The following is a 44,935-nucleotide window of genomic DNA, read 5'->3' as shown; positions in this document are numbered from 1 at the left end:
AAAAAGAGAGTACAGGAACGAATTTTCGTTCCTGTACTCTCTCACTTGTGCCTAAGGGACTTTTTCAGTGCCCTCGATTTTCAGTGCCCTTCTTTTGCGTGGTGGGGCCTAATGGTGCGAGGAGTTGACGCGTTTTGCCTGGACGAGGACAACACTTTTTTATGAAGTTATCTACATTGCCAAAATCTATAGTTTCCTTCAAAACAAAAAAACATTTCAAAAGCGACATATATCACTTTTAAAATGCTTTTATCCTTGTTCTTTCATTTCCTTCAGCGTTGCCTCTACTTCTGCTTTCACCTGCAAATTTTCTTCACTGAAAAGAATCTCGTTCAATGCATCATCTCCAGACCCTTCTCCTAAAGGTACACGTGAACGATACGCAGCGCGACATACTAAATGCCCTGAAACAGGTGCCGTAATAAATACAAAAATAATGCCTAAAATTAAGCGAATACTCACATAGCCATCATGTATCCAAAAGTAAACAAACCCGCCGAATAAACAGAGCAAAACCGAGAGTGTCGCACTTTTTGTTGCAGCGTGTGAGCGCGTATATACATCCGGTAAACGAATCATTCCGAATGCGCTAATAACACTCACAATTGCACCCAATAAAATAAACAGTGCCGCCATTAACTCAATCAGCTGATTTACGCTCAACGATGACACCTCTTTCTATATATTTCGAGAATGCAATCGTTCCGATAAACGCCAAAATCCCCAAAATTAAAATAGCCTCTAAAAATGCTTTTGTTTTTAATACGATGGACACGATGGCAATCGCGGAAATTAAATTCACGCCGATCGTATCGAGTGCGATTGCTCGATCAGGCAGCGATGGCCCTTTAATAACGCGGTAAAGGGTAAGGGCAATCGCCACCATAAATAAAACAAGCGCCGCCTTTAAAATCGTATCGATCATTGTGTCACCTCCAAAATGGCATGTTCAAACTTTCCGATTGAACGTAGTACCGTTTCCTTCGATTCCTCTATATCCATTGCATGAATATAAAACGTACTGCCATCTTCCGAAACTTCCATTACAACAGATCCCGGCGTCAATGTTAATAACAGCGCCAATGTTGTAATTTGGTAATCCCCTTTTAGTTTTGTTTCATATGTGAAAATACCCGGTGTAATTTTCAACTGCGGGTCCAATATTTGCTTCAGCACAGAAACACTTGATAAAAGCAGCTCTTGAATAAATAAAAGGATGAGCTTAATAATCTTTAATACACGGCGCAAATAAAACTGTGTCCCGAAAAATCGATGCATTGCATATAAAATCAATGTGCCGACTAAAAAGCCTGACATGAATGTCGTAAAATCGGCATTTGGATCATCCTTTAATAAAAACCATAGCGCCGCGATAAACAAGTTAATAATAAATTGGCCTAACATGTGCCCACCCTCCTTTATCTATTCGTATTTAAAACCGCTTCAATGTACACGGAAGGATTCGATAATGTATACGCTGCATCCTGTACATAGGCAGCCAATCCCTCGGCGCCAACTCCTAAACCTACTATACAAGCCGCCAATAATATAAATGACACCATCGCTCCAAGCGGAATCGGTTTTTTGTCCTCTTCATTAATGGATGTTTCCCCAAAAAACGATGCTAGGAAAATGCGGAGCAATGAATAGAGGACAATTATACTCGAACCAAACGCCAGCGCTAATAGGATGTATGCCTCTGTTTCAATGGCCCCTTGACCTATGAGCACTTTTCCGATGAAGCCGCTTAATGGCGGTATACCGACAAGTGCACACATCGTAATGAAGTACAGCCATCCAAATAGCGGGTAAATCCGAATTAAACCATTCATATTTTTCACGACAACTTCGCCAGTCACGAGCACCATCGTTCCAATAAGTAAAAACAGCAATGCCTTTGCAAGCATATCATGCATTAAATAATAAACTGCGCCCGCCATCGATTGTTCTGTGCCGACTGCAAGTGCTATTAATATAAATCCGACACTTATAATGACGTTATATGTAGCAATCGTCCTGACATCCCGGCCCGATAATGCCCCCATACATCCAGCAATAATCGTTAGCCCTGCCATTACACCGATGACTGTGTGCGTTACTTCCGGCTGCAGTGGGAACATGAGCGTAAATGTACGGAATAATGCATACATGCCGACTTTTGTTAACAATGCAGCAAATAATGCTTGCACAGCTGTCGGTGGCACACTGTAGGAACCCGGCAGCCAGAAAAACAGCAGCAACCCGGCTTTTAAAGCAAAAACAATCAGAAAAATAAGCGCTACAACTGTTAGCAATGGATCTTGTCCCGCCTCTGCCACGCGCTGTGCAATATGCGCGATATTAAGCGTCTTCAATGTTCCGTACAAGTAAGCAAGCGCCACCAGAAATATCCATGATGCCACAACATTAATTAATACATACTTGATGGACTCGCGCAGCTGAACCTTTTCCCCGCCTAAAGCGACAAGCACATATGACGCAAGGAGCATTACTTCAAAACATACAAATAAGTTGAAAATATCGCCAGTTAAAAACGAGCCATTTACCCCGGCAATCAAAAACAATACAAATGGATAAAAATACATTTTTTCATGGCGCTCTCCAATCGTTGAAAACGCATAAATTAAACAAATTGCCGTGACAATACTTGCCGTCAATACAAGCAGCACAGAAAAGGAATCCGCTACAAATAAAATACCGAACGGCGGCAGCCATCCACTGAAGTCGAGGCGCATAATCCCTTCCGTTTGAATGAGCTGCAATAATACAACAGAAACCCCCGCAACAAAAATCATCGTAATTAAACTTACAATCCGCTGTAGTTTAATATTGTTATTTAAAAATACTAATAATGCGGCCGTAATTATCGGCACAATTAATGGTAATACAATAATATTATTCATCTGATGACCCTCCAAGCTCCCCTAGATCATCGGTTCCATTCGTTAAATACATACGATAGGCAAGCACGAGCAAAAATGCAGTGACTGCAAAGCTAATTACAATCGCCGTTAAAATTAACGCCTGTGGCAATGCATCGGTAAACGGAGCTGCCGCTTGACCCAATAATGGCACACTTCCTTTTTTCAAGCCCCCTACCGTCAACAACAACAAGTGAACGGCATGCGATAAAATGGCAGTCCCGACAATAACACGTATAACACTACGAGAGAGGATTAAATATGTAGCGACTGCCACCAGTATGCCGACAAGCACAATCATTAACGATTCCATACTATTCATCCTCACTTATATTCAAAATAATCGTTACAAGTGTGCCAATAACGGTCAGCGCAACACCTGCTTCAAAAATCGTAACGGTCGACAAATGCTTTTCTCCTATAAGCGGGAGATCGTAGTAGCCATCCGTCTGTGTTAAAAAGGGCACATCAAAGAAAATCGAAGCTATGGCCGAGCCTGTTGCAAGCAATACACCCAATGCCGCTACCTTTTTGAAATCAAACGGCATCCCTTTATGCACTTTTTCGATGTCATATGTTAAATATAAAAGAACAATCCCCGAGCCGAGCACTAACCCGCCGATGAATCCGCCACCCGGAGCATTATGTCCTGCAAAAAATAAATACATACCAAGCGTAAAGACAATGAACACAACGCCACGTACGACTGATTTCAAAATAACATCATTTATTTTCAACGTCTGCATCCTCCTTTTTCGCCTTTAGCTTAATGAGTGTGTAGACGCCAAGTCCCGCTATAAATAGCACAACGACTTCCAGCATCGTATCAAATGCACGGAAATCCCCTAAAATCGTATTGACGATGTTTTTTCCGCCCGCCAAATTGTACGCGTCCTCAAAGTATTTAGAAATTGGCTCGAAATGGTCATAATTCATCACCGCTAAACCAATGAAAGTTACTGTGGCACCGACCGCCACGGAAATCGTAACCTTCGCAAATCGCCAACTATTCGATATTTGCTCTGTTTTAAGTTTCGGCAAGTACTTAAATGACAGTAAAAAAAGTGCAGTCGTAACAGATTCCACGACTAACTGCGTGAGCGCTAAATCCGGCGCTCTAAATACGACAAAGAAAAATGCCACTGAGTAACCGAGCACCCCGTTCAACAGCACAACTGTAATACGCTGCTTGGCAAAAATTATCGCCACCGCCGCAGCAATCATTACAAACACTAAAATCAATTCATAAGGCTCGATAACCGAATCGTTTGAAGGATTCCAGCTAAATGCATCTGCATAAATCATATATCCCGATAAAAGAGCTACGAAAAACGCATAAATATAAACGAAGTAATATGTTAAATTGCCGTTCATATAACGGCTTGTTACACGTCCTGATATGCTCTCACTTGAATTAATGACACGCTCGTACATCGCATTCAGCGTATAGCTTGGCGGGAACAGCTGATACATCGGACGCCATTTTTTTAATGTGCGGTATAGGAAAACCCCCACAACAATGACACCAATCGTCATAATGAGCTCCGTATTAACATACCCGTGCCATGCCGCAATATGGGGCGTCATTTCCTCTGCCGACGGAAACATCGGATAGATGCTGGCCATCGCCGGCCTTAAAATATAATCCCCTAAAACATTAGGAAAAATAAAAATCCCAACGACGAACGCAATTAAAATATACGGTGAAACCAACATACCGATTGGCGCTTCATGAGGTGGTTTTTCTAAACGATCGGGCTGAATTTTACCGAAGAATGTACGCATGACGATAATGACGCAGTAAATGAATGTAAAAATGCTCGCCACCCATGCAATAATCGGGAATATTACCCCAACGCTATTAAGAGAGAAAATATCAAGCTGTGTAATTTTCAAAGTTGCCGCAAAAAACATTTCTTTACTCAGGAAACCATTGAATGGCGGTAAACCTGCCATTGAAGCACTCCCGATTACAGCAATCGTAAATGTAAATGGCATAAGCGACATTAATCCGCCTAGACGGCGAATATCCCGTGTCCCTACTTCATGGTCGACAATACCAACCATCATGAAGAGCGCACCTTTGAATGTCGAATGATTGATTAAATGGAATAATGCCGCAAAAGTCGCCTGTGTATAAACGACGGATTCCGCTGAATAGCCTGAATGCAGTGCTGCAGAGCCAAGCCCAAATAAAGACATAATCAAACCGAGTTGGCTAATCGTGGAGTAGGCAAGCAGTGCCTTTAAATCGAACTGGCGCACCGCATTGAACGAGCCCCAGAACAATGTGAGAAGACCTACCCCACTCACTGCCCAAAACCAAACTTCATGTCCTCCGAAAATGGGTGTCGTTCGCGCAACTAAATAAATGCCTGCCTTTACCATCGTGGCTGAATGCAAGTATGCAGAAACAGGCGTCGGGGCTTCCATCGCATCAGGCAGCCAAATATGAAACGGGAATTGCGCAGACTTCGTAAACGCGCCTAAAAGCACTAAACACAACGCTGGCACAAAATAAACACTGGACTGCACGACATCTAAATTTGCGACAATTTCGCGTATACTAAACGTGCCGGATGCAACATATAACATTAAAAAACCAGCAAGCATCGCAACACCGCCAGTTACGGTAATGGTCATTGCTTTTCGCGCACCTGCACGTGATGCTTTACGGTGATGCCAAAATGCGATTAACAGGAATGACGAAACACTCGTCAGCTCCCAAAACACATAAAGCACCATTAAGTTATCTGAAAAGACGACGCCTAGCATAGCGCCCATGAATAGTAATAAATAACAATAGAAATGGTGTAACGATTCTTTCGTTGACAAATAGAAAATTGAATACAGTATTACTAAACTGCCCACGCCGGTAATGAGCAAACTAAAAATCATGCTCAAGCCGTCCAAATAAGTAGTTATATTAATACCGAAAGAGGGGATCCACTCAAATGTCCTGACGAATACTTCGCCATCTGCGACCCGAGGGATATATGTAGCTAAAAGCGAAAATAAAGCAACAGGCACTGCTAAAACAAACCATCCTAGATGAATGTTTTTAAGTCGCCTGTATATAAACGGGATCAATGCTGCCACGATGAACGGAAGCATTATTGAAAACGCGACAATCAAAAGCATAAACCTCCTACAAAAATAAAGTAAAAACGCTATGTATCGTGATGATTAGCAATCACACTTGACTATCCATATAACTCACTTCATAATAGTGTGGCATATAGAGAATATATTTTCCAACAAGTAAAATTCATTAAAATGAAAAGTATATGCACGTAGAAAATATTACGTAAAATTTACTAAATATAAATAAACAACACAGTAATAAGTATACAATAATAATATGCTCAATGCACTGTAATAGCCTTCGTTTTATCTCAATTATGCTTTATTTCTCAAAATATATTCACATACGATACATTATTATAGGATAAGAAAAAGAGGTGCGAACTAAAATGAAACATGTTAAAGGCCGATTGGATGAAAGTATTTTAGTTTGTGTATATTATGGACAAAATGGCGAGCGATTAATTCGACGCGGACACAAGCTAGCAACATTACTCGACTGCCCATTATATGTGTTGACGGTTGATTCAAAGCCCCTTGATGCCTTTGATGCCGAAAAATCCGGGTATATCGAGCAGTGGAAGCAATTAACAGATGAATTAGAAGTCGAGCAGTTTATCATTAAAGATAATGAAAGACGCCCGATTTTTAAAGTGATTACAGAAGTTGCCATGAACTTTAATATAACGCAAATCATCGTAGGTCAAAGTGCTCAAAGCCGTTGGGAGGAAATTACGAAGGGCTCGTTTTTAAACGTGCTTTTAAAGGAAATCCCGTTCGTTGATTTTCATATTGTATCGGTTAAGCGCCCTTCCGAAGATGAATTGATCGATATATACGAAAAGGGTGTGCGCGCTTATTTAATCGAGGAAAACGGCCATTACAAAGTCGCTTTTACTTGTCCGAAAATCGTGGCCCTCGAAGGCATTTTCTTTAAGGAAATCGGCACGGATTTCGACAATGGAATTTTTAAATTCAATTATAATGGCAAAATACTAGAAGCGGATGTAACAGAAGGACTAGTGAACAACCCTGAAGTCATCCCAAAAGATTGCTTCCCTTCGATTAACCCTTAATGCAAAAGCTGTTTCCAACTTACTGGAGCAGCTTTTTTTCGAACAAATTAAATACGGAAAGGATCTTGAAATATGAAATACGGAAATCCAAAACCAAAACCAAAAAAATTATATGAACAAATTGCCTCCATTATTGAACAAAGTATAATTAATGGGGAGATTTCACCTGGCGAGAAACTGGAGTCAGTTGAACAGCTGGCAAAAAATTTCGAAGTTGGGCGCTCTGCTATCCGTGAAGCTTTAACAGCTCTTCAAGCTCGTGGCATCGTCGAAATTCGCCAAGGGGAAGGAACCTATATCCGCCAAGTTACAGCAGAAGATATTACATTGAACATCCCAAACTATGCAACCTTTTCCCGGCAGGATTTACTGCAAATTTTTGAAGTGCGGAAAGTTTTGGAGCTCGGCTTAATCGAAAATGCCGCAAAACGCAGAACGGTTCAGCAGCTTCAGCAATTAAAAGAAGCGCTCAACAAAATGAATGACGCTTTAATCGATGCACAAACAAGCAGTGACGCCGATATGAAGTTTCATACAATTATTGCTGAAGCAGCAGACAATCCTTTACTTGTTTCGATGCTGCAAAGTGTTTCAAAGCCCATCGCCCGGCAAATTCAGCATACACGCACTATTTTATCGAGCACAAATCCAAATGCATTGTACAATTTACATGAAGAACATACAGCCATCTACAATGCTTTAGTGAACGGAGATTATGAGCAGGCAAAACAAGCAATGGCAAAGCATCTTGAAACAGTGGAATCCCTGCTTTTCGCGGATTAAAGGACTCATAGCTCCCTTATTCTTTTACAACATTTATTCCCTTAGTCATCAGATGACCTGTTGACTAAGTTATCAGAAAGTTGTAAATTTAAATCAAATGGGGAAATGGGGGATTAGTATGAATGTTTCATTATTCGCTACATGCTTAGTTGATATGTTTCAAAGCAGTGTCGGTAAAAATACGGTTGAGCTATTAGAACATTTAGGATGCAAGGTGGATTTTCCAAAAGGCCAAACATGCTGTGGCCAACCTGCTTATAATAGCGGCTATGTTAAAGCCTCCAAAGATACGATGAAAAACACAATCCAAGTATTTGAAGATGCTGAAGTTATCGTCTGTCCATCCGGCTCCTGTGCTTATATGCTAAAAGAATATGTGCATATTTTCGAAGATGAGCCGATTTGGCAAGAACGGGCACAAAAAATCGCAAACAAAACATACGAGCTCACACAATTTATTGTCGATGTGCTCGGTGTCGAGGATGTTGGGGCAAAATTAACCGGGACCGCTACATACCATCCTTCATGCCATATGACACGCTTATTGAAAGTACAGCAGGCGCCAATGACATTATTAAAAAATATACGAGGCCTTGAAGTGATTGAAATGCCGTTAAAAGAAAACTGCTGCGGCTTTGGCGGAACGTTCTCCGTGAAAATGGGGAGAATTTCAGAACAAATGGTAGATGAAAAGGTCGCTTCTATTCAACAAACCGGCGTCCATTATTTAATTGGCGCAGATGCGGGCTGCCTGATGAATATCGGCGGACGAATAGAAAGGAAAAATATTGAAGTCAAAACGATGCATATAGCCGAAATATTGAATAGTCGTTAACATTCTATTCACCCTCTACTATTTTAATTGCAAAGGAGTGTTCCAAATGGCAATGAAAATCAGTCAGCAAAAATTTAATGAACGCCTATCAGCAAACTTGAAAAACGATTTTATGCGCGGTGCTGTTTCTGCTGCCCAGCACCGCTTTCAAACAAGGCGCAGCGTTGCAATCGAATCTTTGGATTGGGAAGCTTGGCGCAATCATGGCGAGGAAATCCGACAGCATGTACTGGAAAATCTCGATTACTATTTATATGAATTAAGCACAAATGTAGAAGAACGCGGCGGGCATGTTTTTTTCGCGCAAACCGCCCAAGAAGCGAATGAATACATCTCAAACATTGCACAGCAAAAAAATGCCAAAAAAATAGTGAAGGCAAAATCAATGGTAACGGAAGAAATCAACTTAAATTCGCATTTGGAACAATTGGGCTGCGAAGTGATTGAAACAGATCTGGGAGAATATATTCTGCAGCTTGACGACCATAATCCGCCTTCTCATATCGTCACACCTGCACTGCATAAAAATAAGGAACAGATCCGGGAAGTATTTGCCGAAAAAATCGGCTATACGGCCACATCAAAACCTGAAGAGCTGGCATTGCATGCGCGTCAAGTTTTGCGCGAGCATTATTTAACCGCCGATATTGGCATTACAGGCTGCAATTTTGCTGTTGCAGAAACAGGTTCCGTCTGTTTAGTGACAAACGAAGGAAATGCAGACCTTGTAACAGCCTTGCCGAAAACGCAAATTTCCGTAATGGGCATGGAACGCCTAGTGCCCACATTCGAGGAAATGGAAGTGCTCGTCGGGATGCTCACTCGCAGCGCGGTTGGTCAAAAGCTGACAAGCTATATTACGGTGTTAACGGGTATAAAAGAAGCGCTCGAAGTCGATGGTCCCGAAGAATTTCATTTAGTTATTGTTGATAATGGGCGCTCTTCCATTTTAGGCGGCGAATTCCAATCGATTTTACAATGCATTCGCTGTGCGGCATGTATTAACACATGTCCTGTTTATCGCCATGTCGGCGGACATACGTACGGTTCCATTTATTCAGGTCCTATCGGCGCCGTCTTATCCCCATTATTAGGCGGCTATGATGACTATAAGGAATTGCCTTACGCCTCCACTTTATGTGGCGCGTGCACCGATGTATGCCCGGTGAAAATACCATTGCACCAATTGCTTCATACGCACCGGGAAGTGATCGTTGAGCGGGAAGGCCGTGCACCAATTAGCGAAAGTCTGTTAATGCAAGCATTTGGAATGGGAACCTCTTCCCAATCGATTTACAAATTCGGTTCAAAAATGGCTTCAACCGTTATGAAGCCCTTCACGAAGGATGAAAAGATTACAAACGGTCCTGGTCCGCTTAAAAATTGGACTGCATACCGTGATTTCCCGTCCGTGCAAAAAGAACGATTCCGTGATTGGTTCGAGCAGCATAACAAAGGAGGCGAATCTAAATGATCCAAAACCGCGAACGTTTTTTACAGACAGTCGCCACTCGTCTCGGCAGGTCTGCCCCTTCTTTGGCTAAGCCTGAGCGAAACTGGAAGCATCTCCCGCAACACAAAGTATTAAAGGATGCTTCGATTGATGAGCTTATAGAAGTTTTCACCGAACAATGCTTAAACATCCACACTACAGTGAAACAGTGCACACAAACGCAATTGCCTGTAATAATGAATGAAACAATCGCAAACTATGGCGGCGGGCATGTTATTTACAGCGACGATTCCCGCTTTCAAGCATTGAATGTTTTACCGGTATTCGAAAAGTATGAAAGTCTAAAGTGGCAGCCATTAGAAGGTAAACAAAATATCGACTTTGCCGAACAGGCGAACGTCGGCATCGTTATTAGCGATATTACATTAGCTGAATCCGGAACGATTATGCTTCAAGCGTCACCTGAAGTTGGCCGGGCAATTTCCTTTTTGCCTGAAAATTCGATTGCCATTATACCGAAAAGCAGCATTGTTCCCCGCATGACTCAAGCTGCGCAATATTTGCGAAAACAGTCACATGTCTCTTCATGCATTAACTTCATTACAGGACCTAGCAACTCAGCGGATATCGAAATGAACTTAGTTGTCGGGGTGCATGGACCGGTGAGAATGACTTATATTTTGGTGGAGGATTACTAGAAGGTGAACTTCGGAAAAAAATCCGAAGTTCTTTATATTTTCATATAATGATTGAAACGAAATTGAACAGGCGTCAAACCGCCAAAATTGCGTTTGAATATATTGATAAAATGACTGACATTAGGAATACCAATTTTTCGAGCAACTTCATTGATTGGTAAATCTGTTCGAATTAATAATTTCTGTGCTTCTTGTAAGCGCAATTTTGTTAAATATTGATGTGGCGTCATATTTAAATATTTTTTAAAACACTTATTTATCATATATTTGCTTATATTTAATTTTTGCTCGATATCCTCTAACGTTATAATTTGCGATATGTTTTCTTCATATAACATTAAAACTTCTATTAGAAAATCCGGCGCTTCCATCTGAAAAGAAAGAAATTGTATTTGAGCTAATAAAAATTCACTCAACATACTGTTTAATAGGACATGGTGATGTATTTCTTTTACAAATGCACTCATTTTTTCCTCTTCCGAATTTATTAATTCAATCATTTTCTCTTCAAAAAATGCATCATTTCGTTTAATTACAATACCTTGCTTTCTAAACAGGCTATCAAAAGAAATCATCGGTAAACCATTCAAATGCACCCAGTAAAAAGACCAATCTTCACTATATTCGCTCCAATACTTATGATATTTCCTGCAATCAATTAAAAATGTGTCCCCTTCCTCCAGAATATATCGCTTATTTTCATATAATAGATTTCCTTTACCTTTTACTGTCGTAACGAATAAATAGGCATCTTTAAAATAACGTTCCGTACTGTAGGGAGCATAGGTGTGGAAATAGCCCATTTCCTCTGCAAAAAGCAGTTTCGAACGTGTATATGGATGCGGTTTGCAAACTATGAAATGAGAGTCTTTTGCCCAAGAACGGTTAATTTGGTCTTTTTCCACCTATTTTCTCACTCCTAAAAAAGATGAAGTGCCAATAAACACTTCATCTCTCGCTTATTTACTAATAGACGTCTTTCCACTCACCAATATTGCTTGCATCAAATTTGAATGGATCACCTAACATTACTTGTGTGCCATCACCATCTTCTACAACATCGATTTCACCTAAATCACCTAAGCTAAACTTTTCACCAATTTCCCCTGTCTTTCCGTTTACTAGTTCACTTGCTGCATAAGCTGCTCCATATCCAACATCAATTGGATTCCATAAATACATCCATGGTGATATACCACTTTCGATATAGCTCGCCATTTCGCTCGGTAAACCTAATCCTGTTAATTTCACTTTATCTTTTAGACCTTTGTCTGTTAACACTTTCCCTGCTGCTGCAATTCCTACAGTTGTTGGAGCAATAATTGCTTTTAAATTTGGATATGATTTTAATAACGCCTCTGTTTCTGAAACGCTCTTATCACGCAAGTCATCTCCATAAGCAACTTTCACCAATTTAATGTTGGCATACTTCGAATCTTCTAGCTCTTTCTTCATCCATTCAATCCATAAATTTTGGTTTGATGCTTGAGACGTTGCGCTTAACACCGCTATTTCGCCCTCTCCATCAATCATTTCCGATACCGCTTCGATTTGAATTCGACCAATACGCTCCGGATTGGCTTGATTTACGTGTAACATACGGCTATTTGCATTAACACTTGAATCGACAGAAAGCACTTGAATACCTTTATCCATTGCCTTCTTTAGTACAGGTTGCAATGCATCAAAATCATTGGCAGCGATCGCAATTGCAGCTACATTTTGAGTAATTAATTGCTCAATAATCTGAATTTGCCCTTCAGCGGTTGGTTGGTCTGGCGCTCGTAAAATAGCCTCGCCGCCAAACTCTTCTACAGCCTTCTTAAATCCTTCATTCATTTTCTCCCCATATGGATTTCCTGTATTTTTAAAAATAAAAGCATACTTCGGCTTCTCCCCACTATCGCCTGCAGTATTAGAGTTTGTGCTTGTGGATGAAGAAGCATCATCAACAGTACTGCAAGCAACTAACAAGACGGAAAACAATGCAACGAAAAGAAATAAGCTCCATAACTTTTTCATAAAACTGCCCCCTTATTGAAAATTTATTTTAATTCGGAATCTGTGACGATTCTTCAATAAAACCACATTAAGTTTTTTTGGAAAAAAGTGCTGCTAAAGAGATTTTTGAAATTGAAACAGATAACAACAATAGAACACCAATCACTATGAGCAATGTTTGGGCAGGAATATTAATTAAACCTAATCCATACTGTAAATAACCAATAATGAAAATGGCAATGATTGTTCCCGCGATACGACCTTTACCACCCGCCGTACTTATTCCTCCTAATGCAGCCATTGCAATAACTTCTAATTCATAGCCTGTCGCAACATTCGGACGTGTGCTTCCCATTCTTGACGCTAAAAATATTGCAGTTACTGCTGCCATTAAGCCTGCTAATGTAAAAACGATGACACGGATTTTATCTACACTTACCCCTGCAAATCGGCTTGCTGTTGGATTACTGCCCATTGCGTAAATATTTCTGCCGAATGTCGTTTTATGAAGTAGTAGCATGAAAACAATTGCAACCGTTATAAAAATAATAAGGATAAAGGGGATTCCCCCAATATAACCCCACCCTAAAAAATTGAACCATTCCGGAAAATTGCCAGAAGATTGATCTTCAAGGAGAATATAAGCAATTCCTCTAAATAAAATCATTGTTCCTAATGTCACAATAACAGCCGAGAGCTCTTTAAATTTTACAATCAGCAGCCCATTAATTAGACCGCATGTTGCCCCTACCGCCAAACAGACAACTATTGCAATTTCCATTGGAACGCCATATGAATTGTATAAAGTAGCCATAACTACTGATGAAAGTGCCACTGTTGAGCCAACCGATATATCAATATCTCGTAATATCATAATTAAGGCCATTGGAAATACGATAAATGCCTTATCTAAAAACGTCATCGGTGCATCCAATAAAATATTTTTATTAAAAAAGTATGGTGAAAGACTAGAATTCACGATAAAGACGGCAATCAAAATAATAATAAGCAGCCATTCCCATTGAAGAAAGAAAGATTTTAAGGAAAAGGGTTTGCTATTGCTTAGTTGCCGTTGAATATATTGTGTTTTATTCGTATTTTGTTCCATTAAATTTTCCTCCTCAATAAGTTGTTGCGATCTACTTTACGTTTTACTAATGTGTTTAAAATTACGGCAAATAAAATAATGGCGCCTTGAATACCTGTTTGCCAAAATGGTGAAACATTTAATAGAGGTAAAGCATTTTGTAAAATACCTAATAATAATGCCCCTAAAAATACACCTGAAACTTTACCTGCACCACCTGCAATGCTAACTCCCCCTAAAATACATGCAGCAATGACGGTTAATTCATAGCCTGACGCTGTATCCCCTTGAGCCGAAGCAAATTTTGATACCCATAAAACACCGCTTAAACCCGCTAAGCCGCCCATCGTACCATAAACAAACAATAATACTTTATTTTGATTTATACCGCTGACTGCTGCCGAATCAGGATTACTACCAACAGCATAAACTTGGCGACCAATAATTGTGTGGTTAACAATGTAGTAAAAAACAACGTAAATAATAATGGCTATTACGATAAGATTATTGATGCCTAAAATATTGCCTGTCGCAATCTTCAAAAATCCCTCCGACATTTGGTAGGAGCTGACCCATTCCCCGTTACTTATTTTATAGGTCACACCGCGGAAAATATTCATAAGAGCCAGTGTTGCTATAATAGGCAGAATCCCAATTTTTGAAATTAAAAAACCATTAGTCAAACCACAAATGACCCCAATAACAATACCTAACAAAATAACAAGAATCGGGTTAGAACTATAGCTGCTAACGACCTGAGCGCAAATCATCCCCGAAAGTCCAATAATGGCCCCTATTGATAAATCAATCCCACGTGTTATCAATACAAGCATCATGCCGACTGCCAATATGCTCATGATTGCTGTATTTTTCACCATATCATTAATATTTTCCACTGATAAAAAGCTGCTGTTACGACTTTGGATGACAACACAAAGAATAATGATGAAGGCAACTAATCCGAGTTCCCTAAAGCGAAAAAAAAGTGCAAAAAACTTACTTTCGCTTTGTTCATTCATCGATTCCACTTCTAACGTTTGATTTGTCATTTCCCCCACTCCCTTATCCGCAAAATCAAATGCTCAATTTTTATGCTGTACTCATGGCTGCTTCAAGAATCTTCTCTTGCGTCGCTTCCTCAATTGCAAGCGTTTTCACGATACGCCCCTCTTTCATTACGACAACGCGATCGCTCAACCCTAAAATTTCAGGCATTTCCGAGGAAACTAAGATAATTGCATAGCCTTTTTTCGCTAAATCATTAATAATTTCATAGATTGCTGATTTTGCACCAACATCAACACCCTTTGTTGGTTCATCTAAAATAATAATATCCACATCAGAAGTAAGTAATTTTGCTACTGCTACCTTCTGCTGATTCCCGCCTGATAAAGAACTTACTAAATCAAATATAGAATTTGCCTTTACATTTACTTTTTCTGCAAGTTCTTTACTCACTGCCGCTTCTTTCTTCAGTTTAATCCAACCATTACTGCTGTATTTTTTCATCGCCGGCAGTGTAATATTCCGTCCAATATCCCATGATAAAATAAGCCCTTGTAGCTGACGATCTTCAGCTAAATAACCAATCCCTAAATTCATTGCATCTTTCGGCTTCTTAATTTCTACCTTCTTGCCATTTAAAATAATGGCGCCAGTATCGCTAGGGGCAATACCGAAAATCGCTTGGCATACTTCAGTTCTTCCTGCACCTACTAGCCCCGTTAATCCAAGAATTTCACCTCTGCGCACATCGAAGGAAACATCCGCGAAATATCCTGTCTTCCCTAAACCTTCCACCCGTAGTACCGTATCGCCGATTTCATTATGTTTATTTGGAAACACTTGCGATATTTGTCGTCCTACCATTTGAACAATTAAATCCTCATTTGAAATTTCGTCGATCTTCCAGCTTCCCATATACTTCGAATCTCTTAAAACTGTTACTTGTGTCGCTAGACGGTACATGTCTTCAAAACGATGTGAAATAAAAATAATGGATGCCCCATTATCCCGTAGTGTTTCTGCAATTTTATAAAGTTCCTCACTTTCTCTTGCCGTTAATGCAGCGGTTGGTTCATCCATAATAATAATTTCTGCATTTGTGGAAATGGCTTTAGCAATTTCCACAATTTGCTGTTGTGCCACACTTAATGCTCCCATTTGCATTGTAGGATCAATATTAGAGCCAAGCTGCTTTAAAATTGCCCTTGCCTCATTGTGCATCTCTTTCCAAAGAAGTCTCTTCATTCTAGGACTAACTTTCTCATGCCCCATAAAAATATTCTCCGTTACAGATAAATCCGGATAATTCGTAACATGCTGATAAATTGCTGCAATCCCGTACGCCTGAGCCTCTCTTGGATTTTTAAAGCTTACTTTTTCCCCATTGATATACATCTCGCCAGCGTTTGGTTCATGAACACCTGTAATGATTTTGATAAATGTTGATTTTCCGGCGCCGTTTTCTCCCATTAATGCGTGAATTTCACCTTTTTTTAAGGTGAAATTTACATCTGTAAGCGCTTTTACTCCGGAAAACTCTTTTATTATATTTTTTAGCTCTAATACATACTCGGACATATAAACAGCCCCTTTGTTGTTTTTTCATGCGAATTATTATTTTCAAATAAAAATACACAAAAACAAAGCTTATTCCACATTTAATTTTGTATTTGTTTTACATCTTAAAGTAATTTTATTCTCTTTTCAATCACTTTCTTCTAAAAAATCTGAATTTTATAAAAATATATACAAAGATAAGCAAACATGTTTATAATAAAAATCAAAGATAAACAAAGATTTTGATGGAGGGATAAATTTATGCCAAAAAATAATTGGAATACAAATGATGCTCAAACATTTTCGACAGACGTGGATTTGTTAGCATACCGTTCAAATTTAATTGGATCGGACCGCACTGTGTGTAATTGGGGTGGTGGTAATACTTCTGCAAAAGGTCATATGAAGAATTTTAAAGGTGAGTTAGTAGAAGTTTTATGGGTGAAAGGAAGCGGCTCAGATCTAGCGACGATTCAACCACAGCAATTTACCGCACTTAATTTAGAGGATATTCGCCCACTCTTTTCCCGAGAACAAATGTCCGACGAGGAAATGGTTGCTTATTTAGGGCACTGCATGATTGATTCTTCTCAGCCCCGCGCCTCTATCGAAACGTTATTACATGCATTTTTGCCTTTTAAACATGTAGATCATACACACCCAGATGCCATTATAAGCATTTGCTGTGCACATAACGGCAGAGAGATCGCTCAAGAGATTTTTGGAGACCGTTTTGTTTGGGTGCCTTATATTCGCCCTGGTTTTACCCTCTCCAAAATGATTGCTGAAGCCGTTCTTCAAAACCCGAACGCTGAATTAGTCTTAATGGAAAAGCATGGACTTGTTACATGGGGAGATACGGCAGAGGAAAGCTACGCTAAAACAATTGCAATAATTCAAGAAGCAGAAAGTTTTATTCATTCAAAAATGAATAAAGCTGCATTATTTGGCGGCACAAAACATAGCGACTTGGAAGAGTCCTCACGAAATAAAGTATTAAAGGAAATTTTGCCTGTTATCCGCGGCGCTGTCAGTGAATCACAGAAAGCAATTCTATCAATAGACACTTCCGAAAGCATTTTACAATTTGTGAATAGCAAAGAAGCACACCAGCTTTCATCAATTGGCGCAGCATGCCCAGATCATCTCGTTCATACAAAGATGAAACCGCTTTATATTGAATTTGACCATACATTACAAACAATTGATGAATTAAAAACAAATATTAAGCAGCAAATCGCTAATTATAAAGAGGAATACAAAAGCTACTTTAAACTTTATAAATCCGAAAACGATAAAATGTTCGACCCTTCACCGCGTGTCATTTTAATTTCAGGAATTGGGATGATTAACACAGGGAAATCTTATTCAATGGCACAAGTTAGCGGAGCTTTATATAACCGCGCGATTGAAGTGATGAAAGGTGCGACTACATTAGGGAATTTCGTTTCTTTAAACGAGGAAGAATCTTTCCTTATTGAATATTGGCCCTTGGAACTTTATAAACTATCTTTAGCTCCGCCAGAAAAAGAGTTCTCTCGACATATCGTATTTATTACAGGGGGAGCGGGAGGAATTGGAAGTACTACTGCAGAACATTTTGTAGCACAGGGTGCCCATGTCGTTTTAGCAGACATTAATGAAGAAGGCGCACAAAAAGTGGCAGATAAGTTAAATCAACTCTCTAAATCTTCTGTTGCTTCTGCAATAAAAATGGATGTAACGAGTGAAGAACAAGTAACAAATGCAATCGGACATACTGTATTAACTTATGGTGGCATTGATGTTGTCGTCAATAATGCCGGGTTAGCCACTTCAGCCCCATTTGAGGAAACATCTTTGCAAGAATGGGAATTAAATATGAACGTATTAGGAACTGGTTATTTTTTAGTTGCTCGTGAGGCATTTAAAACGATGCTAACACAAAATATGGGTGGAAATATGGTATTTGTTGGTTCGAAAAATTCAATTTATGCCGGGAAAAATGCTGCTGCCTACAGCGCTGTAAAAGCTTTGGAAATTCACTTAGCAAAATGCATCGCTACAGAAGGTGGCCAGCATAATATTCGCGTTAATTCGGTATTACCGGATGCAGTTTTGCAAGGTTCTGCTATTTGGGGATCAAAATGGAGAGAAGAACGGGCTGCCGCTTACAACATTGAACCAGATCAATTAGAAGAACATTATCGTCAGCGTACAACATTGCTTGTAAATATTTTTCCTTCCGATATTGCTGAAGCGATTTTATTTTTCGCCTCTTCCAAATCAAGTAAAACTACAGGCTGTATGTTAACCGTTGATGGCGGTGTTCCAGCTGCTTTTGCACGATAACTTAAGCAAGGAGTGAATTGTATGCATCACCTAGCAATCGACATAGGCGCTTCAAGCGGCAGAATTGTTCATGGGAAAATTAATGGAAACCAACTCGTTCTCCAAGAAATTCACCGTTTTCCTAATCAGTTTAAACAAAAAAACGGCCATAGCTTTTGGGATATTGATTATCTTTTTAATGAAATTTTAATAGGGTTGCAAATAGCTAAAAAACAAGGAATTTCCTCTTGTACACTTGGGATTGATACATGGGCTGTAGATTATGTTCTCCTCGATGAGTACGAAAAAAGATTGCAGGAAGTATACTCTTATCGCGACGAACGAACAAACTATACGATGGAAAAGGTTTTTAAAAAGATTAATAGAGAAACTATTTATAAAAAGACGGGCATACAATTTTTATCATTCAACACACTCTTTCAATTATTTGAAGAAAATTCTTCCGTACTTCAACAAGCAAAGACAATTTTTCTTGTTCCGGATTATTTGAACTTTTTACTAACAGGCATACAAACATTCGAAATTACAAATGCTTCTACAACCCAATTATTAAATATTCATTCCCGTCAGCTTGATCCAGATTTACTGCAATTACTGGGATTGTCAGCGTGGCAATTTCCTAAATTAATAGAACCAGGAGAAAAGATAGGGAGGATTCAAAAAACGCTTCAGCTTCAATATGATCTTCCAGAGGCAACAGTTATTTCCGTTGCCTCACATGATACAGCTTCAGCAGTGCTTGGTACACCTGCTTCTACTGAAAACTGGGCATATTTAAGTTCCGGAACTTGGTCATTAGTAGGAATTGAAAGAGGAGAACCTATTATAACAGCACAAACTTTAAATGAAAACTACACGAATGAATATGGAGCCTTTTCAACGTATCGTTTTTTAAAAAATATTATGGGCTTATGGGTTATTCAAGAAGTTCAACGCTTACTGCCAGAAAAATATAGCTTTGCTCAATTAGTCGAGCTTGCAAAAGAAGTGCAGGATCCACAAGCTTATATTAATTTAAATGAAAGCCGGTTTTTGAATCCGGAAAATATGATTGAAGAAATTCAACATTATTGTCAAGAAACAAATCAAGTCGCCCCTCAAACACCGGGTGAATTAGCTGCTTGTATTTTCCAAAACCTCGCAGTATTAATTGCATTTCACTTAGAACATATAGAACAAACAAGTAATGCAATAATAGATCATCTCCATATCGTGGGCGGTGGTTCGAATAATGATTATTTAAATGGGCTGATTGCAAAATACAGTCAAAAGACGATTTATGCCGGGCCTTCAGAAGCAACTGCTATCGGAAATATATTAATACAGCTAATCTCCAATCAATCCATTTGCAATATCCGGGAAGGTAGAGCTGTCATTCACAACTCATTTCCTATTAAGCAGTTTTCCCCTGCCGTATTTAATAAAGCACAATTATTTGAGACATTTTTTGAGAAAACCTTATTAAAAAGTGAGGAATCAACATGAAAAAGGCATTTTCCATGCAAGTATACAAACAGCATTATGAAGAATATAAAAAACGACATGATGAGCTTTGGCCACAATTAAAAGAAGCGATTTTTTCACATGGCGCGCTTTCCTATTCTATTTTTTTATTAGAAGAAACTGGTCAGCTTTTCGGTTATCTCGAATTAAGCGAGGAGCATAGTTGGGATGCCCTTTCACAAACTGAAATTTGCCAAAAATGGTGGGCTTATATGGAACCTTTAATGGAAACGAATCCTAATAATAGTCCAGTTTCAATTGATTTAAAATGTGTTTTTAATATCGAAAAAGAGGTGTAAATATATGTTGACTGCTGAACAATTTAATTTTGCAAAAAAAGACTACGAAAGATGGGGAATCGATGTTCATCAAGCATTAGAAACATTAAAATCCATTCAAATTTCCATCCATTGTTGGCAAGGTGACGATATTAGTGGTTTTGAAATAAATAAAAGTGAACTTTCTGGGGGCATTGATGTTACAGGAAATTATCCTGGCAAAGCAAGGAATGGGGAAGAACTCCGAGCTGATTTAGAAAAAGCGCTCTCTTTAATTCCCGGAAAACACCGCATTAACTTACATGCAATTTATGCGGAAACAGACGGAAAAGCAGTAGAACGAAATGAAATAAAGCCTGAGCATTTCGAAAAATGGATCGATTGGGCGAAAAAAAATGCGTTAGGTTTAGATTTTAATCCAACATTATTTTCCCATGAAAAAGCAGCAGATGGCTTAACATTAGCTCACCCGGACGAATCGATCCGCCAATATTGGATCGAGCACTGTATTGCCTCCCGCAAAATCGCCGAGCATATGGGAAAGGAGCTCCAAACTACAGCTCTGACAAATATTTGGATTCCAGACGGATTTAAAGATACACCGAGCGATCGCCTAACACCACGCCAAAGATTAAAACAATCATTAGATCAAATTTTCGCTTATGAAACAAATCCAAAGTTTAATTTAGACGCTGTAGAAAGTAAACTTTTTGGCATTGGCTCGGAATCCTATGTAGTCGGCTCACATGAATTTTATTTAAGCTATGCATTGCAAAATAACAAAATTTGCTTACTCGACACAGGCCACTTCCACCCAACAGAAACAGTTTCAAACAAATTATCGACAATGCTGTTATTTAACGACAAGATTGCGTTGCATGTTTCAAGACCCGTTCGATGGGATAGTGACCATGTTGTGGCTTTTGATGATGAGCTGAAAGAAATTGCACTTGAAATTGTACGTAATCATGCAATTAATCGTACTATAATCGGATTAGACTTTTTTGATGCGAGCATTAACCGCGTTGCAGCTTGGACGATTGGCACACGTAATATGATTAAGGCTCTACTGTATGCTTTACTTACACCGAATGATTATTTGAAAAAGCTACAAGACGATGGCAAGTTTACAGAACGACTTGCGCTAATGGAAGAATTTAAGACATATCCATTCGGGGCAATTTGGGATTACTATTGCGAACAAATGAATGTTCCTGTAAAAGAAGATTGGCTAAAGGACATTCACCATTATGAACAAGAGATTCTATTGCATCGCCATAACTAATCTATAATTTGTTCCTTCTAATATGTTACTATTATTGTTGTTATAGTTAGAGAGGAGCAGTGTCTATGCTAGCAGCGGAGCGACGAAAAAAAATTTGCGAAATTCTTGAAGAACATGACGCGGTTCGTGTAACAGAACTTAGTTCACTCTTCTCTGTCACAGAAGAAACAATTCGGCGCGATTTGGAAAAACTTGAACGTGAGAATAAAGTCATTCGTCAGCATGGCGGTGCGATTAAATATCAAACAACAGATAGCGAGGTTCATTTCACCGAACGTGAAATTATATATGTAAATGAAAAAAGAGTGATCGCCAAGCATGCGGCAACACTAGTTAATGAAGGTGATACTATTATGCTTGATGCAAGTACTACTGCTTGGTATTTGGCAAATAGCTTACCGAATATACCGATAATTGTTATTACAAATTCAGTGCAAGTCATCAATGAATTAATTAGTAAAGATCGAATTGAAGTGATTTCAACAGGTGGTCGTTACTCGGCGAAGTCTCATTCTTTTGTTGGTCCATTATCCGAGCGCTCTATCATGAATTACCATGTTAATAAAACATTTATTTCTTGTACTGGTGCCCATATTATGAATGGCGTAAGTGATTCAAGTGAATTACAGGCAATTTTAAAAAGCTTAATGATCGCTAACTCAGATGAAGTTATTTTAATGATGGATTCAAGTAAATCGAATAAGCCTGCATTTGCACATGTAACTGATATTGAAAAAATTGATTATTTAATCACGGACAGTAAAGTTGATTCTAAATTTAAAATTCAGGTTGAAGAACTTGGGGTGAACATTATCATTGCTGAATAAATTTAAAAGACTTGCCTGAAAAATATCAGGCAAGCCCTTTTTATATATAGCTAACAGGTATATTTAACATATATGCTACTTTCTTGATTACGCTCGCATTATGCCCTATTGCTAAAGCGCAATGATGTGTTGGTGCTTCCTTAAACCATTTTTCCATATATAAATCTGGTGGAAGGTCAAACTTCAAATGGGTTTGCGTATTGCCAATCAACATAATTTCATCATCTGTCGATTGACCTTCACTTACAATGAACTTTAACTTTCCATCGACTGTTTGTGTCACGCCAAGAGTTGTAACTGGCCCTGTTTTTACTTTTGCTTCTACCGAAACACCTGTGCCTTGTTTTCCATGGTAAACTCCCATACCACGCAAAATAGGCTTTCCATCTGCAATTTTCAAATGAAACGGTCCATCATGTCCTAATAAAATAGTTTCCCGATCATAGTCAGTCGCTACAATTTCGCTATAGCTTCCCCCTATTTGCAAAATATCGCATATTTTCATAGCAATTGCCGTTTTTAAATCACCCTCCCCCGCACATGGAATGCCATTCGCAGTTAATAATGAGTGCCCTAAAATAAAACCACTTTGAAGTTGCTCATATTTATTTCCTGATGCACCATGATAGTAATAAGTTAATGCATCTAGTTTTTTTGATTCAACTAATAACTGTAATGCTGCAGCTGTTTTACATGCCCAATTCAGTTGTTCTTCTGTAGGTTTTCTCACTAAAGGATCGAATGAAGAATCCTCGCTAATATTAAAAATATCCAGCATTTCCTTCTGCTTTTCTTCAATCATAGTGGAGTCCACATCTTTTAATAAAGCATCTAAATCACACATTTCCAATACTTCAATGTGTACACCTGTTTGCGCTTGCACCATTGTAAAGTCACTGTACATATCAAGCATCCCGCTATATGTGTTTCCTAAAAAGCCAATTGTTGTCTCCTGTAAATTCCTTTTTACTTTTGCCGCAAGAACCCACTCTAAAATCTCGTACCAGGCTCTCTTGGCTTCTGAACGATGATTGGTCACTTCACCACTTAGTACATTCGGAAGTTGCTGATCGAGACCTAATAAACCACTAATTACTACATATTGAATGTTTGCTCGATGTAACACATTTGTAAACTCCGGAATTGGACAGGCAACACATTGAGCTAGCCATTCACCAATCGTCGTCTCATTATAATTAATCTGCGATGTCGGCTGCAGACTTAAAACAATGACCTTTGCTTGACACCTTTGATGGATAGGTAATACAAGTGAACTAGTTGCATAAGTTCCTGCATGCAGCAAAATAATATCTACATTATTTGCATTAAAGTATTGTCCTGCTTCACGGCTTTTTTCGATTGTATCAACTAACCCGAAATTAAACACTTGTGCATCTACTTCTAAACGCTTCTCAATAAATTTATTATAAGCATATATTCTTGATTTTAAATTTCCAAATTGCCCCCAATATGCTTCTAAACCAACTGAATATAGTCCAACACGTGCTTTCTTATATAAAATTCCCCCCATTATTTTCCCTCCTCTTGCTATTTATTAAAATTATACATAGCGAAAAAAGAAGGTCATCACATAAAAACAAAAAAAATAACAGTTTTTTTGCCTAGTCTCCAACTCGATCCCTCGGCAATAAAAACGCGATTAACAATAATAGTGTCAATATGGATACGGCCATCATCGTAAAACGAATACCCATCTCATCCATGACCATTCCAATGACAACTGAACCAATTGCGCCCATACCAAACGCGACACCGATTGTCAGACCTGCCATCGTCCCGATTTTTGACGGCACAAGCTCCTGAGCATAAACGACCGTAACCGTGAAGCTAATCATAATAAGCATCCCAATAATAATCAAAAAGATTAATACGACTGGCAGAGGAACAAATGGAAGCGCCAAACAAAATGGGATTGGTGTTACAACTGATAGCAATATAATGTTTTTTCGTCCGAAACGATCTGATAAAGGTCCCCCAAAAAATGTCCCGACAACACCAAATGCCATAAAAATAAAGATAAACAACTGACCGCGTTCAACATTCATTCCATATTGCTCGATTAAGTAAAAGACATAGAAGCTCGTCATATTCGTCACGTAAAATGATCTGGCAAATATAAGAAGCAACAAGACAATAAGTGCCATCCCCACTTGTTTTTTCGTTAACGGCGGCAATGAAGAAATGAGCATTTTTTTAATATTTGACCGCTTTTCCGCTTCGAGCTGACGCTTATACCATAGCGAAATTTTCGTTAATAGGAAAATGCCGATTGATGTAAAAATAAGGACAACTGCCACACCATGCATTCCAAAAGGTAAAATCAAAAAGGCGCTTAGCAATGGAGCTAAAGCTTGTCCGCTATTGCCCCCGACTTGGTAAATCGACTGTGCCAACCCACGCTTATTTCCCGCGGCCATAAATGATACACGCGAGCCTTCCGGATGGAAAACGGCCGAACCAATCCCTAAGAAGATAACCGATACTAAAATCATCCAATATTCGCCTGACAATATGAGTAATGACAAGCCGATAAAAGAGCTGACCATACCGAGTGGCAATGCATATGGAAACGGCTTTTTATCCGTCATAAATCCGACTGCCGGCTGAAGCAAACTAGCAAATATATTAAGCACAAACGAAATCATGCCAAGCTGTGTAAACGTTAATCCTAAATCGCGCTCCAATAACGGAAACATCGCCGGGATAACAGCTTGCATCGTATCATTGATTAAGTGACATACCCCTATCGCGAACATAATCGGATATACTGGATTGGATTGTTTTTCTATTGTAGTCGTCATTTCCTCACATTCTTTCTATACAAATCAATGGCATATTTCCATTGTTTATTGTCCATGATACTTCCTATAAGGAGTGATTGTCATGGAACTCAACCTCGTTGAAATGCTTGTTCGTTCAAGCTGTGCATTTTTCGTAATTTTAATACTCGCTCGTATCATCGGTAAAAAGCAAGTCAGTCAGCTCACATTTTTCCACTATGTCACGGGTATCACATTCGGTTCGATTGCCGCTGAAATTTCTGCTCAAGTGGAAACTCCTTTTTTAGATGGCTTAGTTTCTTTAGTATGGTGGGCTGTATTAACAGTTGCTGTCAGTTATATTTCATTCCGATCAAAAAAGGCGCGTGTCCTTTTTGATGATAAACCATCGATTGTCATCCAAAACGGCGTAATTTTAAATAATGAATTAAGAAAAGCCCGGCTTCATACAGATGAGCTCGCAATGATGTTGCGTGAACAGAGCATTTTCTCATTTGACGAAGTACTCTATGCAGTTTTTGAAACAAATGGAGAGCTAAGTGTACTGAAAAAGCCTCTCGCCCGAACTGCGACAAAAGAAGATGTATCCGTTTCTGCTCCTGCTCCTCAATACTTGCCGATGCAAGTTGTTACAGACGGGAAAATTATCAGCCAAAACTTAACTGAACTACAGCTTACGGAAGATTGGCTCATGAAAAAGCTATCCAAGAAAAATATTCATGGAATTGAAGATGTTTATTATGTACAAGTTTTAGAAAACGGTTCACTCTATATTAGTATTAAAAATGCTAGTCCACCTTCATAATATCTATCGGTGTTACAATGCCAATGAGCTTTTGATGGGGACGTCCATGTTCGGTTATCAGCAGTGCTTCAAAGCGGCGTCCCCGCTCAACACCGAGCTTGAAAATCTCTTCCGCCTCGTAAATCGTCATATAGCGACTAATAAATTGATAGTTGCGTTCGTTTTTCTCGTGATGCAAAATGTCTTTTAATGTAGGGATATCATTTGGCAAATGCTTGCTTGCAATCGTTGTAGCGAGCCAATTCGTAATTCCGACGGTCGTCACAAGCCCGCGGAATTTACGGCCTTCATATACGGGAAACTGTGTATACTTCTGCCTGCGGATTGCCTTTAATGTATTCTTTAGCGAATCGTTCGTTTGGAATGTTAGCACACGCTTGCGGAAGAGTTGTCCGACAAGCTTAGGTTTTGCCAATACTTCATCGATATGCTCGATTCTTTCAACGACTTCGATATGCGGCTCGGCGATGACAAATTCCATCGATGTACGATTATGGACAATCGCATTACGCAAATCTGCATATGAGCGTAAATCATCCTCATATTTTCGTACGAGCGGACTTTTCTTTTTTGCTTGATCGATCAATCGGTAAAATGCAATGAAGTCTTTTGCCCCTACTATCTCTCGCATCGTATGGTCAATACGGTTAAAAGCCGTCAAAAAGCGATTGGAATTTTGCATATTTATTTCACACCTGCTTCCATAAAAAGTGCACTCAACCTTTATTATATTCCTAATTTTCTCAAAAGTTAATGCAAAAAGCAGGTTTCCATTGAAAACAATGGTCCCTGCTTAAAATTTACACTTTTAAAATACGGACATTTTTCTTGCTCATCGCAATACCGGTAACAATCGCCAAAATGATCAGCAGAAGAACGAAAAACAATGTGAGCCAATAATCTTTCATCAATACACTATCCATAAGAAGCGCCGTGCCGTAATGTGCAAGCTTATACGGTGTTACTTTCCAAAAACCTCCGATAAGTGAGTCGATGAATAAGCCCAGCGGTAAAATAATAACCGTCACTGTCGCTGCTATTGCTGTTTGGAATGCGGCACTCATCGCGACTGTGAGCGCCGTAACAAATAATAGCCAAACACAATATGTCCCAAGCATGGCGAAAAACTTCATCCAATCCACCGTGCCATAAAGAAGCGCGGTATAATACATGCTTCCTGCATAGCCGGCAATTGCGCTAATGACAGCGACGGTGCCTGCGACAATCCACTTACTGAAAAACAATGCTGTGAAAGAGATCGGGCGTACATATACAAGTGTCGCCGTGCCATTTTGGCGTTCCCTGCTAAATGTACCGATATATGCCACAATCAACACGAGTAGTCCAATCGTCTGAAATTGACCAGTCGATGCGATTAATAGGTCTGCCGGCTGAAGTTCAGGCATCATCATCGTAAATCCTTCAGGCATATTGCCAACAGCGTTTAAAATATCTTCCACATAATAATTCATAAGCGGGTCGCTAATACCGAGCAGCATAAAGACGAGGGGAATCCATAAAATTTTAAAGTTGCGTATACTTTCACGCCATTCTTTTAAAACCAATGCTTTAAATTGTTGCATGCTCACCCGCCACCTTCATAAATATTTCTTCCAAACTTGCCGTTTGCCGCTCCACCTTCACGACCTCATATGGAGACACTGCCAATTGTTGCAGCAGCTGTTGCATAGAAGGACTTTCCTTTAAAATGTCGATATATACAATATTTCTCGTTGCATTAGCTCGAAGTGTCGACTGGCTGGCAAATTGCAATGCTTCATCAATGTTTGAAAACGTAATTTTATAGCGTGGCTCATCAAACTTAGCCTTCACTTCTTGCAGCGAACCTTGCTCCACTAATCGCCCGTCTCGGAGAAACAACAGCTGGTCTGTCATTTCCTCCGCATCATTTAAAATATGTGTCGAGTACAAAATCGTTGTTTGTTGTTGCACTTCCTTCAACAAGTTCATTACTTCCCGACGTCCAACCGGATCAAGTGCCGATACCGGCTCATCCAGTAACAGAAGCTTCGGTTTATGAACAAGTGCCTGGGCAATACCTAAACGCTGCTTCATTCCTCCTGAAAACGTCTCGGTCTTTTTATTCATCGCATCCTGCAGGCCAACAAACTCCAGCATTTTTTTGCATTCATTTTTTAGAGAACGCTTTTCAAGACCGCTTAAATTGGCCACCATCTCCATATATTCCAATGCCGTCAGCCAGGAATAATACTGAGGATATTGAGGCAAAAAGCCGATTGCACTGCGTATATCATTCACACCCGGCATGATGATCTTGCCGCTTGTCGGCACCAGTATATTGGCAAGCATCGAAAGTGCCGTCGTTTTACCCGCGCCATTCGGACCGATAAGCGCTGTTGATGTATGCATCGGTAAAGTAAACGATAAATCCTCCACCACTTTTTTCATGCCAAACTGCTTTGTGAGACCTTTCACTTCAATACAGATCATTGGCTTTTCCGTCCGAAAAGAAAGTAGGCGACCGGTCCAAGTGTATTGACAAAAAGCGATACGAGAATCCAAGCCCACTTCGGTCCCCGCGTTTCATGAATACGATTAATATCAATGATGACAACTATGGCTAATACAAACTGCAATACTAGTAAAGGGGCGATTAATCCCCATGGAATTTGCGATAATTCTTCCATATTAAATTTCCTCCTTAATTCTTAAATGATGCTTTAAGTTAACTAATAAACTTTTATAGCGCGTATCATTTTGTACATTCGCCAACAACGGGTTAACGGCAATACCTTCATAAATCGATTTTTTAATCGTTTCTTCATCACGTGGCGGTTGCGTACTGAGCATAACTTCCTTTTCAATCCAATCATCCAGCAAGTAAAAATAGTCCCCACCTGTAAGTTGAAGCGGGAATTTGATTTGTGAACAAATTTTTACGTAGCGCTCAATACAGCGAATTGCTTTTTCTAAATGATTTTGTACTGCGTATCCGCTCGCTGCCCTCATATAAAACAGAAGCGTATTGTGTATATTTATCTTTTCCAGATGAAATGTATCAATCAATATTTCAATCCGATTTACCGACTGTTCAAAATACGCTTCATTTCCCATTTCCAATCCCAGTGCCTCATTCGCATTTGTAATCATATACAACAAATGCTGATACATATTGACCTGATGAATTTCCTTTGCCTTTTCTGTATTTCCCAGCATCATTTGTGCCGTAGCAATGAGCTGCTCAGTCCCAAGATGAATTACCGCATCTTCACCTAATAATTCAAGCACATGCTGAGGTTCCCCTTTTAAAATATACGTATAAGCCTCCAGTAAATTCGCCTCATTCTTCATACGGTAATCTCCGCTAAATTCCTTCACACGTATGCAGAGATCCTGAATTTTACCAGCAACGGCTTCCTTTTCCTGTGCCAGATTAAAATAGTTGACGTAAAGTTGCGCCATTTTAAGTAAAAACGGGAAACAACTATAATATTCCTCAACCAGCTGATCAATCGTTGCCTCAACCTCAGCAAATGGCTCCTTTGAAAAGCGCTGTGCTAATTCCGCGTACATTTTTAAGATTCGTTCATCTGTCAATTGCGGCTCATATCCGAGCAGTGCATCAATTGAAATATTGAAAAATGTCGCAAGCTTCGGCAACAGTGCGATATCCGGATAGCTTTGTCCCTTCTCCCACTTGGAAACAGCCGCCCTTGATACCCCGACATGACGTGCAATTTCCTCTTGTGTCAATTGTAATTGCTTACGATGATTTGTGAAAACGGCCGCAAATTGAAAGTTATTCATGCCCTCACCTCTTTATCCTTATTATAAAAAGAAATTTTGCGGTTTAATAGCGACTAATTCTTACATAATGGAGATTTTGTCAACTTACGGTTGCGGATGGGGAAACGATGTATGAATTTTTACCTTCAGTTGGGGGTTGGAGGCAGATATTCTAATATACTTTGAATTGTTCTAATATATTTTTATTTGTTCTAATAAAATTGCGAGTTTCTAATATATCCGTTCATTGTTCTAAAATCCGGATCCATTGGGCTAATATCGCCAAGGTATTTTCTAATATCACTCCGACTTGCTCTAATATTCCTTACCATTGTTCTAATTAAAATCAAAACGCCATTCTTTCACCTCTATTCATGATAAAATAAAGGCCCTGTCCCGCTCTTTCTCCCCTCATTTTCTAATAACAAAGCCTCTTGTTCTAATAAACGGCTTCATTCTTCTAATAACCGTAACCATAACAGTCAGTATGCAAAGCCTCCCTCCAAAACTGCGTTCAATAAAAAAGCTGCCTCCAATAGGTAAAATACTTTGGGGACAGCCTGCTGTATATAAATTTTTATTTAATTAAATGCTTAATTTCCTCGTAGTTCGGCAATGCGGTTAATGCGCCTGCTTTAGTCGCAGCCATTGCCCCGAGCTTATTGCCAAACGCGACACAGCTTATTAAGTCTTCTTTTACCGTAGGGAGACCATTGAAATGGACATAGCGCAGTACACCCGCCATAAATGCATCACCCGCGCCTGTCGTGTCTACCGGGACAACGCGTTCAACGGGAACATGTGTAATTTCCCCATTCAACACCGCATATGCGCCGTCAGCACCTACTGTAATTAACACGATCGGCACTAATAGCTCGTCCAATTTCTGCAAGCCCTCTTCAATCGTTGACGACTCTGTCATGAAAAACAGCTCTTCATCTGTCAGCTTTAAAATATCTGCATCTTCAAAGAATGAAGTAATCGTCTCACGGCAGATTTCCTCAGATTCCCAACGAAGCGGACGGATATTCGCATCGATTGCGATAATCGCTCCTTTATCCTTCGCCATATCCACTGCGGCACGTGTTGTTTTTAATGCAGTTTCTTCAAACATCGTCCCTGAACAAACATTTAAAATCGAAGCACGTTTGAATGCTTCTTCCTGTAACTGCTCAGGCGTTACTTGTAAATTCGGTGTCTCATCGACATAATCTTTAAATACACGCTCACAGTTTTCCGTTAAATGCACATATACACCACTTACCCGTTTCTTCGCGTCAAATACAGCAAAATCCATATTCACGCCTTCTTTTGCGATTTCCTGACGGCAAAATTCCGATGTTTCGTCATCACCTGTAATTGTAATAAGCGCTGACGGTGCCCCAATACGACTAATCCCTGCTGCAACATTAATTGTTGCGCCACCTAAATACTTCGTAAATGAAGTATTGGTCTGATCATTTGCAATATAATCAATGAATGCATCTCCATAAACCAAGATGAATTCTTTGTCTAATTGACCCATTAAATGTTTAACCTCCGACGTTGTAAGTTCTTATTAATTTACCATAGAAAAGATATATTTATAAAACTTTGTACTATTCTGAAACTAATCCTTTTTTCGCGAACTGCATTTTTTTCTGTTATACTGTGTTTCGGTAAGGAGATGATATGGATGACGATTACCATTCGACAAGCGGATATAAAAGATGCGAATGCTGTTGCACCTTTAATTTATGACGCGATTGGTGACATTGCAAATAATTTGACTGGAGAGCATGAACTCCCTAAAATTCTGTTGTCCTTGGAACAGTTTGTGAAAGACACAAACAATCGCCACAGCTATTTAAACACATTCGTCGCGGAACAAAATGGCGAAATATTAGGCATTGTCGTTCTTTATGACGGACGTGCCGGGTATATTCTCGACCGTCAGCTTGAAGCACAGTTGGCGGAAAGAGGGCTGCAAATTACGTTAGATGTAGAAGCGCATATGGATGAATATTATATCGATACGATTTGTGTCTCTGAAAAGGCGCGCGGCCTTGGCATTGGCACGATGCTGCTGCAATTTGCCGAACAGCAAGGCAGGCAATTAGGATACGACAAAATTTCCTTGAATGTAGAGCTGGAAAAAGTCGATGCAAGGCGCCTATATGAACGGATGGGCTACCATACTAAAGAAAGCTGGACAATTATTAACGAGCCATTTCATCATATGGTGAAATCGCTATTAGAATAGGAAGAAACAACATGAAGCAAAACTGGATTTACTCATTGCTTGTCGTCATTGCGGCAAGCAGCTACGGAATTTTATCAACAATTGTAAAAGTCGCGATGCAGCATGGCTATACATCAGCGGAAGCGGTTACGAGCCAATATGTTTTCGGATTTTTACTTGCGCTTATTTTATTTGTTTTGACGCAGCGCACATTGCCGAAGCTGACAAAAAAGGGCGTAGTTACATTAATATTAGCCGGTATATGCACAGCCGTTACAGGTATTGTTTACGGACAATCCTTAAATTATTTACCGGCATCACTAGCGGTTGTCATGCTGTTCCAATTTACATGGATCGGGCTTTTCATGGACTGCTTCATAAAAAGACGTCTGCCAAGCCGCCTTGAAATGATTTCTTTGGCATTTTTAATCGCAGGGACGATTTTGGCTGCTGGCATTCTCGATGTGGACTTATCACAAATCGCTTGGCAAGGCTGGGCACTTGGATTATCTGCTGCCTTTACCTTTGCTGCTTTTCTGCAATTTAATGCCCGTCCTGTTGAAGGTGTGACGACGATCGGCCGTACATTCATTTTATCTATTGTGGCATTGATCATCGTTTCCATCTTTTTATCGCCTGAAATTGTATGGAACGGACAATTGGCAGGCGGCCTTTGGAAATTTGGCTTGGCACTCGGTTTATTCGGTATTATTTTTCCGATCTTATTATTCTCGATTGCCGCACCGAAAGTCGGCGGCGCACTCGTATCCATTTTAAGTGCAATGGAATTGCCTGTAGCGATCACGGTGTCTGTCATTGTATTAAAGGAAAGTCTGACGCTAATTCAAGTCGGTGGAATCATTCTTGTTTTATTCGGCATGGTTTTGCCGTCGTACTTCACTTCGAAAAAATTGAATATATAATTGGAAACGGGGATGTCGCTTTTTTGGTGCATCCCCGTTGTCATTTGCCGTATCGCCGTCTTTTTTCAGCCTCTTTCCTTGCCCTGTATGAATTGATATAATTTTCTAACAATTGTAGAATAGGAGTATTAGTAGTAGTTTCTATCATTTGATTGGAGGCCTATTCATCATGTTCTTTCAAGATTTTCGTGATCAAATAAACGAAAAAGAAGGTATATTATTCCCTTCCAACAGTTATCGCCAAATGGTTTTACAGCCCGCTTATGACGAGGCACGCAAGCATTTCCTGGATTCGATGCTTCAAATTCACATTGCCCACTTGAAAATGTTAGAGGAGCAAGAGTTGGTAACTTCTGACCAAGCATGCCGAATCGGACAAGCCATTCAAAAATTAGATTTGGAGTATTACAAAACACGCGATTATAACCCACAGTTTGAGGATTTATTTTTCCGCATCGAAAATAAACTAATTGAGCTTGGAGGAGATATTTCCGGGAATTTACATATCGGCCGAAGCCGGAACGATATGGGAATTGCCATTTATCGCATGACATTGCGAAAAAAAATGCTGACGCTTATGCAGGAGCTTTTAAATTTGCGCCACTCCCTAATCGCCTTCGCACAGGAGCATGTCGAGACAATTATGATTGGCTATACACATACACAGCAAGCACAGCCGACGACCTTTGCCCATTATTTAAAAGCTGTTATCGACCAGTTGACGCGCGACTATAAACGGATGCAAGCCGCATATAATACGATTAACCGCAGCAGTATGGGAGCTGCCGCATTGACGACGACGGGCTTCCCTATTAGCCGTGAGCGTATGCAGGAGCTTCTTGCCTTTGATGATTTAATCGAAAACGCATGGGATGCCGTAGCAGGAGCGGATTATATCGCAGAAGCGGCCAGCATCGTACAACTTGCCGCATTGAATTTGGGGCGTACATCACAGGACTTTTTATTATGGGCAACACAGGAATTTAATGCATTTAAGCTTGCAGGCCCATATGTGCAAGTAAGCTCCATCATGCCTCAAAAGCGCAACCCTGTTTCAATCGAGCATACCCGTTCTTTACTGTCTGCGGTCGTTGGGGATGCGGCAACGGTTCTGCAAATGGTGCATAATACGCCATTTGGAGATATCGTCGATACAGAGGATGATATGCAGCCATATTTATGGCGTGCGATTGACCGTTTAGTCGGCATTTATAAATTATTCGGCAGTTTGATTGTGACGATGGACGTGAATAAGGACAATTTACTAAAGCGAGCCCAAAATAGCTTTGCCAACGTAACAGAGCTAGCCGATTCCCTTGTGCGATCTGAAAGTATTTCATTCCGCCAGGCCCATAAAATAGTGAGCCTTTGTGTACGTGAACTCGTTGCAAATAACGAAGAATCGCTTGCAAGCTTAACATGGGACTTGGCAAACGAAAAATGCTTGGAAATTACCGGGAAACCTCTTCAAATTAATGAAATTGCCTTTTATCAGGCGATTCAGCCGGAGTACTTCGTCAATATCCGTACATTAAAAGGCGGACCGGCTCCTGCAACGATGCGAAAATCGCTCGTACAAGCCCAAGATGACTCTACCCAGCTCGAAAACTGGCTGCGTGAAAAAACGGAGGCGATTCTACAAGCCGAAGATCAATTAGAACAAATTTTAAAGGGGTGGGTCGAGCCATGAGTAATCGATTTATATTGGCAGTTGACGGTGGTGCAACAAAAACGGTAATGACAATTCGATCAACAGATGGCCGCGAGCTATTTTCCGCTACTTCCACAAGCTCGAATTACCAAGCTGTCGGCATTGAGCATGTACGGCATGTATTTACAGGCTTACTGCGCAGTGCTGCAGCCCATTTGCCAAGTTTAGTAATCGATGTCGCTGTATTTGCCATTTCAGGCGTTGACACTGCGCAGGACAAAAAAATAGTCGAAGAAATTATAGAGGAAAGTGTTGCTCGCTGTCCTTTTACTTTTGGCCAAATTATTATCGAAAATGATGTGGAGGCTACTTTAAAAGGACTAGGGGACAATAATGTAAGTTTGCTTATTTCAGGTACGGGAGCAATTTGCTACAGCTTTATGAATAATATTATTACCCGTGCTGGAGGGTGGGGTCATCGTATCGGTGATGAAGGAAGCGGCTACTGGATCGGCAAGCATATTGCAAAGGCGATTTTCCGCGCTGCAGATGGACGCAATAAGCCGACTGTACTGACAGAGCTTATTTTAAAAGGTCACCAAGTAAACAATACAGATGAACTGTTTAACTTAATCTATTCTTCGGATTATACGAATGCGCGTTTAGCTAGCTTTGGCTCGTATTTGCAAAAGGCGGCGGAAATGGAAGATGCAGTCGCCCAAAGAATTATGCGAAAAGCGGCGGATGAGCTTGTATTGCTGGCAACGACGACATTAAAAAATGCAGGATATGCAAATGAGGCGCACACATTATTTTTAAATGGCGGAGTATTGAAACATAACCGCCGTATAATGGATTTAATTATAGCGGAGCTCGAGAAAACGCATCCAAATATCTCGGTGAAGCTATGTGATGAAAAGCCTTTGGAAGCCATTTTCAATCGGGGATTGCGAGAAATCAACGGCGCGCTTCCTGTAAAATAAACACATGTAGGTCAAGTGCGGACATTCATTGTCGCCTTGACCTTCATTTTTTTCAACACTAAGGGGATTGCTTAAAATTATTATTTCAATAAAAGGAGATTACCGATTAAATTTCGAATCAATTAATTGCTTTGCTTCCAGCTTCATGTCTTCTGTAATAGATAAATACACTTTGCCAAGTGCAGTCAAAATAATAAACGCATCATCAGACAAACCGATTAAAGGCAAGAAATCGGCAATCAAGTCAATCGGCAAAATGAAATAGCCAAGCGCTCCAAGAACGATAAGTTTATTCGCTTTTGACATATTCGGGCTACGCAATGCCACAAAAAGCGTCACGGCAGCCTGAATCGCCTTATAGCCTAATCCCCCGCCGAAGTTTTTTATTTTATTTAAAAACTTTTTATCGGAGTAATGCTGCTCCTGACCTTCAATCATTTTATCAAAATTATATTGCTCACTCATAATGATTCTCCTTTCAGCTACGATTACCTCTATACTACCCCAATTTATTATAGTTTAACTGGCACTAAGTCCATCCGTTCCAATAAGCTTGATAACAATGCCCGTTACATCCCACTAACATTAAACAGAAAGTAAAGAACAATGAGTCCTCATTTTATTTACGTTTACGTTTCGAAAAAGATTCGTTTTGCACTTTGCCTTCACGGAGGAAGTTTACCCAAAGCTGCTGCAAAATTTTTGCCGGATTGATCACTTCATCATAGTAAATAATCGAGTTTTTCCGAAGCTTTGCATGACCAACAGGCACCTCATATAATGGGACTTTTCGTTTAATCGCTTCTATAAGCATGTTCGTATCATAGTGAAAGGACTCTCCTTTTACTCTGCATAGCCATGGTAAATGCTCTCTCGGAATATAGCGTAACCCCGTTTGAGTATCGAGCAGACGTTTATGAATAAACAATTCGAACAGCATCGAGTTTGCACGATTTTGAAGTTTGCTCATTAATGGATAGTCAGAATCTTTAAAATCGCGAATTCCCAATATGATGCCATCCGAGAAAACTTTCGTACTCGAAAGCACTTGCTCTACATCTAACACCGAATGCTGACCATGAGCACCTACTGTAATAATGCCCTTTGCTCGAATTCCGGACTTCACTATATATTCAAAACCCGTTTTAATTGCACGTCCTTTCCCCCAATTATTGTCATGTGATAAAATAATGCAATTTTCATGTTGCAGCTGCTCAAATATTTGTTTATATCTTTCATCACTGCCATCATTGATGACAATAATCTTTCCGATCGGCAATGTTTTCAGTTTCCCGATAAAGTCCACAATGGATGGCAATGGGTTCAACGCTGGTATAACAACAATGAATCGCTCCATTTTGCATGCTCCTTAGAAAGAAATATTCTCTAACTTTTTTCGACAACTGGCCAAAAATACAATGCTATTCATCGGCATCGCATATTTCCACTGGAATATGCTTAAATTGCGTCACATCAAACAAGCCTGTATCTGTCAGTTTAATGTCCGGAATGACGGGCAATGCTAAAAATGATAATGTCAAAAACAAATGATAATCAAGTGTTGGATGGATAATATGCAGCGCTTCATGCAATTTCCGAAGTTCTGCATTCGCTTCTTCCGCTGTACAATCTGTCATAATGCCTCCAATCGGCAAACCCAGGGACGCCATCACTTGCCCTTCATTGACAACGACTAATCCGCCCTGCATTTCCTGAAGAGCATTTAGTGCGACGAGCATATCGTCATCGTTCGTCCCTACTACGATAGCATTATGGGAGTCATGCGCAATTGTCGTTGCCACTGCACCGCTTTGGATGCCGATTCCATGCACGATTGCTGCCGCTTTCGTTCCTATATGATGGTGACGCTCGACAACCGCAAGCTTTAGCAAATCTTTTTTTGTGCATGGCATGAATTGCCCGTCTACGACATCCACTTCGCTCTTCATCCGTTTTGTTATTAATTGATCGGGAATAACCTGCATCACATTCGCTTTGTTTCCTTTCATTGGCAGTCCCAAATCTTTAGCCGAGAGTTTCGGTAAATGCATCGACTGTAAAATAGACGGTTCAACAATCGACTTTTCCGGCATTGGTGTTAGCATAGCCCCATTTTCTGCAACCTTTCTTCCGTTTTTCCATACTGCTAATGCTTTCATCGTCTGTAAACTGTCAACTAATAAAAAGTCTGCATCATAGCCCGCCGCAACCGCTCCTTTATTTTGCAGACGATAACATTCCGCCGCATTTAATGACGCGAGCTGAATCGCCAGTAAAGGGTCCATTCCTTCCGCAATCGCCAGTGTGACCGCATAGTTGATACTCCCTTGTTCAATGAGCTCATCCAAATGTTTATCATCTGTGCAAAATGCAAAACGGCGTGCATTCGTCAATGTAACAGCCGGCAAAATGGCCTTCAGATTTTTTGCGGCCGACCCTTCGCGAATGAGCACATACATCCCTTGCTCCACCCGGTCCAACGCTTCTTCCGCTGATACACATTCATGGTCCGTCAAAATTCCTGCTGCACGATAGCCGCGGATTTGCGCACTTGTTAATCCTGCACAATGCCCGTCAATAATCATGCCTGCATCTTGGGCAAGCTTTAACTTTGCAAGCATACCCTCTTCCCCATTCAACACAGCCGGGAAGTCCATTACCTCGGCCAAGCCAAGTACCGCATCACGATTTATAAATTCGGCCAAATCTTCCACCGTCAACACCGCCCCTGCATTTTCGAAAGATGTGCCGGGCACACTGGAAGGCAACATATAATAAATATCCATTTCTATATCTTCAATATCTTTAAGCATGAATTCAAGTCCTGCTTTTCCCGCTACATTCGCAATTTCATGCGGATCTGTCACAACCGCCGTCACACCATGCGGCAGCATAATTCGATTAAACTGCTTCGGCGCCAGCATTGATGATTCAATATGTATATGGGCATCAATAAAGCCTGGGACGATGTATTTTCCGCCCGCATCGATAATTTCTTCTGCATCAAATTCATTCGGCTTGGAAATGGCAATAATTTTTCCATCTGCCACTACGACATCCCCTTGTCGCCACCGTAGATTGAATACATCCGCAATTTGTCCATTTTGAATAATAATATCCGCTTTTCCCCTTTTTTGTGATCGATCAATTATTCGCTTCATCTTTCCACCTGCTCTCATCATTTCCCATTATCATACAATATTTTCGGACAGCCACGTGCTTAATTCGCCCCCTATTCATTTTTATTTCTCTTTTCCGATAAAAAGAGTAATTACTATTAAGTGGAATATAACGTTATTTGGAAGGAGTGAGTACATTTATGGTAAATCGTGACTTGCTTACAATGCTTATTAATTCAATCCCGGAAACACATCGCCCTTTAGCGGAAATACTGCTGGGTGCGGCACGCTATACCATTTCCAATCCCAAGCTTTCTTTAAAAAAATCAAATATAGCACTTAGCATTATCGTTCGTGATTTATATGCAAAGGAAATGAAGAAGGACGGATCGAAAAGTGAACTGCGAACACTCCTAAACAATAAAAGTTTTACTGAAAAAATAAAACCGCGTCGTATGTATTTACTCATGAACTTAATTCAAAAAATGACATCCATGCATGCAAACGAATTGATTGATACAAAAGTGGCGAAAATGGTCATTGATTATTTAGTCGATTTGACAAATTGGTATGTGCAGCGTCTAACAAAAGGGGAAAAATTAAATAGAGCCGCATTGTCGGATATAGAAGATTTTATACCCGCGTCCTCCTTTGAAAATTTCAATTTTGCCCCACATGATTACGAAGATGCCGTGAAATGGTTTACAATCGCTGCGAAAGAAGGCAATCGAAGTGCACAGTATAACCTCGGTGTTTTATACAATCATGGGAAAGGGGTACAGCGTAATTTTAAAGAAGCGGCGAAATGGTATGCTTTGGCTGCTGAACAAAACGACAGCAATGCACAATATGCACTTGGCGTATTATACCAGCTCGGTAAAGGCATCGGGCAAGATGAAAAGAAAGCAGCCGAGCTGTATGAACTCGCCGCAATTACCGGAAATCCGGATGCGCAATACAACCTCGGCTCTCTTTACAACCATGGAACCGGCGTCGAGCAAAATTATAAGGAAGCAGCGAAATGGTATAAAAAAGCGATCGAGCAAGGAAATACAAGCGCCATGAACAACCTCGGATTTTTATACTATAATGGACAAGGCGTCGAACAAAGTCATGAAAAATCCGCACAGCTTTTTTTGCAGGCAGCGAAAGCCGGTGATGCAAGCGCACAGTATAATCTCGGTTATTTACATGCAAAAGGGCTTGGTGTCAATCAATCATACAAAGATGCGGCTTGCTGGTATTTATCCGCCGCACTACAAAACCATACAAATGCACAGTTCCAGCTCGCCTTGCTTTATAAATCGGGGCAAGGCATCGAGCAAAACGAGGAAGAGGCGATTAAATGGCTGACACTTGCTGCAAATAGCGGACATACAAATGCCCAATATTCCCTCGGTCTTATTTACAAACAGCAAACTACGAAGCAAGCACAGGCAAATGCGCTGGAATGGTTGCTAAAAGCGGCTTCAAGTGAACATATTAGCGCCAATTATGATTTGGGAATGCTTTATCTCGAAGCAGGTCGCCATGATACCGCGATTAAATGGCTGAAGCGCGCGGCGATACAAAATCATGCAAAAGCGCAGCTACAGCTAGGATTGCTTGCACTCGGGGATGAACGTCACTTTCCAAATTATGAAGAAGCATTTAAATGGTTCCGCACAGCTGCAAATACAAACGATGCGGAAGCAGAATACCAGCTCGGCTTATTGTATGAAAGAGGGCTCGGGACTCCAGTCAGTTATGACGAAGCACGCCATTGCTATCGGTTGGCAGCGGAGCAGGATCATCTGGACGCACAATATCAGCTCGGCAATCTTTTCGATAAAGGGCTCGGAACAAAGCAAGATTACTCGGAAGCGCTAAAATGGATTCAGCAGGCCGCGCAAAGTGGGCATTTGAAGGCACAATTTCAGCTGGCCCAAATGTATGCTAATGGTGAAGGAACGGTCAGAGACTATAAAGAGGCTGCTAAATGGTATCGCCTCGCCGCTCAGCGCGGCCACATGAAAGCCCAATTTCAGCTTGGCATGCTTTACAAAAAAGGATTCGGTGTCGCCCAGAACTATACAGAAGCTACACGCTGGCTAAAACAGTCGATTGAACAAAATTTATGAAACAAACGTGGAAAACTGCCTGAAAAACTATAATGCTTTTCTAGGCAGTTTTATATTTTGCTTTTAACTTTGAACTGTTGCATCCTCAATCTGCTGTGAGAATACGTTGAGTGCCTCTTCAATATTCACTTTCACATTTTGTTCTTGCAATGCCTCGCCAATCGCTGTGATTGCCTGCTTAAGCATTGTTGCCGTCGTATTGCCCATATGTCCGATGCGGAAAGCTTTCCCTGCCAAATGCGCTAAGGCTCCTGCTACAACAACACCCCGGCTTGCCAGGCTTGCCCGGAACTTCCCATCATCGACTCCTTCCGGATATAAAATACAGCTTAATGTCGGCGCGGCTACTTCTTCATTTGCAAGTGGTATCATGCCATATGAACGCAATGCTGCACGAATCGCTTTTCCGAATGCAATATGGCGAGCTTCACGATTTTCCATACCTTCTTCCAGCACAATTTGCAAAGCAACATCATACGCATAAATTAAATTGACTGGTGGTGTCGCAAAATACATCGCTGGATTTGCCATAATATTGCGCCAGTTATGTATATCTGCATAATAAGCGGGGACTGTCCCGATTTGCTCACGCGCCGCCAATGCCTGCTGACTAAAAGCGATAATTGCAAGTCCGGGAGGTATGCCAATCGCTTTTTGCGACCCTGTCAAAACGATATCGATTGTGTATCCTTCTTCACCATAAGCTTTCCCCATATCTTCTCTTAAAGCAGCAGTGGCCACGACTCCATCAACGATTACAAGCGCGCCTGATGCTTTAATAACCGGTATAAGGGTATCCAAATCCGAAGCAACACCTGTAGACGTATCCGCATGTGTAATTGTGACCGCTTTATATTTGTTTGCTTTCAACGCTTCTTCAACAAGCTTTGTGTCCACACGCTCTCCCCATGTGGATTGCAGCACATCCACCCCAATGCCAAACGCCTTTGCAAGCGGTGTAAAGCGATCACCAAAATAACCGTGGCTAATAACTAAAATGCGCTCACCTTTTTTTACCGTATTAACAACTGCCATTTCCATTGCTAGCGTACCCGAGCCAGCTACAATATACACTTCGCCATCTGTGTTAAAAAGCTTTCTCGTATTCGCAATCGCATTTTTAAATGTTTCAACAAATCTAGGATCTGTATGCCCACGCGTCTCGCTTGCCAGTGCATCATAAATTTCATCCAGTACGGGTGTAGGTCCAGGCACAAGCAATAATTCCTTATTTTCCATCTTTAAAACCCCTTTAATGTTTAGTAGCAGAATACTCTTTTCATGCTAAAAATAGCATGAAAGAAATCTTCTCTTATTATAGTATTCCTTAAAAGCTTTCAATCTCCTGTTATCTGTAAAATGGAAAATGCCTTTCTAGCTCCATCCTAGCTAGAAAGACATGTTACCATTTATAAAATACCCCTAAGTTTTCCTTTATTTTGGGAGGCAATCCCGATCCAAACCGCGTTCCAATTCGATTTAGATATTACGTAGTTGAGACGTTCAAGTTCAAAAATCTTATTCCTTTTCTCCATTATTCGTATCCATTTCAATGCATCGCCTATCCCATAGCGAAGATTTACTAAGCGCTATTCCCCCAACAGCACTTTGAATAGGAACAATATGTGAGAAGAAATAAATTATTGCTTATAGGGCAGCTCCCCGTTTATGAATCCGCTTCATAATACTGCCCTTAAAAAATAGTCCTTCAACGTATAATTGAGCTATTTTATACGAATTGCTCTGTTTCAGTAGAGCCCGCCATCGCTGTTGTAGAAGATGTACCACCTGAAATTGTTTGTGATACTTCATCAAAGTAACCAGTACCGACTTCACGTTGGTGACGAGTTGCAGTGTAGCCTTTACTTTCAGCAGCAAATTCGGCTTGCTGCAGTTTCGAGTATGCAGCCATACCATTGTCTTTGTAGTCATGCGCAAGCTCGAACATTGAGTAGTTTAAGCTGTGGAAACCAGCAAGTGTGATAAATTGGAACTTGTATCCAAGCTTCCCTAGCTCACGTTGGTACTCTGCAATCTCCTCATCTGATAGCTTAGCTTTCCAGTTGAATGAAGGCGAGCAGTTATACGCTAACATTTTTCCTGGGAATTGTGCATGGATTGCAGCAGCAAATTCACGAGCTTCCTCTAATGACGGGTGAGAAGTCTCACACCAGATCAAGTCTGCATATGGTGCATAAGCTAATCCACGGGCAATTGCTTGCTTAATGCCTGGATTTGTTCGGTAGAATCCTTCTGGAGTGCGTTCACCCGTTAAGAACTCTGCATCACGCGAATCAATATCTGATGTTACCATGTCAGCAGCATCTGCATCTGTACGTGCGATTAAAATTGTATCAACACCCGCCACATCAGCAGCTAAACGTGCAGCAATTAAGTTGCGCACAGCGTTTTGCGTTGGTAGCAATACTTTCCCGCCTAAGTGACCGCATTTTTTCTCAGAAGCTAATTGATCTTCTAAATGCACACCTGCTGCACCTGCTTCAATCATACCTTTAACAAGTTCAAATACATTTAACGGACCCCCAAAGCCTGCTTCCGCATCAGCTACAATCGGCGCAAACCAGTCAAAACCATCGTCGCGGCCTTCCGCATGATCGATTTGGTCAGCACGTTGCAGCGCCTGGTTAATACGCTTTACTACTGCCGGTACAGAGTTTGCCGGATATAAAGACTGGTCCGGATACATTTGGCCGGAAAGGTTTGCATCAGCAGCTACTTGCCACCCCGATAAGTAGATTGCCTGTAAACCTGCTTTCACTTGCTGCACTGCCTGATTCCCCGTTAAAGCGCCTAAAGCATTGATAAATGGCTCTTCATGCAATGAATTCCATAAGCGGGCAGCCCCACGCTTCGCTAATGTTTGCTCCTGTACGAATGAACCTTGAAGCTTTATAACTTCATCTGCTGTATAGCCACGCTCAATCCCTTTCCATCGCGGATTTTCTGCCCAATCCTTTTGTAAAGCTTCGATTCTTTCTTGACGAGTTGACATGTTTCATTTCCACCTTCCCATTGTGTATGAAAATTCTGTCAGGAAAATTGCTAATCCCCTGTTCCATAACAGATAATCTTGCTGTAAAATAATATATAACAGAATTTTTAATTTTTCATTATTTTCTGACAAATTAGGTTTGTTTTGGGATGAAAGGGCTTATTTGAAGGATGAGTTACCCATAGTTGTATAATACAGAAGGGAATGATTTGCATTGGAATTACAAAATATTGAAACGGAGAAGAGTTTTTTAAATCAATATAAAATTATTTTAGAAGATTGGCTACCAAATGGCGCCTCAATTGCCATCGCTGTAAATAATGTATTTGTCTACTTCCACTCAGGTGATCAACACCTTACTTTAAACGTGGGCTCAGCTGTTCCAGAAAATAGTATCGCCAATAAAGTTCTTCAAACGAAGCAAAAAATCGATGCCGTAATGGAGAATACAATGTTCGAGACACCTTATTACGCGCTTGGCTATCCGATTACAGTGAATGGCCAGCATGGTGCGTTAGTTATTGTGCTTCCACCATTGTTCAAAGTGCACAATATAGACAACTATCAATTTTTAACTGGAAAGCAACATGAGGATTGGATGCCTATACCTATTGACCAAATTTCACATATTGAAAGTTTGCAAAAGCGGACATGGTTCTATTCCGAAGGGGAGCAATATAAAACAGCAATAACATTAAAAGAACTTCAACTAAGATTGCCTAATACATTCATCCGCATCCATCGTTCCTATATTATTAATATTTATTATATAAAAAAAATTTCACGCGATTTTGCATCTAATTTTAT

General features: G+C 40.3%; 42 protein-coding genes. 17 read left to right on the top strand and 25 right to left on the bottom strand.

All coding sequences use genetic code 11. The annotated features are described in order from the left end of the window. Nucleotides 1-249: 249 nt before the first annotated feature. The 7 genes from ACTHOQ_RS15095 to ACTHOQ_RS15065 are packed head-to-tail and all read right to left on the bottom strand — an operon-like array spanning nucleotide 250 to nucleotide 6,062. Nucleotides 250-663, bottom strand: coding sequence for a Na+/H+ antiporter subunit G (locus tag ACTHOQ_RS15095; RefSeq protein ID WP_440496978.1), 414 nt, complete (start codon nucleotides 661-663; stop codon nucleotides 250-252). Continuing rightward, a complete protein-coding gene (locus ACTHOQ_RS15090) occupies nucleotides 641-925 on the bottom strand; it encodes a Na(+)/H(+) antiporter subunit F1 (protein WP_440496977.1) in 285 nt (94 codons plus the stop codon). The genes ACTHOQ_RS15095 and ACTHOQ_RS15090 overlap by 23 nt, the downstream gene beginning before the upstream one ends. Then, nucleotides 922-1,404: a Na+/H+ antiporter subunit E gene (locus ACTHOQ_RS15085; protein WP_440496976.1), complete on the bottom strand. Its 483-nt coding sequence runs from the start codon at nucleotides 1,402-1,404 to the stop codon at nucleotides 922-924. Before ACTHOQ_RS15085 ends, ACTHOQ_RS15090 begins: the two co-directional genes overlap by 4 nt. A gap of 14 nt (nucleotides 1,405-1,418) precedes the next feature. After that, nucleotides 1,419-2,903 carry a Na+/H+ antiporter subunit D gene (locus ACTHOQ_RS15080; protein ID WP_440496975.1) on the bottom strand — a complete coding sequence of 495 codons (1,485 nt, stop codon included), beginning with the start codon at nucleotides 2,901-2,903 and terminating at the stop codon, nucleotides 1,419-1,421. After that, nucleotides 2,896-3,234, bottom strand: a complete 339-nt coding sequence (locus ACTHOQ_RS15075; RefSeq protein ID WP_440496974.1) for a Na(+)/H(+) antiporter subunit C — start codon at nucleotides 3,232-3,234, stop codon at nucleotides 2,896-2,898. Before ACTHOQ_RS15075 ends, ACTHOQ_RS15080 begins: the two co-directional genes overlap by 8 nt. 1 nt (nucleotide 3,235) lies before the next feature. After that, nucleotides 3,236-3,658, bottom strand: a complete 423-nt coding sequence (locus ACTHOQ_RS15070) for a Na(+)/H(+) antiporter subunit B (protein WP_440496973.1) — start codon at nucleotides 3,656-3,658, stop codon at nucleotides 3,236-3,238. Beyond that, nucleotides 3,645-6,062, bottom strand: coding sequence for a Na+/H+ antiporter subunit A (locus ACTHOQ_RS15065; protein WP_440496972.1), 2,418 nt, complete (start codon nucleotides 6,060-6,062; stop codon nucleotides 3,645-3,647). The genes ACTHOQ_RS15070 and ACTHOQ_RS15065 overlap by 14 nt, the downstream gene beginning before the upstream one ends. A gap of 332 nt (nucleotides 6,063-6,394) precedes the next feature. Here ACTHOQ_RS15065 and ACTHOQ_RS15060 point away from each other — a divergent pair, with 332 nt between their 5' ends. The 5 genes from ACTHOQ_RS15060 to ACTHOQ_RS15040 all read left to right on the top strand — a co-directional run bounded on the left by ACTHOQ_RS15060 (nucleotide 6,395) and on the right by ACTHOQ_RS15040 (nucleotide 10,850). Beyond that, complete coding sequence (locus ACTHOQ_RS15060; protein WP_440496971.1) at nucleotides 6,395-7,081, top strand: histidine kinase; 687 nt, start codon at nucleotides 6,395-6,397, stop codon at nucleotides 7,079-7,081. Between the two features lie 72 nt (nucleotides 7,082-7,153). Continuing rightward, on the top strand, nucleotides 7,154-7,864 hold the full coding sequence (locus tag ACTHOQ_RS15055; RefSeq protein WP_440496970.1) for a FadR/GntR family transcriptional regulator: 711 nt from the start codon (nucleotides 7,154-7,156) through the stop codon (nucleotides 7,862-7,864). 118 nt (nucleotides 7,865-7,982) lie between these two features. After that, nucleotides 7,983-8,699, top strand: coding sequence for a (Fe-S)-binding protein (locus ACTHOQ_RS15050; protein ID WP_440496969.1), 717 nt, complete (start codon nucleotides 7,983-7,985; stop codon nucleotides 8,697-8,699). A 46-nt stretch (nucleotides 8,700-8,745) separates the two neighbouring features. Further along, complete coding sequence (locus ACTHOQ_RS15045; protein ID WP_440496968.1) at nucleotides 8,746-10,173, top strand: LutB/LldF family L-lactate oxidation iron-sulfur protein; 1,428 nt, start codon at nucleotides 8,746-8,748, stop codon at nucleotides 10,171-10,173. Continuing rightward, complete coding sequence (locus tag ACTHOQ_RS15040; RefSeq protein ID WP_440496967.1) at nucleotides 10,170-10,850, top strand: LutC/YkgG family protein; 681 nt, start codon at nucleotides 10,170-10,172, stop codon at nucleotides 10,848-10,850. The genes ACTHOQ_RS15045 and ACTHOQ_RS15040 overlap by 4 nt, the downstream gene beginning before the upstream one ends. A 32-nt stretch (nucleotides 10,851-10,882) precedes the next feature. On the opposite strand, the gene ACTHOQ_RS15035 is transcribed toward ACTHOQ_RS15040, so the two are convergent. The 5 genes from ACTHOQ_RS15035 to ACTHOQ_RS15015 all read right to left on the bottom strand — a co-directional run bounded on the left by ACTHOQ_RS15035 (nucleotide 10,883) and on the right by ACTHOQ_RS15015 (nucleotide 16,521). After that, on the bottom strand, nucleotides 10,883-11,755 hold the full coding sequence (locus tag ACTHOQ_RS15035) for an AraC family transcriptional regulator (protein ID WP_440496966.1): 873 nt from the start codon (nucleotides 11,753-11,755) through the stop codon (nucleotides 10,883-10,885). Between the two features lie 61 nt (nucleotides 11,756-11,816). Then, on the bottom strand, nucleotides 11,817-12,872 hold the full coding sequence (gene rhaS, locus ACTHOQ_RS15030; protein ID WP_440496965.1) for a rhamnose ABC transporter substrate-binding protein: 1,056 nt from the start codon (nucleotides 12,870-12,872) through the stop codon (nucleotides 11,817-11,819). Nucleotides 12,873-12,939: 67 nt separating this feature from the next. Beyond that, nucleotides 12,940-13,959, bottom strand: a complete 1,020-nt coding sequence (locus ACTHOQ_RS15025; RefSeq protein WP_440496964.1) for an ABC transporter permease — start codon at nucleotides 13,957-13,959, stop codon at nucleotides 12,940-12,942. Next, entirely contained in the window at nucleotides 13,959-14,987 is a 1,029-nt protein-coding gene (locus ACTHOQ_RS15020; RefSeq protein ID WP_440496963.1) for an ABC transporter permease, read from the bottom strand. Before ACTHOQ_RS15020 ends, ACTHOQ_RS15025 begins: the two co-directional genes overlap by 1 nt. Nucleotides 14,988-15,027: 40 nt before the next feature. Next, complete coding sequence (locus tag ACTHOQ_RS15015; protein ID WP_440496962.1) at nucleotides 15,028-16,521, bottom strand: sugar ABC transporter ATP-binding protein; 1,494 nt, start codon at nucleotides 16,519-16,521, stop codon at nucleotides 15,028-15,030. A 240-nt stretch (nucleotides 16,522-16,761) separates the two neighbouring features. Between ACTHOQ_RS15015 and ACTHOQ_RS15010 the strand changes: the two genes are divergently transcribed. The 5 genes from ACTHOQ_RS15010 to ACTHOQ_RS14990 all read left to right on the top strand — a co-directional run bounded on the left by ACTHOQ_RS15010 (nucleotide 16,762) and on the right by ACTHOQ_RS14990 (nucleotide 22,724). Then, nucleotides 16,762-18,831 (top strand): bifunctional aldolase/short-chain dehydrogenase, encoded by a 2,070-nt coding sequence (locus ACTHOQ_RS15010; protein ID WP_440496961.1) that lies wholly within the window; start codon nucleotides 16,762-16,764, stop codon nucleotides 18,829-18,831. A gap of 21 nt (nucleotides 18,832-18,852) precedes the next feature. Then, nucleotides 18,853-20,316: a rhamnulokinase gene (rhaB, locus tag ACTHOQ_RS15005; RefSeq protein ID WP_440496960.1), complete on the top strand. Its 1,464-nt coding sequence runs from the start codon at nucleotides 18,853-18,855 to the stop codon at nucleotides 20,314-20,316. Then, the gene (gene rhaM, locus ACTHOQ_RS15000; RefSeq protein ID WP_440496959.1) at nucleotides 20,313-20,633 is read left to right on the top strand and encodes an L-rhamnose mutarotase; all 321 of its coding nucleotides are present in this window, start codon (nucleotides 20,313-20,315) and stop codon (nucleotides 20,631-20,633) included. Before rhaB ends, rhaM begins: the two co-directional genes overlap by 4 nt. A 4-nt stretch (nucleotides 20,634-20,637) precedes the next feature. Then, a complete protein-coding gene (rhaA, locus tag ACTHOQ_RS14995; RefSeq protein ID WP_440496958.1) occupies nucleotides 20,638-21,897 on the top strand; it encodes an L-rhamnose isomerase in 1,260 nt (419 codons plus the stop codon). Between the two features lie 65 nt (nucleotides 21,898-21,962). Then, nucleotides 21,963-22,724 (top strand): DeoR/GlpR family DNA-binding transcription regulator, encoded by a 762-nt coding sequence (locus ACTHOQ_RS14990; protein ID WP_440496957.1) that lies wholly within the window; start codon nucleotides 21,963-21,965, stop codon nucleotides 22,722-22,724. A gap of 40 nt (nucleotides 22,725-22,764) precedes the next feature. Here the strand turns inward: ACTHOQ_RS14990 and ACTHOQ_RS14985 are convergent, their stop codons facing one another. Both ACTHOQ_RS14985 and ACTHOQ_RS14980 read right to left on the bottom strand, forming a co-directional pair. Then, the gene (locus ACTHOQ_RS14985) at nucleotides 22,765-24,255 is read right to left on the bottom strand and encodes an L-arabinose isomerase family protein (protein WP_440496956.1); all 1,491 of its coding nucleotides are present in this window, start codon (nucleotides 24,253-24,255) and stop codon (nucleotides 22,765-22,767) included. A 91-nt stretch (nucleotides 24,256-24,346) separates the two neighbouring features. Further along, nucleotides 24,347-25,546 carry an MFS transporter gene (locus tag ACTHOQ_RS14980; RefSeq protein WP_440496955.1) on the bottom strand — a complete coding sequence of 400 codons (1,200 nt, stop codon included), beginning with the start codon at nucleotides 25,544-25,546 and terminating at the stop codon, nucleotides 24,347-24,349. A gap of 82 nt (nucleotides 25,547-25,628) precedes the next feature. Here ACTHOQ_RS14980 and ACTHOQ_RS14975 point away from each other — a divergent pair, with 82 nt between their 5' ends. Next, complete coding sequence (locus ACTHOQ_RS14975; protein WP_440496954.1) at nucleotides 25,629-26,330, top strand: YetF domain-containing protein; 702 nt, start codon at nucleotides 25,629-25,631, stop codon at nucleotides 26,328-26,330. Here the strand turns inward: ACTHOQ_RS14975 and ACTHOQ_RS14970 are convergent. The 6 genes from ACTHOQ_RS14970 to ACTHOQ_RS14945 all read right to left on the bottom strand — a co-directional run bounded on the left by ACTHOQ_RS14970 (nucleotide 26,314) and on the right by ACTHOQ_RS14945 (nucleotide 31,623). Next, nucleotides 26,314-27,012 carry a CBS domain-containing protein gene (locus ACTHOQ_RS14970; RefSeq protein ID WP_440496953.1) on the bottom strand — a complete coding sequence of 233 codons (699 nt, stop codon included), beginning with the start codon at nucleotides 27,010-27,012 and terminating at the stop codon, nucleotides 26,314-26,316. The genes ACTHOQ_RS14975 and ACTHOQ_RS14970 overlap by 17 nt on opposite strands. Nucleotides 27,013-27,130: 118 nt before the next feature. After that, nucleotides 27,131-27,913, bottom strand: a complete 783-nt coding sequence (locus ACTHOQ_RS14965; protein ID WP_440496952.1) for an ABC transporter permease — start codon at nucleotides 27,911-27,913, stop codon at nucleotides 27,131-27,133. After that, complete coding sequence (locus ACTHOQ_RS14960; RefSeq protein ID WP_440496951.1) at nucleotides 27,900-28,802, bottom strand: ABC transporter ATP-binding protein; 903 nt, start codon at nucleotides 28,800-28,802, stop codon at nucleotides 27,900-27,902. The genes ACTHOQ_RS14965 and ACTHOQ_RS14960 overlap by 14 nt, the downstream gene beginning before the upstream one ends. Further along, nucleotides 28,799-28,999: a PLD nuclease N-terminal domain-containing protein gene (locus ACTHOQ_RS14955; protein ID WP_440496950.1), complete on the bottom strand. Its 201-nt coding sequence runs from the start codon at nucleotides 28,997-28,999 to the stop codon at nucleotides 28,799-28,801. The genes ACTHOQ_RS14960 and ACTHOQ_RS14955 overlap by 4 nt, the downstream gene beginning before the upstream one ends. A gap of 1 nt (nucleotide 29,000) precedes the next feature. After that, nucleotides 29,001-30,119 (bottom strand): helix-turn-helix domain-containing protein, encoded by a 1,119-nt coding sequence (locus ACTHOQ_RS14950; RefSeq protein ID WP_440496949.1) that lies wholly within the window; start codon nucleotides 30,117-30,119, stop codon nucleotides 29,001-29,003. Between the two features lie 556 nt (nucleotides 30,120-30,675). After that, the gene (locus ACTHOQ_RS14945; protein ID WP_440496948.1) at nucleotides 30,676-31,623 is read right to left on the bottom strand and encodes a carbohydrate kinase family protein; all 948 of its coding nucleotides are present in this window, start codon (nucleotides 31,621-31,623) and stop codon (nucleotides 30,676-30,678) included. 150 nt (nucleotides 31,624-31,773) lie between these two features. On the opposite strand from ACTHOQ_RS14945, the gene ACTHOQ_RS14940 reads away from it, so the two are divergent. The 4 genes from ACTHOQ_RS14940 to ACTHOQ_RS14925 all read left to right on the top strand — a co-directional run bounded on the left by ACTHOQ_RS14940 (nucleotide 31,774) and on the right by ACTHOQ_RS14925 (nucleotide 35,876). After that, complete coding sequence (locus tag ACTHOQ_RS14940; RefSeq protein ID WP_440496947.1) at nucleotides 31,774-32,340, top strand: GNAT family N-acetyltransferase; 567 nt, start codon at nucleotides 31,774-31,776, stop codon at nucleotides 32,338-32,340. 11 nt (nucleotides 32,341-32,351) lie between these two features. Further along, nucleotides 32,352-33,242 carry an EamA family transporter gene (locus tag ACTHOQ_RS14935; protein ID WP_440496946.1) on the top strand — a complete coding sequence of 297 codons (891 nt, stop codon included), beginning with the start codon at nucleotides 32,352-32,354 and terminating at the stop codon, nucleotides 33,240-33,242. A 169-nt stretch (nucleotides 33,243-33,411) separates the two neighbouring features. Further along, nucleotides 33,412-34,932, top strand: coding sequence for an argininosuccinate lyase (argH, locus tag ACTHOQ_RS14930; protein ID WP_440496945.1), 1,521 nt, complete (start codon nucleotides 33,412-33,414; stop codon nucleotides 34,930-34,932). Then, complete coding sequence (locus tag ACTHOQ_RS14925) at nucleotides 34,929-35,876, top strand: N-acetylglucosamine kinase (RefSeq protein WP_440496944.1); 948 nt, start codon at nucleotides 34,929-34,931, stop codon at nucleotides 35,874-35,876. The genes argH and ACTHOQ_RS14925 overlap by 4 nt, the downstream gene beginning before the upstream one ends. A gap of 99 nt (nucleotides 35,877-35,975) precedes the next feature. Here the strand turns inward: ACTHOQ_RS14925 and ACTHOQ_RS14920 are convergent, their stop codons facing one another. From ACTHOQ_RS14920 to ade, 3 genes are all read right to left on the bottom strand, one after another. Continuing rightward, nucleotides 35,976-36,341 (bottom strand): YkvA family protein, encoded by a 366-nt coding sequence (locus ACTHOQ_RS14920; RefSeq protein WP_440496943.1) that lies wholly within the window; start codon nucleotides 36,339-36,341, stop codon nucleotides 35,976-35,978. 154 nt (nucleotides 36,342-36,495) lie between these two features. After that, on the bottom strand, nucleotides 36,496-37,233 hold the full coding sequence (locus ACTHOQ_RS14915) for a glycosyltransferase (RefSeq protein WP_440496942.1): 738 nt from the start codon (nucleotides 37,231-37,233) through the stop codon (nucleotides 36,496-36,498). Nucleotides 37,234-37,297: 64 nt separating this feature from the next. Next, the gene (gene ade, locus ACTHOQ_RS14910; RefSeq protein ID WP_440496941.1) at nucleotides 37,298-39,037 is read right to left on the bottom strand and encodes an adenine deaminase; all 1,740 of its coding nucleotides are present in this window, start codon (nucleotides 39,035-39,037) and stop codon (nucleotides 37,298-37,300) included. Between the two features lie 158 nt (nucleotides 39,038-39,195). Here ade and ACTHOQ_RS14905 point away from each other — a divergent pair, with 158 nt between their 5' ends. Beyond that, nucleotides 39,196-41,115 carry an SEL1-like repeat protein gene (locus tag ACTHOQ_RS14905; protein WP_440496940.1) on the top strand — a complete coding sequence of 640 codons (1,920 nt, stop codon included), beginning with the start codon at nucleotides 39,196-39,198 and terminating at the stop codon, nucleotides 41,113-41,115. Nucleotides 41,116-41,178: 63 nt separating this feature from the next. Here the strand turns inward: ACTHOQ_RS14905 and ACTHOQ_RS14900 are convergent, their stop codons facing one another. Then, nucleotides 41,179-42,354, bottom strand: coding sequence for a pyridoxal-phosphate-dependent aminotransferase family protein (locus ACTHOQ_RS14900; protein ID WP_440496939.1), 1,176 nt, complete (start codon nucleotides 42,352-42,354; stop codon nucleotides 41,179-41,181). 490 nt (nucleotides 42,355-42,844) lie between these two features. After that, the gene (aceA, locus tag ACTHOQ_RS14895) at nucleotides 42,845-44,128 is read right to left on the bottom strand and encodes an isocitrate lyase (protein WP_440496938.1); all 1,284 of its coding nucleotides are present in this window, start codon (nucleotides 44,126-44,128) and stop codon (nucleotides 42,845-42,847) included. A gap of 214 nt (nucleotides 44,129-44,342) precedes the next feature. Here aceA and ACTHOQ_RS14890 point away from each other — a divergent pair. After that, nucleotides 44,343-44,935, top strand: a 593-nt coding sequence (locus ACTHOQ_RS14890) for a LytTR family transcriptional regulator DNA-binding domain-containing protein (protein ID WP_440496937.1), incomplete at its 3' end; no start/stop codon positions are given.

Origin of the sequence: Solibacillus silvestris (assembly GCF_051967575.1) — a bacterium.
Lineage (GTDB): Bacteria > Bacillota > Bacilli > Bacillales_A > Planococcaceae > Solibacillus > Solibacillus silvestris_B.
Note: the sequence above shows the minus strand (reverse complement) of the source record. Positions and strands in the feature narration are given on the sequence as shown.

Bases quoted from the DNA above. Each gene is read 5' to 3' on its own strand.
- ACTHOQ_RS14950 (WP_440496949.1), bottom strand. From the start codon at position 30,119: ATGAATAACTTTCAATTTGCGGCCGTTTTCACAAATCATCGTAAGCAA.
- ACTHOQ_RS14935 (WP_440496946.1), top strand. From the start codon at position 32,352: ATGAAGCAAAACTGGATTTACTCATTGCTTGTCGTCATTGCGGCAAGC.
- ACTHOQ_RS14985 (WP_440496956.1), bottom strand. From the start codon at position 24,255: ATGGGGGGAATTTTATATAAGAAAGCACGTGTTGGACTATATTCAGTT.
- ACTHOQ_RS15085 (WP_440496976.1), bottom strand. From the start codon at position 1,404: ATGTTAGGCCAATTTATTATTAACTTGTTTATCGCGGCGCTATGGTTT.
- rhaM (WP_440496959.1), top strand. From the start codon at position 20,313: ATGAAAAAGGCATTTTCCATGCAAGTATACAAACAGCATTATGAAGAA.
- ACTHOQ_RS14960 (WP_440496951.1), bottom strand. From the start codon at position 28,802: ATGATCTGTATTGAAGTGAAAGGTCTCACAAAGCAGTTTGGCATGAAA.
- ACTHOQ_RS15055 (WP_440496970.1), top strand. From the start codon at position 7,154: ATGAAATACGGAAATCCAAAACCAAAACCAAAAAAATTATATGAACAA.
- argH (WP_440496945.1), top strand. From the start codon at position 33,412: ATGTTCTTTCAAGATTTTCGTGATCAAATAAACGAAAAAGAAGGTATA.
- ACTHOQ_RS14945 (WP_440496948.1), bottom strand. From the start codon at position 31,623: ATGGGTCAATTAGACAAAGAATTCATCTTGGTTTATGGAGATGCATTC.
- ACTHOQ_RS14940 (WP_440496947.1), top strand. From the start codon at position 31,774: ATGACGATTACCATTCGACAAGCGGATATAAAAGATGCGAATGCTGTT.
- ACTHOQ_RS14955 (WP_440496950.1), bottom strand. From the start codon at position 28,999: ATGGAAGAATTATCGCAAATTCCATGGGGATTAATCGCCCCTTTACTA.
- ACTHOQ_RS14900 (WP_440496939.1), bottom strand. From the start codon at position 42,354: ATGGAAAATAAGGAATTATTGCTTGTGCCTGGACCTACACCCGTACTG.
- ACTHOQ_RS15050 (WP_440496969.1), top strand. From the start codon at position 7,983: ATGAATGTTTCATTATTCGCTACATGCTTAGTTGATATGTTTCAAAGC.
- rhaA (WP_440496958.1), top strand. From the start codon at position 20,638: ATGTTGACTGCTGAACAATTTAATTTTGCAAAAAAAGACTACGAAAGA.
- ACTHOQ_RS14990 (WP_440496957.1), top strand. From the start codon at position 21,963: ATGCTAGCAGCGGAGCGACGAAAAAAAATTTGCGAAATTCTTGAAGAA.
- ACTHOQ_RS14915 (WP_440496942.1), bottom strand. From the start codon at position 37,233: ATGGAGCGATTCATTGTTGTTATACCAGCGTTGAACCCATTGCCATCC.
- ACTHOQ_RS15025 (WP_440496964.1), bottom strand. From the start codon at position 13,959: ATGGAACAAAATACGAATAAAACACAATATATTCAACGGCAACTAAGC.
- ACTHOQ_RS15015 (WP_440496962.1), bottom strand. From the start codon at position 16,521: ATGTCCGAGTATGTATTAGAGCTAAAAAATATAATAAAAGAGTTTTCC.
- ACTHOQ_RS15075 (WP_440496974.1), bottom strand. From the start codon at position 3,234: ATGGAATCGTTAATGATTGTGCTTGTCGGCATACTGGTGGCAGTCGCT.
- ACTHOQ_RS15045 (WP_440496968.1), top strand. From the start codon at position 8,746: ATGGCAATGAAAATCAGTCAGCAAAAATTTAATGAACGCCTATCAGCA.
- ACTHOQ_RS15040 (WP_440496967.1), top strand. From the start codon at position 10,170: ATGATCCAAAACCGCGAACGTTTTTTACAGACAGTCGCCACTCGTCTC.
- ACTHOQ_RS15010 (WP_440496961.1), top strand. From the start codon at position 16,762: ATGCCAAAAAATAATTGGAATACAAATGATGCTCAAACATTTTCGACA.
- ade (WP_440496941.1), bottom strand. From the start codon at position 39,037: ATGAAGCGAATAATTGATCGATCACAAAAAAGGGGAAAAGCGGATATT.
- rhaS (WP_440496965.1), bottom strand. From the start codon at position 12,872: ATGAAAAAGTTATGGAGCTTATTTCTTTTCGTTGCATTGTTTTCCGTC.
- ACTHOQ_RS14965 (WP_440496952.1), bottom strand. From the start codon at position 27,913: ATGCAACAATTTAAAGCATTGGTTTTAAAAGAATGGCGTGAAAGTATA.
- aceA (WP_440496938.1), bottom strand. From the start codon at position 44,128: ATGTCAACTCGTCAAGAAAGAATCGAAGCTTTACAAAAGGATTGGGCA.
- ACTHOQ_RS14925 (WP_440496944.1), top strand. From the start codon at position 34,929: ATGAGTAATCGATTTATATTGGCAGTTGACGGTGGTGCAACAAAAACG.
- ACTHOQ_RS14980 (WP_440496955.1), bottom strand. From the start codon at position 25,546: ATGACGACTACAATAGAAAAACAATCCAATCCAGTATATCCGATTATG.
- ACTHOQ_RS15065 (WP_440496972.1), bottom strand. From the start codon at position 6,062: ATGCTTTTGATTGTCGCGTTTTCAATAATGCTTCCGTTCATCGTGGCA.
- rhaB (WP_440496960.1), top strand. From the start codon at position 18,853: ATGCATCACCTAGCAATCGACATAGGCGCTTCAAGCGGCAGAATTGTT.
- ACTHOQ_RS14920 (WP_440496943.1), bottom strand. From the start codon at position 36,341: ATGAGTGAGCAATATAATTTTGATAAAATGATTGAAGGTCAGGAGCAG.
- ACTHOQ_RS15060 (WP_440496971.1), top strand. From the start codon at position 6,395: ATGAAACATGTTAAAGGCCGATTGGATGAAAGTATTTTAGTTTGTGTA.
- ACTHOQ_RS15020 (WP_440496963.1), bottom strand. From the start codon at position 14,987: ATGACAAATCAAACGTTAGAAGTGGAATCGATGAATGAACAAAGCGAA.
- ACTHOQ_RS14905 (WP_440496940.1), top strand. From the start codon at position 39,196: ATGGTAAATCGTGACTTGCTTACAATGCTTATTAATTCAATCCCGGAA.
- ACTHOQ_RS15090 (WP_440496977.1), bottom strand. From the start codon at position 925: ATGATCGATACGATTTTAAAGGCGGCGCTTGTTTTATTTATGGTGGCG.
- ACTHOQ_RS15080 (WP_440496975.1), bottom strand. From the start codon at position 2,903: ATGAATAATATTATTGTATTACCATTAATTGTGCCGATAATTACGGCC.
- ACTHOQ_RS14975 (WP_440496954.1), top strand. From the start codon at position 25,629: ATGGAACTCAACCTCGTTGAAATGCTTGTTCGTTCAAGCTGTGCATTT.
- ACTHOQ_RS14970 (WP_440496953.1), bottom strand. From the start codon at position 27,012: ATGCAAAATTCCAATCGCTTTTTGACGGCTTTTAACCGTATTGACCAT.